60 protein-coding genes (1 of these 60 running past the window's edge) are annotated in these 55,016 nt (G+C 68.2%); 38 read left to right on the top strand and 22 right to left on the bottom strand.

All coding sequences use genetic code 11. The features are described from left to right. The 5 genes from ABZ420_RS14165 to ABZ420_RS14145 form a co-directional block, all read right to left on the bottom strand. A protein-coding gene (locus ABZ420_RS14165; RefSeq protein WP_357121772.1) for an ESX secretion-associated protein EspG crosses the window boundary here: on the bottom strand, positions 1 to 427 show its 5' portion. 314 nt of this gene lie to the left of the window's left edge; only the first 427 of its 741 coding nucleotides appear in the window; it begins with the start codon at positions 425 to 427; the stop codon falls past the left edge of the window. Then, entirely contained in the window at positions 424 to 1,620 is a 1,197-nt protein-coding gene (locus ABZ420_RS14160; protein ID WP_357121769.1) for a hypothetical protein, read from the bottom strand. Before ABZ420_RS14160 ends, ABZ420_RS14165 begins: the two co-directional genes overlap by 4 nt. 18 nt (positions 1,621 to 1,638) lie before the next feature. Continuing rightward, complete coding sequence (locus ABZ420_RS14155; protein ID WP_357121767.1) at positions 1,639 to 2,235, bottom strand: DUF3558 domain-containing protein; 597 nt, start codon at positions 2,233 to 2,235, stop codon at positions 1,639 to 1,641. Then, a complete protein-coding gene (locus tag ABZ420_RS14150; RefSeq protein ID WP_157172876.1) occupies positions 2,232 to 2,618 on the bottom strand; it encodes a hypothetical protein in 387 nt (128 codons plus the stop codon). The genes ABZ420_RS14155 and ABZ420_RS14150 overlap by 4 nt, the downstream gene beginning before the upstream one ends. A gap of 199 nt (positions 2,619 to 2,817) precedes the next feature. Then, positions 2,818 to 4,014, bottom strand: a complete 1,197-nt coding sequence (locus ABZ420_RS14145) for an FAD-dependent monooxygenase (protein WP_357121763.1) — start codon at positions 4,012 to 4,014, stop codon at positions 2,818 to 2,820. A gap of 111 nt (positions 4,015 to 4,125) precedes the next feature. Between ABZ420_RS14145 and ABZ420_RS14140 the strand changes: the two genes are divergently transcribed. Together ABZ420_RS14140 and ABZ420_RS14135 are read left to right on the top strand one after the other, a co-directional pair. Next, on the top strand, positions 4,126 to 4,842 hold the full coding sequence (locus ABZ420_RS14140; RefSeq protein WP_357121760.1) for a TetR/AcrR family transcriptional regulator: 717 nt from the start codon (positions 4,126 to 4,128) through the stop codon (positions 4,840 to 4,842). Between the two features lie 23 nt (positions 4,843 to 4,865). Continuing rightward, positions 4,866 to 5,288 carry a limonene-1,2-epoxide hydrolase family protein gene (locus ABZ420_RS14135; protein WP_357121757.1) on the top strand — a complete coding sequence of 141 codons (423 nt, stop codon included), beginning with the start codon at positions 4,866 to 4,868 and terminating at the stop codon, positions 5,286 to 5,288. Between the two features lie 7 nt (positions 5,289 to 5,295). Here the strand turns inward: ABZ420_RS14135 and ABZ420_RS14130 are convergent, their stop codons facing one another. Beyond that, positions 5,296 to 5,568 carry a hypothetical protein gene (locus ABZ420_RS14130; RefSeq protein ID WP_039800723.1) on the bottom strand — a complete coding sequence of 91 codons (273 nt, stop codon included), beginning with the start codon at positions 5,566 to 5,568 and terminating at the stop codon, positions 5,296 to 5,298. Between the two features lie 86 nt (positions 5,569 to 5,654). Here ABZ420_RS14130 and ABZ420_RS14125 point away from each other — a divergent pair, with 86 nt between their 5' ends. The 4 genes from ABZ420_RS14125 (at position 5,655) to ABZ420_RS14110 (ending at position 9,411) form a co-directional block, all read left to right on the top strand. Beyond that, a complete protein-coding gene (locus tag ABZ420_RS14125) occupies positions 5,655 to 6,023 on the top strand; it encodes a DUF488 family protein (RefSeq protein WP_357036040.1) in 369 nt (122 codons plus the stop codon). 266 nt (positions 6,024 to 6,289) lie between these two features. Further along, positions 6,290 to 7,675 carry a PhoH family protein gene (locus ABZ420_RS14120; RefSeq protein ID WP_357036043.1) on the top strand — a complete coding sequence of 462 codons (1,386 nt, stop codon included), beginning with the start codon at positions 6,290 to 6,292 and terminating at the stop codon, positions 7,673 to 7,675. Positions 7,676 to 7,864: 189 nt separating this feature from the next. Then, a complete protein-coding gene (locus ABZ420_RS14115) occupies positions 7,865 to 8,455 on the top strand; it encodes an esterase (protein ID WP_357121755.1) in 591 nt (196 codons plus the stop codon). Positions 8,456 to 8,553: 98 nt separating this feature from the next. Further along, positions 8,554 to 9,411: an acyl-ACP desaturase gene (locus ABZ420_RS14110; RefSeq protein ID WP_357121752.1), complete on the top strand. Its 858-nt coding sequence runs from the start codon at positions 8,554 to 8,556 to the stop codon at positions 9,409 to 9,411. 270 nt (positions 9,412 to 9,681) lie between these two features. On the opposite strand, the gene ABZ420_RS14105 is transcribed toward ABZ420_RS14110, so the two are convergent. Next, the gene (locus ABZ420_RS14105; protein WP_357121749.1) at positions 9,682 to 11,085 is read right to left on the bottom strand and encodes a class II fumarate hydratase; all 1,404 of its coding nucleotides are present in this window, start codon (positions 11,083 to 11,085) and stop codon (positions 9,682 to 9,684) included. A 466-nt stretch (positions 11,086 to 11,551) separates the two neighbouring features. Continuing rightward, on the bottom strand, positions 11,552 to 12,595 hold the full coding sequence (gene glpX / locus ABZ420_RS14100) for a class II fructose-bisphosphatase (RefSeq protein WP_357121746.1): 1,044 nt from the start codon (positions 12,593 to 12,595) through the stop codon (positions 11,552 to 11,554). A gap of 130 nt (positions 12,596 to 12,725) precedes the next feature. On the opposite strand from glpX, the gene ABZ420_RS14095 reads away from it, so the two are divergent. Further along, complete coding sequence (locus tag ABZ420_RS14095) at positions 12,726 to 13,292, top strand: DUF4245 domain-containing protein (RefSeq protein WP_357121743.1); 567 nt, start codon at positions 12,726 to 12,728, stop codon at positions 13,290 to 13,292. A gap of 189 nt (positions 13,293 to 13,481) precedes the next feature. Then, positions 13,482 to 13,979, top strand: a complete 498-nt coding sequence (locus ABZ420_RS14090; protein WP_357121740.1) for a GNAT family N-acetyltransferase — start codon at positions 13,482 to 13,484, stop codon at positions 13,977 to 13,979. 21 nt (positions 13,980 to 14,000) lie between these two features. Here the strand turns inward: ABZ420_RS14090 and ABZ420_RS14085 are convergent, their stop codons facing one another. The 4 genes from ABZ420_RS14085 to ABZ420_RS14070 form a co-directional block, all read right to left on the bottom strand. Next, positions 14,001 to 14,345, bottom strand: a complete 345-nt coding sequence (locus ABZ420_RS14085) for a VOC family protein (RefSeq protein WP_357121737.1) — start codon at positions 14,343 to 14,345, stop codon at positions 14,001 to 14,003. Further along, positions 14,342 to 14,548 (bottom strand): exodeoxyribonuclease VII small subunit, encoded by a 207-nt coding sequence (locus tag ABZ420_RS14080; protein WP_051175542.1) that lies wholly within the window; start codon positions 14,546 to 14,548, stop codon positions 14,342 to 14,344. Before ABZ420_RS14080 ends, ABZ420_RS14085 begins: the two co-directional genes overlap by 4 nt. A 71-nt stretch (positions 14,549 to 14,619) precedes the next feature. Next, positions 14,620 to 15,843, bottom strand: coding sequence for an exodeoxyribonuclease VII large subunit (gene xseA, locus ABZ420_RS14075; RefSeq protein WP_062972638.1), 1,224 nt, complete (start codon positions 15,841 to 15,843; stop codon positions 14,620 to 14,622). A 92-nt stretch (positions 15,844 to 15,935) separates the two neighbouring features. After that, complete coding sequence (locus tag ABZ420_RS14070) at positions 15,936 to 16,598, bottom strand: lipid droplet-associated protein (RefSeq protein ID WP_357121733.1); 663 nt, start codon at positions 16,596 to 16,598, stop codon at positions 15,936 to 15,938. 296 nt (positions 16,599 to 16,894) lie between these two features. On the opposite strand from ABZ420_RS14070, the gene ABZ420_RS14065 reads away from it, so the two are divergent. Continuing rightward, positions 16,895 to 17,905, top strand: coding sequence for a 4-hydroxy-3-methylbut-2-enyl diphosphate reductase (locus tag ABZ420_RS14065; protein WP_357121730.1), 1,011 nt, complete (start codon positions 16,895 to 16,897; stop codon positions 17,903 to 17,905). Positions 17,906 to 18,060: 155 nt separating this feature from the next. On the opposite strand, the gene ABZ420_RS14060 is transcribed toward ABZ420_RS14065, so the two are convergent. Both ABZ420_RS14060 and ABZ420_RS14055 read right to left on the bottom strand, forming a co-directional pair. Next, a complete protein-coding gene (locus ABZ420_RS14060) occupies positions 18,061 to 18,927 on the bottom strand; it encodes a DUF6542 domain-containing protein (protein ID WP_357121727.1) in 867 nt (288 codons plus the stop codon). Between the two features lie 58 nt (positions 18,928 to 18,985). Then, the gene (locus ABZ420_RS14055; protein WP_357121724.1) at positions 18,986 to 20,131 is read right to left on the bottom strand and encodes a DNA recombination protein RmuC; all 1,146 of its coding nucleotides are present in this window, start codon (positions 20,129 to 20,131) and stop codon (positions 18,986 to 18,988) included. Between the two features lie 295 nt (positions 20,132 to 20,426). On the opposite strand from ABZ420_RS14055, the gene ABZ420_RS14050 reads away from it, so the two are divergent. Next, positions 20,427 to 21,602, top strand: a complete 1,176-nt coding sequence (locus ABZ420_RS14050; RefSeq protein ID WP_357121721.1) for an exonuclease SbcCD subunit D — start codon at positions 20,427 to 20,429, stop codon at positions 21,600 to 21,602. 34 nt (positions 21,603 to 21,636) lie between these two features. After that, a complete protein-coding gene (locus ABZ420_RS14045) occupies positions 21,637 to 24,927 on the top strand; it encodes an SMC family ATPase (RefSeq protein WP_357121718.1) in 3,291 nt (1,096 codons plus the stop codon). Between the two features lie 135 nt (positions 24,928 to 25,062). On the opposite strand, the gene ABZ420_RS14040 is transcribed toward ABZ420_RS14045, so the two are convergent. From ABZ420_RS14040 to ABZ420_RS14025, 4 genes are all read right to left on the bottom strand, one after another. Next, positions 25,063 to 25,602: a methylated-DNA--[protein]-cysteine S-methyltransferase gene (locus ABZ420_RS14040; protein WP_357121715.1), complete on the bottom strand. Its 540-nt coding sequence runs from the start codon at positions 25,600 to 25,602 to the stop codon at positions 25,063 to 25,065. Then, positions 25,599 to 27,224 carry an Ada metal-binding domain-containing protein gene (locus ABZ420_RS14035; protein WP_357121712.1) on the bottom strand — a complete coding sequence of 542 codons (1,626 nt, stop codon included), beginning with the start codon at positions 27,222 to 27,224 and terminating at the stop codon, positions 25,599 to 25,601. Before ABZ420_RS14035 ends, ABZ420_RS14040 begins: the two co-directional genes overlap by 4 nt. Positions 27,225 to 27,386: 162 nt before the next feature. Then, positions 27,387 to 27,581, bottom strand: a complete 195-nt coding sequence (locus tag ABZ420_RS14030; protein WP_357122114.1) for a YbdD/YjiX family protein — start codon at positions 27,579 to 27,581, stop codon at positions 27,387 to 27,389. Positions 27,582 to 27,643: 62 nt separating this feature from the next. Next, the gene (locus ABZ420_RS14025; protein ID WP_357121709.1) at positions 27,644 to 29,902 is read right to left on the bottom strand and encodes a carbon starvation CstA family protein; all 2,259 of its coding nucleotides are present in this window, start codon (positions 29,900 to 29,902) and stop codon (positions 27,644 to 27,646) included. Positions 29,903 to 30,106: 204 nt separating this feature from the next. Here ABZ420_RS14025 and ABZ420_RS14020 point away from each other — a divergent pair, with 204 nt between their 5' ends. The 3 genes from ABZ420_RS14020 to ABZ420_RS14010 are packed head-to-tail and all read left to right on the top strand — an operon-like array spanning position 30,107 to position 33,251. Continuing rightward, complete coding sequence (locus ABZ420_RS14020; protein WP_357121706.1) at positions 30,107 to 31,420, top strand: sugar ABC transporter substrate-binding protein; 1,314 nt, start codon at positions 30,107 to 30,109, stop codon at positions 31,418 to 31,420. A 50-nt stretch (positions 31,421 to 31,470) separates the two neighbouring features. Continuing rightward, positions 31,471 to 32,346, top strand: coding sequence for a sugar ABC transporter permease (locus tag ABZ420_RS14015; protein ID WP_357121703.1), 876 nt, complete (start codon positions 31,471 to 31,473; stop codon positions 32,344 to 32,346). Positions 32,347 to 32,402: 56 nt separating this feature from the next. Beyond that, on the top strand, positions 32,403 to 33,251 hold the full coding sequence (locus ABZ420_RS14010) for a carbohydrate ABC transporter permease (protein WP_357122111.1): 849 nt from the start codon (positions 32,403 to 32,405) through the stop codon (positions 33,249 to 33,251). 91 nt (positions 33,252 to 33,342) lie between these two features. Here ABZ420_RS14010 and ABZ420_RS14005 read toward each other — a convergent pair whose 3' ends face one another. Both ABZ420_RS14005 and ABZ420_RS14000 read right to left on the bottom strand, forming a co-directional pair. Next, positions 33,343 to 33,759 carry a VOC family protein gene (locus ABZ420_RS14005; protein WP_357121700.1) on the bottom strand — a complete coding sequence of 139 codons (417 nt, stop codon included), beginning with the start codon at positions 33,757 to 33,759 and terminating at the stop codon, positions 33,343 to 33,345. A 10-nt stretch (positions 33,760 to 33,769) separates the two neighbouring features. Next, positions 33,770 to 34,606, bottom strand: a complete 837-nt coding sequence (locus ABZ420_RS14000; RefSeq protein ID WP_357121697.1) for a helix-turn-helix domain-containing protein — start codon at positions 34,604 to 34,606, stop codon at positions 33,770 to 33,772. Positions 34,607 to 34,955: 349 nt separating this feature from the next. On the opposite strand from ABZ420_RS14000, the gene ABZ420_RS13995 reads away from it, so the two are divergent. The 7 genes from ABZ420_RS13995 (at position 34,956) to ABZ420_RS13965 (ending at position 42,475) form a co-directional block, all read left to right on the top strand. After that, entirely contained in the window at positions 34,956 to 35,879 is a 924-nt protein-coding gene (locus ABZ420_RS13995) for a zinc-binding dehydrogenase (RefSeq protein ID WP_357121694.1), read from the top strand. A gap of 92 nt (positions 35,880 to 35,971) precedes the next feature. Further along, positions 35,972 to 37,066, top strand: coding sequence for a redox-regulated ATPase YchF (gene ychF, locus ABZ420_RS13990; RefSeq protein ID WP_357121691.1), 1,095 nt, complete (start codon positions 35,972 to 35,974; stop codon positions 37,064 to 37,066). Positions 37,067 to 37,229: 163 nt separating this feature from the next. Further along, on the top strand, positions 37,230 to 37,961 hold the full coding sequence (locus ABZ420_RS13985) for a hypothetical protein (RefSeq protein ID WP_357121688.1): 732 nt from the start codon (positions 37,230 to 37,232) through the stop codon (positions 37,959 to 37,961). Between the two features lie 94 nt (positions 37,962 to 38,055). Beyond that, positions 38,056 to 39,270, top strand: a complete 1,215-nt coding sequence (locus ABZ420_RS13980) for an HNH endonuclease signature motif containing protein (protein WP_357121685.1) — start codon at positions 38,056 to 38,058, stop codon at positions 39,268 to 39,270. Positions 39,271 to 39,442: 172 nt separating this feature from the next. Continuing rightward, positions 39,443 to 40,648 carry a hypothetical protein gene (locus ABZ420_RS13975; RefSeq protein ID WP_357121682.1) on the top strand — a complete coding sequence of 402 codons (1,206 nt, stop codon included), beginning with the start codon at positions 39,443 to 39,445 and terminating at the stop codon, positions 40,646 to 40,648. Positions 40,649 to 41,205: 557 nt separating this feature from the next. Continuing rightward, positions 41,206 to 41,901: a hypothetical protein gene (locus ABZ420_RS13970; RefSeq protein WP_357121679.1), complete on the top strand. Its 696-nt coding sequence runs from the start codon at positions 41,206 to 41,208 to the stop codon at positions 41,899 to 41,901. Positions 41,902 to 41,926: 25 nt separating this feature from the next. Further along, positions 41,927 to 42,475 (top strand): HD domain-containing protein, encoded by a 549-nt coding sequence (locus ABZ420_RS13965; RefSeq protein WP_357121676.1) that lies wholly within the window; start codon positions 41,927 to 41,929, stop codon positions 42,473 to 42,475. Here the strand turns inward: ABZ420_RS13965 and ABZ420_RS13960 are convergent. Both ABZ420_RS13960 and ABZ420_RS13955 read right to left on the bottom strand, forming a co-directional pair. Next, positions 42,468 to 42,938: an NUDIX domain-containing protein gene (locus ABZ420_RS13960; RefSeq protein ID WP_357121673.1), complete on the bottom strand. Its 471-nt coding sequence runs from the start codon at positions 42,936 to 42,938 to the stop codon at positions 42,468 to 42,470. The two genes, ABZ420_RS13965 and ABZ420_RS13960, sit on opposite strands and share 8 nt — an antisense overlap. Beyond that, on the bottom strand, positions 42,935 to 43,690 hold the full coding sequence (locus ABZ420_RS13955; RefSeq protein WP_357121670.1) for a helix-turn-helix transcriptional regulator: 756 nt from the start codon (positions 43,688 to 43,690) through the stop codon (positions 42,935 to 42,937). Before ABZ420_RS13955 ends, ABZ420_RS13960 begins: the two co-directional genes overlap by 4 nt. Before the next feature lie 159 nt (positions 43,691 to 43,849). Between ABZ420_RS13955 and ABZ420_RS13950 the strand changes: the two genes are divergently transcribed. Genes ABZ420_RS13950 through ABZ420_RS13870 form a run of 17 tightly spaced genes read left to right on the top strand, consistent with a single transcriptional unit; the run spans position 43,850 to position 54,720 of the window. Continuing rightward, positions 43,850 to 44,080, top strand: a complete 231-nt coding sequence (locus ABZ420_RS13950; RefSeq protein WP_063025242.1) for a helix-turn-helix domain-containing protein — start codon at positions 43,850 to 43,852, stop codon at positions 44,078 to 44,080. Next, the gene (locus ABZ420_RS13945; protein ID WP_357121666.1) at positions 44,077 to 44,238 is read left to right on the top strand and encodes a hypothetical protein; all 162 of its coding nucleotides are present in this window, start codon (positions 44,077 to 44,079) and stop codon (positions 44,236 to 44,238) included. Before ABZ420_RS13950 ends, ABZ420_RS13945 begins: the two co-directional genes overlap by 4 nt. Then, entirely contained in the window at positions 44,235 to 44,381 is a 147-nt protein-coding gene (locus tag ABZ420_RS13940; protein WP_357121663.1) for a hypothetical protein, read from the top strand. The genes ABZ420_RS13945 and ABZ420_RS13940 overlap by 4 nt, the downstream gene beginning before the upstream one ends. Beyond that, on the top strand, positions 44,378 to 44,719 hold the full coding sequence (locus ABZ420_RS13935) for a hypothetical protein (RefSeq protein WP_357121660.1): 342 nt from the start codon (positions 44,378 to 44,380) through the stop codon (positions 44,717 to 44,719). The genes ABZ420_RS13940 and ABZ420_RS13935 overlap by 4 nt, the downstream gene beginning before the upstream one ends. Then, positions 44,716 to 45,048 carry a hypothetical protein gene (locus ABZ420_RS13930; RefSeq protein WP_357121657.1) on the top strand — a complete coding sequence of 111 codons (333 nt, stop codon included), beginning with the start codon at positions 44,716 to 44,718 and terminating at the stop codon, positions 45,046 to 45,048. Before ABZ420_RS13935 ends, ABZ420_RS13930 begins: the two co-directional genes overlap by 4 nt. Continuing rightward, positions 45,045 to 45,455, top strand: a complete 411-nt coding sequence (locus ABZ420_RS13925; RefSeq protein ID WP_357121654.1) for a hypothetical protein — start codon at positions 45,045 to 45,047, stop codon at positions 45,453 to 45,455. Before ABZ420_RS13930 ends, ABZ420_RS13925 begins: the two co-directional genes overlap by 4 nt. Next, positions 45,452 to 46,513, top strand: a complete 1,062-nt coding sequence (locus ABZ420_RS13920) for a hypothetical protein (protein ID WP_357121651.1) — start codon at positions 45,452 to 45,454, stop codon at positions 46,511 to 46,513. The genes ABZ420_RS13925 and ABZ420_RS13920 overlap by 4 nt, the downstream gene beginning before the upstream one ends. Beyond that, on the top strand, positions 46,510 to 48,507 hold the full coding sequence (locus ABZ420_RS13915) for a hypothetical protein (RefSeq protein ID WP_357121648.1): 1,998 nt from the start codon (positions 46,510 to 46,512) through the stop codon (positions 48,505 to 48,507). The genes ABZ420_RS13920 and ABZ420_RS13915 overlap by 4 nt, the downstream gene beginning before the upstream one ends. A gap of 37 nt (positions 48,508 to 48,544) precedes the next feature. Continuing rightward, on the top strand, positions 48,545 to 49,162 hold the full coding sequence (locus ABZ420_RS13910; RefSeq protein ID WP_357121645.1) for a hypothetical protein: 618 nt from the start codon (positions 48,545 to 48,547) through the stop codon (positions 49,160 to 49,162). Between the two features lie 23 nt (positions 49,163 to 49,185). After that, complete coding sequence (locus ABZ420_RS13905; protein ID WP_357121642.1) at positions 49,186 to 49,551, top strand: hypothetical protein; 366 nt, start codon at positions 49,186 to 49,188, stop codon at positions 49,549 to 49,551. Between the two features lie 38 nt (positions 49,552 to 49,589). Continuing rightward, positions 49,590 to 51,386: a hypothetical protein gene (locus tag ABZ420_RS13900; RefSeq protein WP_357121638.1), complete on the top strand. Its 1,797-nt coding sequence runs from the start codon at positions 49,590 to 49,592 to the stop codon at positions 51,384 to 51,386. Between the two features lies 1 nt (position 51,387). Further along, positions 51,388 to 51,825 (top strand): hypothetical protein, encoded by a 438-nt coding sequence (locus ABZ420_RS13895; protein WP_357121635.1) that lies wholly within the window; start codon positions 51,388 to 51,390, stop codon positions 51,823 to 51,825. Continuing rightward, positions 51,809 to 52,144, top strand: coding sequence for a hypothetical protein (locus ABZ420_RS13890; RefSeq protein WP_357121632.1), 336 nt, complete (start codon positions 51,809 to 51,811; stop codon positions 52,142 to 52,144). Before ABZ420_RS13895 ends, ABZ420_RS13890 begins: the two co-directional genes overlap by 17 nt. 2 nt (positions 52,145 to 52,146) lie before the next feature. Continuing rightward, on the top strand, positions 52,147 to 53,184 hold the full coding sequence (locus ABZ420_RS13885; protein ID WP_357121629.1) for a toprim domain-containing protein: 1,038 nt from the start codon (positions 52,147 to 52,149) through the stop codon (positions 53,182 to 53,184). 28 nt (positions 53,185 to 53,212) lie between these two features. Further along, on the top strand, positions 53,213 to 53,620 hold the full coding sequence (locus tag ABZ420_RS13880) for a hypothetical protein (RefSeq protein WP_357121626.1): 408 nt from the start codon (positions 53,213 to 53,215) through the stop codon (positions 53,618 to 53,620). Between the two features lie 3 nt (positions 53,621 to 53,623). Beyond that, positions 53,624 to 54,544: a DUF2637 domain-containing protein gene (locus ABZ420_RS13875; RefSeq protein ID WP_357121623.1), complete on the top strand. Its 921-nt coding sequence runs from the start codon at positions 53,624 to 53,626 to the stop codon at positions 54,542 to 54,544. Continuing rightward, on the top strand, positions 54,541 to 54,720 hold the full coding sequence (locus tag ABZ420_RS13870) for a hypothetical protein (protein WP_357121620.1): 180 nt from the start codon (positions 54,541 to 54,543) through the stop codon (positions 54,718 to 54,720). Before ABZ420_RS13875 ends, ABZ420_RS13870 begins: the two co-directional genes overlap by 4 nt. Positions 54,721 to 55,016: the final 296 nt, after the last annotated feature.

Here is a 55,016-nt window from a genome sequence, read left to right as displayed (position 1 = left end):
TCTTCTCGCCGACCGTTCCGGCCGGGGTGTCCGGCAGCAAGCGCGCCAATTCGGTGGCGAGCTGATCGGTTCGATAGCGGCGCAACCGGACTCGGCCGCCGTCCGGGCCCGGCGTCTGCACGGCGAGCACCCCGGATCCGGTGCGTGTCCCAGCGGCGACGGCGCGCAGTTCGACGCCATCGCGGGTGTTGTCGTAACCGAACAGTTCGATGCGCCAGTCGGGACCGGCGAGCGTGGTGATCGCGCTGCGCAGGGGCAGACGCTCGTCGCGGCCCAGCTCGGCGCGAAACTGCCGTTGATACTCCCGGTACTCGTGCAGGCCGGGGAACCGGCTGGTGAATCTGAACGGGAACGGCATGCGATCCAGCCCCGTGCCGAACCAGGCCGCGGCGAACTGCTCGGCCGACAGCGACCACTGCGCCGTCATTTCTCGCCCAGCGCGGGCGGCACGGTCGGCTGCACTTCGCCGAGCAACTCCTTCGCGTGTTCCTCGGTGCGCAGGTACTTCGGCGACTTGTGCTCGTCGTCGTCCGTGCGCCTGCCGCGCAGCCCCGGTGGGACCATACCCGAGTACCCCGCGCCGCCGGGCGCTGCCGGGCGTCCCACCGTGGTGGTCTGCGGATTCGCCGCCCCGGGGGTAGTGGGTTGGGCAGGGCGAGAAGTGCCCGCCCGCGCCTCGTTGTCCGCTGTGCCGGGAGTTCCGGCCGCGCCGGGCGTGCCCGGCCGGGCCGGTGTGCCGTTCGGTCTGCCGTCGAACGCGGTGGGGACGACCGCGGCGGGTGCGCTGGTAGGTGACGTCGTCGTGGACACGAACGGCGTGCCCGAGGTTGTCGTCGTCTGTGCGCTCGTAGTGGATAACGGTGCGGTTGTCGCCGTGTTCTGGCCTTGTGCGACGGCCTGTGGCGTGGTCGTTTCCGCGGTGTCCTCCGCCGTCGGCTGCACAGGCTCGTCCGAGGTGCCTTCCTGCTCCACGTCAGCGGCCGAGGGGGTGCCTTCGGATGAAGGCTCGTCACTGGAGGAAGAGGTGTCGGTGGGGCGGTCGGCGTCCACCGGCTGTGCGCCCACGTCGGAGTTCACAGCCGTACCGGTGCCCGTCTCGATCCCGGTCGGCGTCGTGGCGGCGGGACCCACCGGTGGCGGCAGCGTGGGAATGGCCGGAGCGGTCGCCCCGTAAGGCTGGATGTACTGGGTGTTCATCTCGTCGCGGGCCTGTTCCTCACGCGAGTTGCGCTGTTCGGCATTCGCCGCGCCTGCCGAGACGTCCACCAATTCCGGCACCGACGCTTTGAATTTGGCCGCCGCGTCCGCTGCGGCCGACAGTGGCAGGCTCTGCGCGCCGAGGGCCTCGCCGAGTTCGCCCACCCGCGCCGCGTAGTCCCGCACGCCGCGCACCGCGCTGTCGGCCGCCGCGCCCTCCCAGTTCTGTTCCACCGCGTTCTTGATCGCGTTCTCGAACTGCTGCCCCGCGTTCGTGACCGCCGCCGCGATGGCCGACCACGCCGCGAACGCTCCTTCGAGCCCGGCCGGATTCATCGCGTCGGCGGCCTGCTTGATCTCCGCGTGCGAGAAACTGTGCGCGTTCTCCGGATTGGTGATCGCGCGGCCGTCGGTCTGTCTCATGATCGCTTCCCCCGGTGTTCAGCTGCCCGCGGGCAGCAGTGGTGCGATTGCTCGGGCGATATCGGTGGCGTTGTCACACGGTGACAGTTTGCGTGGATGCTTGCCGCTCGGGTCATCGACGAGGATGTACAGGGAGCCTTCGTGCATCTCGACGTTGATCGTGCAGCCGCCAGGGACATCCGGTCGAGCTTCGTACCGCAACGCATTTCGGCTTCCGACGGGAAGTCCTGCGGCCGAAGGAAACTTCTCCTTCACCTGGTCGAGCGTCCCGTTTGTTGTTTGGATCGTGAAGCTGTAGCCGGCTCGCGCCACATACCGGCAGCCTTTCCAGCTGATGCCGCCGGTGCTGTTCTGCTTCGGTGCGGGCGGCAGCGCGTCCCACTGATGCTCGGCCAAGAACTGCGGCGTCAGGGCGGTGCAGGGATCGAACGCTGTCCGCGGGGCCGCCTCGACGCTCGAGCTTGCCCCGGTGCCCGGACCATTCGCCCCCGTCGTCGATGTCGGCGGTTCCGATGACGTTGTCTCGCCGTCGCAACCGGTGAGCAGAACAGTCAGCAGGGAGGCGGCGACGAAACTCGCCCTGGGCCGACGATGTATGTATCCACGGCCGTTCATACGCGGAGTTCCCGCATCTTCGCTGCGAACTCGCTGTCGGTGCGTTGATAGGCGTCGCTGATCGCCTTGAACATGGCCCGGATTTCCTCCGCGACTGCGAGGTACTCGTTCAGAGTGTCGTAGGCGTTGTTCGGGCCGCCGAACCCTTTCTCCCGGAACAGCCGGACCAGTTCTGCCGCCGACGACAGACGCGGATTGTCCTCACCCAATCCCCACTGCGTCTGCTCGCCGAGTTCACGAGCATCCGCACGGGCGCCGGTGAGCTGGTCGATCAACTCCTGGCACGCCTGGTCGATCTCCACGAACCCTTGCGGGTCCATCCGTACCCGCAGCGCCCCGGTTTTCGCAGCTTCGATGTACCCGGGAAACGGGCTGTCCGCCATCGCCGCCCCTTCCGTCAGTGCCGTCTGACCTTATAGACGCGTCCCGCCGCACTCCGGTTCCATCGAAACACAGCCGACTTCTCGGTGCGTCCCGTCGTGCCGCTCGTCGTCGGCGGCGCGACGGTTCCGAACTGGGAGGTTGTGCCGAATCCCGATGGGCGCGGCCGATCCGATCGTTGTCAAGGCCGCTGACGAATGCTCAGCGCGCGTTCGCCGCATCGACCAGTGCGGGGTAGTCCTTCAGATCGATGTCGTTGGCGGCGTTGTCACTGTATTTCGTCATCAGCGCGAACAGCCGGGAACCGAGGAACCAGTTGCGCATGCTGATGCCGCGCGCGGTCTTGGGCGCGAGGAAACGTCCGGCGTTGCTGTTGCCCGCGATCTTCGCGTAGCGCTTCATGATCTCGTCGTAGCGGGTGAACGCCACGGTGTGATCGCCGTCGGCCGTCGCCAATTCGCCCGCGATGACGTACGCGCCGACGACGGCGAGCCCGGTGCCGAAGCCTCCGAGCGTGTTCCCGTATCCGGAGTCGCCGACCAGCGCGACACGTCCCTTGGTGTATCCGTGCGGCATACGCACCTGGCTGATCGTGTCCATGTAGAAGTCGTCGAATCCGGCCAGCTCGCTGAGCATCCGCGGTACTTCCCAGCCCACCTCGGCGTAGGTCTCCGCGAGGATGCGGCGCTGGGCCGCGCTGTCGTCCCGGCCGTAGTCGAGTTCGGGGGAGGCGAACATGTACATCTGCTGTGCCTTCGGTCCGCCGCTGATCGCGAGTCGTCCGGGAGCGTTGTGGGCGTGCGCGGTAACCCGTTCGCGTGGTCCGGTGGTCCTGCCGCTCCATGGGCTGGCGCCCGCGACGGCGTAGTGGTAACCCAGGTATTTCACGAAGTCGCGCTCGGGGCCGAACGCCAGCCTGCGGACCCGCGAGTGGATGCCGTCGGCGCCGAAGACGAGGTCGAAGGTGCGGGCGTCCGCGTGCTCGAACTCGACGTAGACGCCGTCCGCGTTCTCGGTGAGTGCGGTGATCGAATCGCCGAACAGGTATTCGCAGTGGTCGGCCGTGCGCCGGTAAAAGATCTCGGACAGGTCGCCGCGCAGGATCTCGACGTCGCCGCCGGTGAATTCGCCCGACATCAGGGCCAGCCGGGTGCCCTGCTCGTCCACGAACACGGTGTCGGTGGTGCCCGTCCTGCGTTGCTCGATGTCCTCCAGCACGCCCATCCGCTCCAGCACCGTGCGGTGGGTACGGCCCTTGAAGTCGATCGCCTGGCCCCCGGGACGCAGCGCCGGAGCGCGCTCCACCACGGTGACCGCGAACCCGTAGCGGTGCAGCCAGTAGGCCAGGGCGGGGCCGGCGACGCTGGCGCCGGAGATGAGAACGGTGGTGTTGCGCATGATGAGCTCCCGTCAGAATCTGTGTCCAATGGAAACTGTATCCGTAGGACTCGAATAAGAGTATGGTGGACACAGTTTCACGTCAAGACGTTCTCCGGAAGGATTTCGGGCATGCCGACACCGACCGCACTCGAATTGCTCTGGGGCACCGGTCAGCGCCCCAAGCGGGGCCCCAAACCAGCGCTGTCCTTGGAGCGGATCGTCGCGGAGGCCATCGAGCTGGCCGACGCCGAAGGGCTGGGGCACCTGTCCATGCAGCGGCTGGCCGAGCGGCTCGGGTTCACGAAGATGTCGCTGTACCGCTACGTGCCGGGCAAGGCCGAGCTCGTCGCGCTGATGCTGGACACGGCGCTGGGCGCGCCGCCGGAGATGAGCGCGGGCGCGGAGTCGTCGCAGGACGCTTGGCGGGATCTGCTGGCCGTGTGGTGCGAGACGATCTACGAACGCTTCCGCGATCATCCCTGGTCGCTGGAGGCGTTGGTGGGCATGCGGCCGATCGGTCCGAACGAGCTGGCCTGGATGGAAGCCGCGCTGGGCGCGCTCGCCGGGACCGGGCTCACCACCGCCGAACGTCTGGACACCATCGTTCTGCTGACCGGGCACGCCCGCAGCCTGGCGCAGCAGGTGCGGATGGCGGACGCCGAGGAGTTCGAGAAACAGATCGCGGGGCAGTTCGCCGAGATGGTGGCGGCCGCTGCCGAACGATACCCGGCCGCGGCCGCCGCGTTCGCCGAGGAAGGCGCGGTCGCGGGAGGCGCGGGTGCGCTGAGATTCGGCATCGCGCGCATTCTGGACGGACTGGCCGTGCTCATCGCGCGCCGAGGATGACCGGCGCGGCCTACGCTCGGATCATGACCGACGAACCCGACCTGAGACAGGACTCGATCACCACCGTGCGGGAGTTCTTCGCCGCGCTGGAGATGGGCGCCTCCGAGGAGGCGATCGGCCTGCTGCACCCGGACATCGTCTGGAAGAACACCTCGCTGCCCGACCTGCGCGGCATTCGCCGGGTCGGCGGCGTGCTGCGCGGCCTGAGCCGCGACTCGATCGGCTTCGGGGTGGACCTGCACCACATCGCGGCCGACGGCGACGTCGTGCTCACCGACCGCACCGATTACCTGCGCTTCGGGCCGGTGCGGGTCGGTTTCTGGGTCACCGGCACGTTCGAACTGCGCGACGGCCGAATCATCCTGTGGCACGACCACTTCAGCTGGGGGAACTTCCTGCGCGGCACCGCCACCGGCCTCTGGCGGGCCGCGCTGACCCGCGGCTGACCCGCCCTCAGGAGTGCTGGGCCAAGTAGTCCAGGTAGACCGGCCGCAACACCTCGGCGACCGCGCCGTCACCCGCGTGGACGTAGTCGTCGAGCATGGGCAGCACGTACTTGATGTCCGCCTCGCTCTCGCCGACATTGCCCGCGGCGGCTTCCGCCGCCGGGATCGACGTGAGCAACCGCCACAGGAACTTCACATCACCGCGTCGCACGGCGAGCTTCATCGCCCGGTCGTGCAGCTCCTTCGACGACAGCTTCTCCAAATCCTCGTTACCGGACATACCAGCGACTCTATCCGTCGAATCGGCCGACAGCGACGGCGTGGCGAATCCCGTAGCCGCTCGGACCGCGTGCTGCGATGACTGCTATGACCCCGCAACCGCAGCCCGGCTTCCGCGTCAAGCGCGTCTACGACAGCCCCGACCCGGACGACGGCGCCCGGGTGCTGGTCGATCGGCTCTGGCCGAGGGGTATCACCAAAGCGCAAGCGCGGGTCGATCGCTGGCCCAAGGACCTCACCCCGTCCACCGAGTTGCGGCGCTGGTTCCACGCGGACCGGGACGCGCGGGGCGCGGAATTCGCCCGCCGCTACCGTGCCGAACTCGCCGCGCCGGAAGTTCAGCAAGATTTGCGGGATTTGCGGGAGCTGGCCGCCGAAGGTCCGGTCACATTGCTCACGGCCGTACAGGATCCGGCGCACAGCCATGTTCCGGTGCTGCTGGACGTGCTGCGGTGAATAGCCGCGACGTGCTGGTTTACGACATGTTCACGGACACGCCTCCCGGTCCCCGAGCGCGGACATGGTAATCGGAGGTAGCGTCGGGTGTGCGGGCCGCGGCGGTGTGGCTCGTACGGGAGGTCCTGACCGTGACTGAGCTACTCAGTACGAGGGGGCCGGGACCCGGCCCTCGTGGCACCTGACGGCAACGTCGGGTCCATCAGGACGGACCGGTCCAGCGAGATCGTTCGTGCGACTGCCGCGCGAACACAGAGGAGCCCACCGTGACTGCTGCACGCTCCGTTTCCGCTCCCTCGGCGAACTCCAGCTCCGCGAAAGGCGGAGCCGCCGCGAAGGGGGCCCGCCCCTCGCAATCAGCCGGCACAACCTTCGTCATCGACACGTCCGTCCTGCTGTCGGATCCTTGGTCCTTCACGCGGTTCGGCGAACACGACGTGGTATTACCCCTGGTGGTCATCAGTGAACTCGAAGCCAAAAGGCACCATCACGAACTGGGCTGGTTCGCGCGAGAAGCCCTGCGCAATCTGGACGATCTGCGCCTGCAGTACGGCAGGCTCGATCAGCAGGTGCCGATCGGCACCGAGGGCGGCACGTTGCAGGTGGAACTGAACCACACCGATCCCGCGGTCCTTCCGGTCGGCTTCCGCACCGACACCAACGACTCCCGGATCCTGGCCTGTGCGCTCAACCTCGCGGCCGAGGGCCGCGAAGTGGTGTTGGTGTCCAAGGACATCCCGCTGCGGGTGAAGGCCAGTGCGGTGGGTTTGCACGCCGACGAGTACCACGCCCAGGACGTGGTGACCTCCGGCTGGTCCGGCATGGTGGAACTCGATGTAAGCACCGCGCGCATCGATCAGCTCTACGCCGAATCGGTGATCGATCTGGACGAAGCGCGAGAGCTGCCCTGCCACACCGGCGTTCGGTTGCTCGGCGTCAGCTCCAGTGCGCTGGGGCGGGTCACGCCGGACAAGCGGGTGCAGCTGGTGCGCGAACGCGAGGCGTTCGGGTTGCACGGCCGTTCCGCCGAGCAGCGCATCGCGCTCGACCTGCTGCTGGACGAGAGCGTCGGCATCGTCTCGCTGGGTGGCCGAGCGGGTACGGGCAAGTCGGCGCTGGCGTTGACCGCGGGCCTGGAGGCGGTGCTGGAACGGCGGACGCAGCGCAAGGTGGTCGTCTTCCGTCCGCTCTACGCGGTGGGCGGCCAGGAGCTGGGCTATCTGCCCGGCACCGAGAGCGAGAAGATGGGCCCCTGGGCCCAAGCGGTCTTCGACACGCTCGACGGTCTGGCCAGCCGCGAGGTGATGGAGGAGGTGCTCAGCCGCGACATGCTGGAGGTGTTGCCGCTGACCCACATTCGCGGGCGGTCGCTGCACGACTCCTTCGTGATCGTGGACGAGGCCCAGTCGCTGGAGCGGAACGTGCTGCTCACGGTGCTCAGCCGCCTGGGAACCGGCTCGCGGGTGGTGCTCACCCACGACGTGGCCCAGCGCGACAACCTGCGTGTCGGCAGGCACGACGGTGTCGCGGCGGTGGTCGAGAAGCTGAAAGGTCACCCGCTTTTCGCGCACATCACGCTGACCCGTAGCGAGCGCTCGCCGATCGCGGCGCTGGTCACCGAGATGCTGGAGGAGTACGGCCCGAACGCCTGATCCCGCACGGCCCTCTCGCGCTGTGTTTCACGGCATATCCGGTGGGTATCATCCGCCGCGATAGCTGTTCGGTATGACCCGGTGACCGTCTGTCGGTCACCGGGTCATCGCCTGACAATCGGCCGAGGCTACGCGCGGCGCCGTCACGGAGTGCGCGGTGTGCCGGTAGCCCACAGCGAGAGGATGGACATGCACCACTTCGCTCGACGAACGGCTGGATTCACCGCAGTGCTCGCCGCGGCAGGGCTGGTCTTGGCCGCCTGCGGCGATGACGACAAAGGCGACAGCGCCAAGACCGGTATGGCCAGCATGACCGGAATGGTCACCTCGGCGCTGAGTCCCGGCACCAGCGCCGGGGCCACCACAACACGCGCGGAAGGGAGCGCGACGACCACCACGGGCACGGCCGCGGCCGAGGGAACCAAGATCCCCACACCCGGCGGTGAGATCAGCGTCGACGGCGACATCTACAAGAAGTATGTGCAGCTCGGCGGCCCCACCGGCACGCTCGGCCTCCCGCTGGAAGTCGAGGAGAAGGCCCCCGAGGACGGGGAGTACCAGGATTTCGCGGGCGGCACGATCTACGAGGCCAAGGACGGCGAACCGCACATCGTCTGGGGTGAGATCCGCAAGGCGTGGGAAGACAACGGCGGCGCGCAGGGCAAGCTCGGTTACCCGGTCAGCGACGAGAAGGACATTCCCGGCGGCAAGCAGAGCGATTTCACCGGCGGCACCATCACCTGGGTGGACGGTACTATCACGGTCACGCCGAAGTCGTAACCTGGGTATTCGGCGTCCGGGACCGCGGTGCGGTCCCGGTTGCCCGCCAATCCATCCATCCGCCCCCGCCACGCGGGCCAAGCCGCTAGGTTATCTCGGTGCAAACTCTCCTGACCGATCGCGAATTGCTCGAATCGCTCGCGGTGGACGTAGAACTGCTGCTGCGTAAGCACATCGATGTCGCCGACGGGTGGCAGCCACACGACCTCGTCCCGTGGGACGACGGTCGCAACTTCGCCTTCCTCGGCGGTACCGACTGGGCGCCGGAGCAGTCCGAGCTCAGCGAAACCGCCAAGCTGGCGCTGACCGTCTCGGTGCTGATCGCCGACAACCTGCCCTCCTACCACCGGGAGATCGGCAAGTACCTGCGCACCGGCGCGTGGTGGCGCTGGGTCGGCCGCTGGACGGCCGAGGAGAACCGCCACGAGATCACCATCCGCAACTACCTCATGGTGACCAGGGCCGTCGACCCGGTCGAACTGGAGCGGTTGCGCATGGAGCACATGACCAAGGGCTTCCGCCGCCCGGCGATGCACTTGCTGGACGTGCTGGCCAACTGCGCGTTCGAGGAGGCCGCCAGCGCGGTCCGGCATCGCAACACCGCGGCTCTCGGCGAGAACCCCCTGGTCACCGCCATCGCCGAGCGCATCGCGCTGGACGACGAACTGCAATCGGTGTTCTTCGCCGACCTGGTCGCCGCCGCCCTGGATCTGGCGCCCGACCAGACCGTGCGGGCCATCGCCGACCGGGTCGCCGGTTTCGAGGTCCCCACGGTGACGCTGCCGAACGGCCGCAGCAGCGACGAGGTGCTCGCCGAGGCGGGTATCTACGACCGCGCCAAGGAGGACGAGCTGGTCTTCGCCCCGTTGCTGCGGCGGTGGAACATCTTCACCCGCACCGACCTGGGCCCGGACGGCGAGCTGGCGCGCGAGGAACTCTCGCGCCTGCGCGACTGACCCGCCGTCCTCGGGTCACGGGCGCTTCCTTCCGCGTCTCGCGGTCGGGTCGCCCGGTCGGAGTTCGAGACGTTTCCAGTCGAACGCCACCTCGGCAAACCCCCGGTTTCCGAGGTGGCGTTCGTTTCGGCGCGGCTTTCCTACGTCAGGACGCAAGCATCCTCCGCGCGTCGCGCTGCTGTTCAGGGGTGGCGAAGAGGCAGGACGTCGGTTCCTCGCCTGTGGTGCTCGACCAAGGTTCCGCCTCGTGCGGCGACGAAGCCGGTCTCGTCAGTCCTGATCTCGAACCTTCGCCATGGCCAGCACGTCGAGGCGGCGGTCGAGTTCCTCCTCGGTCAGCTTCTCGTCCAGCAAGCCGCGATCGATGACGGTCTGGCGGATGGTCTTCTTCTCCCGCAGCGCTTCCTTCGCGACCGCGGCCGCCTCCTCGTAGCCGATCGCGGAGTTCAGCGGCGTGACGATCGAGGGGGAGGACTCCGCGAGCATGCGCAGGTGCTCGACATTGGCGACCAGGCCGCGCACGCACTTGTCCGCGAACAGGCGGGAGACGTTGGCCAGCAGGCGAATCGACTCCAGCAAGTTGCGCGCCATCACCGGGATGTACACGTTCAGTTCGAACGCGCCGTTCGCGCCTGCGAAGGCGACCGCGGCGTCGTTGCCGATCACCTGCGCGCCGACCTGGGTCACCGCCTCGGGGAGCACCGGGTTGACCTTGCCGGGCATGATCGAGCTGCCCGGTTGCAGATCCGGCAGTTGGAGCTCGGCCAGTCCGGTGAGCGGACCCGAACCCATCCAGCGGATGTCGTTGGCGATCTTGGTCAGGCTCACCGCGATCGTGCGGAGCGCGCCGGATGCCTCGACCAGCCCGTCGCGCGCGGCCTGCGCCTCGAAGTGGTCCTCGGCCTCGCGCAACGCGTCGATGCCGGTGGCGCGCACGAGTTCCGCGACGACCTTCGCGCCGAAGCCCTCCGGCGCGTTCAGTCCGGTGCCGACCGCCGTACCGCCGATCGGCAACTCGCCGAGCCGCGGCAGCGTCGCCATGATTCGGTCGATGCCCGCCGCGACCTGGCGGGTGTAGCCGCCGAACTCCTGGCCGAGGGTCACCGGGACGGCGTCCATCAGGTGCGTGCGACCGGACTTCACCACGGTGCGCCACTCCGTCGACTTGTCCAGCAGCGCCAGCCGCAGATGCTCCAGCGCGGGAACCAGGTCGGTGATGACCGCTTCGGTGGCGGCGAGATGCGTTGCGGTGGGGAAGGTGTCGTTGGACGACTGGGACATGTTCACGTCGTCGTTCGGGTGGACCGTGACGCCGTTGGCCTTGGCCAGCGAGGCGATCACCTCGTTGGCGTTCATGTTCGAGCTGGTACCGGAACCGGTTTGGAAGACGTCGATCGGGAACTGGTCGTCGTGCCTGCCCTCGGCGATCTCGTTCGCCGCGGCGATGATCGCATCGGCCTTCGCGGGATCGAGCAGACCCAGGTCACGGTTCACCGTGGCACACGCGGCCTTCAGCAGGCCGAGCGCGCGAATCTGAGCCCGCTCCAAGCCACGTCCGCTGATCGGGAAGTTCTCCACGGCCCGCTGGGTCTGCGCCCGCCACAAAGCGTCCACCGGAACCCGGACCTCGCCCATGGTGTCGTGCTCGATGCGGTACTGCGTCTCCTCGCTCATGATCCCGACCCTATGCCGCGGCCGCTGCCCATGGGGCAGCCACGCCTGAGGTCATTCGCACACCTCGGCAGGCATGCGCCGGGGAATACGAGCCGTTCGCTCGGTGGGTGCCACACGACCCCCGGGTGGCGGCGGCCGAGCATGAAGTTGCATCCGCCTCGACCCGGGTCTGACACACTATCGCTGCGGAAAGCCGCACCACCCGGCCACCGGCGCCACGGCGCGCCACGGTGGAAAGCGACCGAGGCGCCATGAACGGCGCACTTCGGGGCGCGGTCCCCCCCACATTGCGGAACCACTCACCCCAGCTCCCGGTTCCGAGCGAAGCGAGACCGAGCATGTTCCGTTCGCGGCCCGGCTCGCGTTTGCGTGGCCACCGCGTCCGCGAGGAAGTCGCCGGCGGTGGTCACGCAAACGCGAGCCACAAAGGGGCCGCGAACACGCAGCGCCGCAGGCGCTGAAAAAATTACGGCAGCGGCGGGACCGCGTGTTCGTCGCCGATGAAATCGACCGAGGAGTATTCGCGCAGCTTGGTCAGGCGGTGGTAGGCGTCGATCATGCGGACCGTGCCGGACTTCGAGCGCATGACGATCGACTGGGTGGAGGCGCCGCCGCCGTAGTAGCGCACGCCGCGCAGCAGGTCACCGTCGGTGACGCCGGTGGCGCAGAAGAAGACGTTCTCGCCGGAGACGAGGTCCTCGGTGGTCAGGACCCGGTCGAGGTCGTGGCCCGCGTCGATGGCCTTCTGCCGTTCCTCGTCGTCCTTCGGCGCGAGCATGCCCTGCAATTCACCGCCCATACAGCGGATCGCGGCGGCGGCGATGATGCCCTCGGGCGTCCCGCCGATGCCGACCAGGATGTCGGTGCCGGATTCCGGGCGGGCGGCCGCGATCGCGCCGGCGACGTCGCCGTCGGAGATCAGGCGGATGCGGGCGCCCGCGTCACGCACCTGCTGGATCAGCTCGGTGTGCCGGGGGCGGTCCAGGATGCAGACGGTCAGGTCGGACTTCGAGGAGTTCTTGGCCTTGGCGACCCGGCTGATGTTCTCGCCGATCGGGGCCGAGATATCGATCACATCGGCGGCATCGGGGCCGACGGCGATCTTGTGCATGTAGAACACTGCGGACGGATCGAACATGGCGCCGCGCTCGGCCACCGCGAGCACCGAGATCGCGCCGGGCACGCCCTTGGACATCAGCGTGGTGCCGTCGATCGGATCCACCGCGAAGTCCACGTCGGGGCCGGTGCCGTCGCCGACGGCCTCGCCGTTGTACAGCATGGGCGCCTCGTCCTTCTCGCCCTCGCCGATGACGACGATGCCGCGCATGGACACCGAGCTGACCAGCTGCCGCATGGCGTCGACGGCGGCGCCGTCGCCCCCTTCCTTGTCGCCGCGTCCGACCCACCGGCCCGCGGCCATCGCCCCGGCCTCGGTCACGCGGACCAGCTCGAGTGCGAGGTTGCGGTCGGGCGCCTCGCGGCGGCTAGGTGTGGGAGAAGTTGCCGTCATTGCGGGGTGCCTCCTGTGCGTCGGTACGTACCGGTCAATTGTCTCATTCGATGTGGCACGGGCGTACACCCCTGCTCGGCGGCGTCGGGGTGCGCGGGGCGGCGTCGCCGTCCGAGTGGATACTGGGAGCGTGTCGTACCAAAAGCCACGCATCCTGAACGACTACCGGGATCTGTTCTGGTCGCTGATCCCGTTGGTGTTGATCGCGCTGGTTTTCGCGGGCCTGGCCAGCCAGTGCAGTTTCGCGGCGAACGGTCCGACGCAGGGGCAGATCCCGCACTTCGACGCGCGGGCGGCGCTCACCGCCGACGCTCGATCCCTGCCGTTCCCGATCCGCAACCCGGACCTGCCCGTGGAATGGACGCCGAATTCCGGCAGCCGCGAGTCCATCGGCGGCAATGGCGGCGGACCGGTCAGCACGGTCGGCTACATCACGCCGCAGGGCACCTACATGCGTTTCAGCCAGAGCAACGCCACCGAGGAGGCGCTGGCCCGGTTCGTGCTCGGGTCCCGATATGCCAGCGGTACCGAGCAGGTCGGCGCGCAGAAGTGGATCGTCTACGCCGAGCAGGGCTCGGAGACCGCGTGGATCACCGACCTCGGCCAGTCCCGCGTGCTGATCACCGGCGCGGGCAATCAAGCGGCGTTCACCACGCTTGCCCAGGCGATCGCCGCGGCGCAACCACTGAAGCCCTGAAACACGCTTGCCTTCCGCCGTGCGCGCCCGTTAGGTTCACCGCGGTGCGAGACACGTGCCGAACCGGATCTCGGAGGTCGATGAATATGGCTGCCCCCAGCTGTATTCCGCATGCCCTTCGCCGGTTCGCGCGCCCCTGATTCTTTCGCAGACGCGAACCGGTCTCTTCTCGATGACCAGGAGTGTCACGTGTCTGTTCTCCTTTCCTCCGATCTGCTCACCGAACGCCTGATCCTGCGGTTGTGGACCGCCGATGCGGCGGCCGCCGTGCTCGACGACCGGCGTCGGGCCGCGTGGGCGGCGGATTTCCCGGCCGAGGGTGATCGCGTCATCGCCGGCCTGCTCGCCGAGCATTCGGACTGGCTCGGATCCTTCGGGCACCGGCTGATCGTCGAACGATCGAGTGGGCTCGTCATCGGATCGATCGGGCTGTTCTGGCCGCCCGCCGCCGGTGAGCTGGAGATCGGGTACGGCATCGTCGCCTCGCGGCGCGGTCGTGGTTACGCGACCGAGGCCACCGCCGCGCTGACAGCGCACGCGTTCACCGCGCCGGGCGTCCGCGTGGTGCGCGCCGACGTGGAGCTGTCCAATCCGCCGTCGGTGCGTGTGCTGGAGAAAGCCGGGTTCGAGCAGGTGAGCAGCGCTGACGGCGTCGCGCGGTTCCGGGTAGTGGCCGCACCGCGGTAAGCGCGGTGCACGGGACCGTCGTCAGCGGTGGCTCACCACGTTGACGATGGTCCCGCTCGGGTCGCGGACGAAGAAGCGGCGCACGCCCCACGGCTCGTCGCACAGGGGGTAGACGATGTCGGCGCCCGCGGCGAGCACCTCGGCGTGTACGGCGTCGACGTCGTCGACCTCCACGCTCATGTCGGGCTGGAGTCGCTCGGCGTCGGGACCTACGAGCAGGACCTGGGCGGTCGGGTTGGACGGTGAGGCCATGGTCACGACCCAGCCCAGGTCCATCGCCTCCTGGAAGCCGAGCAGCCGGTAGAAATCACGGCTGGCGGCCAGATCGGAGGTGCGGATGTCGGGTGTGGCGCGGCGGATGGTCATTCCTGCCGCTCCAGGTCGGTACGGTGCAGCGCGTCCTCGACGCGCTTGCGCGCGCCCGCCAGGTGCTCTTCGCAGCGGGTGGCCAGCGCCTCGCCGCGTTCCCACAGGGCGAGGGATTCGTCCAGGTCGAGGCCGCCCTGTTCGAGGATCTTCACGACGTTGACGAGTTCGTCCCTGGCGCGTTCGTAACCGAAACCGGCGATCTCGGCCGCGTCGTCGGCCGGATCGGCTCCCGTCCCGTTCTTGCCCGTGGACTTGCCGGACTCGGCCAAGGTCAGTTCCTCCCTGTGTCGGTGTGCTTCGCGCCGAGCGCCTGGGCGCCGAGCGCGGCGGCCGTGACGGCCCCGTCGGCCACCCGGATGCGCAACTGGCTGCCCGCGGGCGCGTCCTCGATCGAGCGCACCACCTCCCGTTCCCGGCCGGTGACGCGCTGTACGACAGCGTAGCCACGGGCCAGCGTCGCGGCCGGGCCGACGGCGGTGAGTTTCTCGCGCAGGTGCCGGGTGGCCGTGGATTCGGTGCGGATCAGCTGTTCGGCCGAGCGGTGCGCGGCCGCGCGCAGGCGTTCGACCTCTTCCTGACGGCGATCGATCTCGCGCAGCGGGTCGGCCAGCACGGGCCGCGACCGCAGTTGGGCGAGCGCCCTGGTCTCCCGGTCCACCCAGCCGCGCAACGCGGCGGCGGTGCGTTCGCGCAGCTCACGGATGCAGGCCAGTTCGGCGGCGGCGTCGGGGACGATCCGCTTGGCGGCATCGGTCGGGGTGGCCGCGCGCAGATCGGCCACCAGGTCGCTGAGCGGGTTGTCCGGCTCGTGGCCGATCGCGCTCACGATCGGCGTGGTGGCGGCCACGATGGCGCGGCACAGCGCCTCGTCGGAGAACGGGAGCAGGTCTTCCACGCTGCCGCCGCCGCGCGCCAGCACGATCACCTCGACGGCGGGATGCCGGTCGAGTTCGGCCAGCGCCGTGAGCATCTGCGCGACCGCGGTGGGTCCTTGCACGGCTGTGTTGCGGATCTCGAAACGTACTGCGGGCCAACGGTTGCGGGCAACGCTCAGCACGTCGCGCTCCGCGGCGCTCGCGCGGCCGGTGATGAGGCCGATCGTCCCGGGCAGGAACGGTATCGGGCGCTTGAGCCGGGGATCGAACAGGCCCTCGGCGGCCAGCAGCGCCTTCAGCCGTTCGATGCGGGCCAGCAGCTCGCCGATGCCGACCGGCCGAATCTCCGCGACGCGCAACGAGATCGTGCCGCGCCCGGTGAAGAACGAGAGCTTGCCGTAGACGACCACCCGGCTGCCCTCTTGCAGGGGGATGGGGGAATTGCGGATGAGGTCCGGATCGCAGGTCACCGACAGCGACATGTCGGCGGACGGGTCCCGCAGCACCAGGAACGCGGTGCGGGTGCCCGGCCGGAGGTTCATCTGGGTGATCTGGCCCTCGACCCAGATGCTCCCGAGCCGGTCGATCCACTGGGCCACCTTCATGGAAACCGAACGCACCGGCCAGGGGTGTTCGGCGGAGTTGGCCGGTGCGGCGGGCCCGCCGGAGGTCCCCCGGCTTGCCGTCGGCGACGAAGGAGTCCGGGGTTCGGTCACTGGGCCTGCACAGTGGCGATCCGGTTCGTGAGCATGGTCACGAACGGTGCCCTGGCGCGGGTGCGCTGCTCGTACTCCAGCAGCGCGGTGAGGTCTTCGATCGTCAGCAGGCGCAGCCGGGCGCGCAGCTGGGCCAGGGTCATGTTGGCGTAGTCGTAGCGGACGGCGACCTCCGGTTCGGCGATCTCGGGCGCTTCCGCGGCAGGCTCGGGATCGGTTTCCGAGTTGCCCGGCTCCGGTTCCTCGGCCGGCTCCTCGGCGATCCTCGTCACCGAGGCGACATGGCCGTTGGTCGCTTCGGCGCGGGTGTCGTCCGCGGAGAAGGACTCGTTCGCGCGGAACGGTTCGGCATCGTCGGCGGTGAAGAGATCGAATCGACTGCCGCGATGCGCGGTGGGGCTCGGGTCGTCGGTGAGGTCCTCGTCGAAGGTGGCCCACTCCGGCTGCTCGACCGGGTGGTTGGACAGCCGGTCGAATACCGCGTCGCCCTTCAGGGCCAGGCTGGTGACGAACTGCTGGACGTGCATCGTCGTCTGCAGTACCTGACTGATGGCCGTGATCGGGAAATTCATTGCCGCCGTGGGTAGCCGGCGGGATTCCTCGAGGGCGTATACGGCGGCGCCGGCGGCGACGCGGGCCAGAAAGGGTGGTCGAAACATGGTCCTAGCCTGCCCGAAATGGTGTGCTATGCAAAGGAGGGGCGCGCCCGGTTCCGATATTCGCCGGTTACGGCGTGCGGCCGATCGGCGGGAATTGCGCGGCGCTGTGCTCATAATGCGGAGAATAAACGCAGGTCCCGGCGAAAGTGTCCGAGACATTCGCCGCGGCGGGTCGGCGACTCGGCCACGGCGGGCTCTCCGCCCCAGTTGGCGACCCGTACGCACCGGCTCCGGCGCGGATGTGACGGGCAACTCCCGGACGTGGCGTGGTCGCGGTCCGCACGTATCCTGTGGGCATGTCTTCGGCCATTCCCTTGAACGTCGGAATCGCGCGCTCGGCAGGCGTCGGAAACGCCCTTGCCGAGGGCGGAAAACGCGTGCTGCTCGCGGAACCACGCGGGTACTGCGCCGGCGTGGACCGCGCGGTCGAAACCGTGGAGAAGGCGCTGGACAAGCACGGCGCGCCGATCTACGTGCGCAAGGAGATCGTGCACAACCGCCACGTGGTGGAGACGCTGCGCGACCGCGGCGTGATCTTCGTGGACGAGACCGACCAGGTCCCCGAGGGCGCGGTCGTGGTGTTCTCCGCGCACGGCGTGTCGCCCGCGGTGCACGCTTCGGCCGCCGCGCGCAGTCTGCACACCATCGACGCCACCTGTCCGCTGGTCACCAAGGTGCACCAGGAGGCGAAGCGCTTCGCCCGCGACGACTACGACATCCTGCTGATCGGTCATGAGGGCCACGAGGAGGTCGAGGGCACCGCGGGTGAGGCGCCCGAGCACGTCCAATTGGTCGACGGGCCCGGCGCGGTGGACAACGTCAACGTGCGCGACGAGTCGAAGGTGATCTGGCTCTCGCAGACCACGTTGAGCGTGGACGAGACGATGGAGACGGTGCAGCGGCTGCGGGAGCGCTTTCCCGCGCTGCAGGACCCGCCGAGCGACGACATCTGCTACGCCACGCAGAACCGCCAGGTCGCGGTGAAGGCGATGGCGCCGGAATGCGACCTGGTGATCGTGGTCGGCTCGCGCAATTCGTCGAACTCGGTGCGCCTGGTGGAGGTGGCGCTCGGTGCGGGCGCCAAGGCCGCGTACCTGGTGGACTTCGCTCGCGAGGTCGACCCGGCTTGGCTCGACGGCGTTCGCACGATCGGCATCACCTCGGGGGCCTCGGTGCCCGAGATCCTGGTCCGCGGCGTGCTGGACATGCTGGCCGAGCACGGCTACGGCGAGGTTCAGCCGGTCACCACGGCCAACGAGACCCTCGTCTTCGCCCTTCCTCGCGAACTGCGCGACGCCCGGCGCTGACGCCGGGCCCTGCCCCACGGGGCCGGCTCCGGTCCGCGCGCCTCGGTTCTCGCGTGCTTGCGGGCTGAGCAACACCTCCGATACCGAGCCGCGTCGCGGTGAGGTCGCCACGTCCGCAGGCGCAGTAGCCGCGCCGCCGTGCCCGAGCGACCCGGCTACAGGTTCTCCGGCCTGCGCCGTTCCGGGCGGCCCGAATCACGTTCGCGATAACGCACATTGGGCTGGGGATGCGGGGGCATATCGCGGCGACGGCCCGCCCCGCGCGGTGGTTCTCCTTCGGGCCGCGGCACAGCCCCGGCCGGGCGGGTAGCGCCCCTGGCGGGCGCCCGTCCTTCCCGCGGGCGAGCGGGTGCGACGCGCGGTGGGGTATCGGCGACCTGCGCCGCTGGTCGACGGGCCGGCCGTGGGGTGGACTCGTCCGAGCCGTCCGCCTCGGGTTCGGCGGGTTCCGCCTTCGGACGGCGGGTTTTGCGGCGTGGCGAGTCTGCGAGTCCGCGGGACGGACGGCCGGGCTTGTTCTTCTTCGCAGGCGCCTTGCCCCAGCCCGTGCCGCGGCGGGTCGACGGCGGACGAGTGGACTCCTCTTCGCGGCGGTGCAGATAGATCCGCGCGCCACCGATCAGCAGGACGACCACCGTGGCGAGCATCATGGTCGGGAACCGGTTCACCAGCGGGATCGCCAGGTTCAGCAGGATGTCCTTCAGCGAGGTCGAGCCACGGCCGGTGAGCTGCTGATAGGCCAGCGGCACGGCGACGAACAGCAGCAGCGGCGGCAGCACCATCGTGCTGAACAAGCCGCGATAGCGGACGGCGGCGACCGCCGCCACACACCCGAGGATGTACAGCGCGGCGAACGTGCCGGTCAGCTCGTTATTGCCGCCGCCGGCATCGATCAGGAACCCCAGAAACGTGCAAGCAACCGCGATCAGGATCGCCGCGCCGACCGGGATCCCCGGCACCGACGGCAGGATCGAGCGTTGCGGCGCGGGCACCCGGGATCGCACACGTTCGGAAGCAGCCACGATATGCACACTAGTTGCCGCCGCTCGTGGCGGCGTGGCGGCACGGCCATACTCCTGGTTACTCGCCCGCGTCGGCGAAGCCCACCGCGCGGGGCCGGGAATCCACGCGCCCGATGGCGGGCACTTCCTGCTCGGCCATCTCCAGGTCGTGCAATTTGCGCGCGGTGACCATCACCCGCGACTCCACCGAGGCCACGGTGTAGTTGAAAGCCTCCACCGCCCTGCCGAGTTGCGTACCCAGCCGGTCCAGGTGCTTGCCCGTCATGCCCAGCCGGTGATACAGCTCACGGCCCAGCCGCTGCACGGTGGCCATGTCCCTGGACAGCGCCTCCTGCCGCCAGCCGAAGGCGATGGTGCGCAGCAACGCGATCAGGGTGGTCGGGGTAGCGAGGATCACGTCGCGACCGAACGCGTACTCCAGCAGCTCCGAGTCGGTGGTCAGGGCCGCGTCCAGGAACGGGTCGCCCGGCACGAACAAGACCACGAATTCCGGCGCGGGATCGAAAGCGGCCCAGTACGCCTTGTCCGACAGCTGATCGACATGCGCGCGCAGGTGCTTGGCGTGCCGTGTGAGCAGCTCGGCGCGCACGTCGGGGTCGTCGGTGCCGCAGGCGTCCAGGTAGGCGGCGAACGGCACCTTGGCGTCCACCACGATGTGCCTGCCGCCGGACAGGCGCACCACCAGGTCCGGTCGCACCGTGCGGTCGCCCTCGTCGCGACCGGTGCGGGTCACCTGGGTGCCGAAGTCGCAGTGCCTGGTCATCCCGGCCAGCTCTACCACCCGCTCCAGCTGGATCTCGCCCCATCGGCCCCGGACCTGGGGCGCGCGCAGCGCCGCGACCAGCTGCCCCGTCTGCCCGCTGAGCCGGTGCGAGGTCCGCTGCATGTTCGCGACCTGTTCGCGCAGGCCGGAATACGCGGCGAGCCGCTGCCGCTCCACCTGCTGGATGTGCTCGTTCAACGCCCCCACCGCCGCGCGCAGCGGTTCCACCATCGCGCCGACGGCGTGCGAATGCCTCCGCGCGGCATCCTCGTTGGCCGCGGTGAGCGACTGCCGTAGCAGCCGTTCGTTGTCGGCGGCGACCGCGAGCCGCGCTTCCGCCGCCGTGGCGCGCTGCCCGGCCCGTGCGGCGTGGCCCAGCCAGCCCAGGCCGAAACCGGCGGCGAACACCAGCGTCAGTGCGACGAGCATCGGTGCGGTCATAGCGCAGATAGTGCCGTAGGTCACCGACAAGATCGAGCACCCGGCAACTGTTCGGCATCGGGTCGGCACCCGGTTCTGCCAGCGTGTTCCGCGCCGTCCGCGAACCATCCCGATTCCGGCATCCGGAGTCGGGGTTCGGGAGGCCATGCGGTATGTGATGATTCGGCTCGGCGGGCCGACCGGTTCGAACACGTCCGTCCCCTCCGCTGGACACGCCGGACCCTCGCTGGGCAAACCCGGCGCGGCGGGCGGTGCGATTGAAGTCTGTCGGTGGGTTGCCCTACGGTTTCGCGGCATGCGGATGCTGCACACCTCGGACTGGCACATCGGGCGCACGTTCCATGGGGTCGATCTGCTTGCCGATCAGGCGCGTTCACTGGCCGCCATCGCGGAGCTGGTGGCCGAGGAGTCGGTCGACGTGGTGGTGCTACCGGGTGACGTGTACGACCGGTCGATTCCGAGCGCCGACGCGATCGCGGTGTGCAACCGCGGATTCGAGGCGATCCGGGCGGCGGGCGCCCAGATCGTCGCCACCTCGGGGAATCACGATTCGCCCGCCCGGCTGGGCGCCGGCGCGAGTTTCGCCGCGGCGGGCGGGCTGCATCTGCGTACCACCGTGGCCGACGCCGATCACCCCGTTCTGCTCGAGGACGCACACGGACCGGTGGCGTTCTACGGCATCCCGTACCTGGAGCCGGAGATCACCCGCGCCGAACTCGAAGTGCCGCAAGCGCGTTCGCATGCCGAGATCCTCGACGCGGCCATGGCCCTGGTGCGAGCCGACATCGCGCGACGGCCGGGGGTGCGGACGGTCGTGCTGGCGCACGCCTTCGTGGTCGGCGGGGAATCCACCGGGTCGGAGCGCTCGATTTCGGTCGGCGGGGTGGAGACGGTCCCGCTGGCCGCCTTCGACGGCATCGACTACGTGGCGCTCGGCCACCTGCATTCGCCGCAGACGCTCGCCGAGCAGGTCCGCTACTCCGGCTCGCCGCTGCCGTATTCGTTCGGCGAGAACGCGCATCGCAAAGCCGTCTGGATCATCGACCTGGACGCGTCCGGTCTGCACGCGGTGCGCCGCCGGGACCTGCCGACGGTACGGGGGCTGAGCAAACTGACCGGCACCCTGGACGAGCTGCTGAGCGGCGCGCAGCACAGCGTGGCCGAACAGCACTACGTATCCGCCGTGCTCACCGACGTCGCCCGCCCGGTCGACGCCATGCGCAAACTGCGCGAACGGTTCCCCTACGCCGTCCACGTCGAATGGGCGCGGCCCGAGGGGAACCGCGAGCTGCGCTACCGTGAGCGGGTGCACGGCCGCCGCGACATCGAAGTAGCCCGCAGCTTCCTCACCGACGTCCGCGGCGTACCCAGCTCGAGCGAGATGAGCTGGCTGGAGCGGGCGCTGTCCGCCGCCGTCGCGGAGCCGGAGCAGGTGGCCGCGGTGGCCGCCGCCGAGGAACTGACCGCATGAGCGTCCTGCCGGAGCCGGGCGTAGGCGCGGCGGGATGAGGCTGCACAAGCTCGAGATGACCGCCTTCGGCCCGTTCGCAGGCACCACGGTCGTCGACTTCGACGCGCTCGGCGCCGACGGGTTGTTCCTGCTGCACGGTCAGACCGGCGCGGGTAAGACCACGGTGCTGGACGCCATCGCGTTCGCGCTCTACGGCAGGGTCCCCGGCGCGCGCGGGGAGAGCAAGCGACTGCACTCCGATCACGCCCCGGAGCAGACACCACCGCAAGTGGTCTTGGAGGCGACCTTGGGTGGGCGCCGAGTTCGCCTGACCCGCAGCCCCGAGTTCCAGCGTGCGAAGCGCGACGGTACCGGCACCCGCACCATCAACCCGAAGGCGACGCTGACCTGGCTGGACGGCCGCGGGGAGAACCTGTCCCGGATACCGGATATCGGCGAGGAGGTGCTGCGCCTGCTCGGCATGAGCGCCGACCAGTTCTTCCAGGTGGTGCTGTTGCCGCAGGGCGATTTCGCGCGCTTCCTGCGCGCGGACAACGAAGATCGCGAGAAACTGCTCGAAAAGCTCTTCGACACCAAACGTTTCGGCGCCGCGGAGCAGTGGCTCGCCGACAAGCGTCGCGCCGCCGAAGCGGACCTGGACGCTCGCGCGGACGGCGTCAAGCGGCTGATCACACAAGTGGGTATGGCGGCCGGAGTAGCGGATTCGGTCGGTACGGCCGAGTGCGTCGGATGGTCGCAGGACCTGCTGGCCACGGCACGCGCCGATCTCGCCGCCGCCGTCGCGGAGGTACAACGCTGCCAGCAAGATTCGGCGCGCGTCCGGGAGCAGGCCGAACAGGCGCGTCGGCTGCGCGAGCTGCGTCGCCGCCTGAGCGTGGCGCGCGCCCAGCTGGACGACTATGCCGCGGGCACCGGCCGGCGGGCCGAGCTGCAAGCCGAACTCGACCTCGCTCGCCGGGCCGAGCCGGTCGCGGCCGCTATCGACGAAGCGCGTTCGGCGGTGCAAACCCAGCGCAGGCTCGACGGCGAAAAGCAGGCCGCGGCGCAGCGACTCGCGGCCAGGCTGCGGGAACCGGAGAGCGTCGAACTCGGTGGCGCCGAACTAGTCGATCCCGACGGCGAGCAGGTCCGCGACGATGCCGACATCGACGCGGCGATCCAGCGCTGGAGCGCGCAGATCGGCGCGCTGGACGAGGTGCGGACCGATGCCGCCACCGCAACCAGGCTCGATGGTGAACTCGCCACGCTGCGCACCGAGGACACGACGCTGGCCCGGCGCGTCACCGAACTCGCCACGCGACGTGACGAACTACCCGCCGCGCTCACCGCGGCCGAGGCTCGGCTGCGTGAGGCCACCGAAGCGGCCGCGGCCCTGCCTGGCATCACCGCGGAGACCGAGCGGCTACAGACCGCCGCCACGGCCGCGGTCGAGCTGGCGGCCCGCCGTACCGCGCTCGATCACGCCCGGATCGAGTTCGACGCCGCCCGCACCGCGCATCTCGACGCCAAGGAACGCGTACTGGATCTGCGCGAGCGCAGGCTCAGCGGGATGGCCGCCGAACTGGCGGGCGAATTGGTGGACGGGAGTCCGTGCGCGGTCTGCGGTTCGGCGGAGCATCCCGCACCCGCGCGGCCCACCGACGCCGCGGTGTCCAAGGACGAGGAGGAAGCCGCCGTGGCGGCCGAGCGCGCCGCGGAGGGCACCCGCGACCGCGCGCTGGCCCGCATCACCGGGCTCGAGCGAGAGATCGAAGCGCTCATCGCTCGCGGCGGCAATACCGACCGCGTCGAACTCGCCGCCGCCCTGCGCGCCGCGACCGACCGCTACGAGGACACCGCGGAACTGGCCGCGAACGCCGATGGCCTGGAAGCCGAACTCACCCGTTTGCGCGACGGCGAGGCCCGCCTGCACGAGGAATTGCGCGCATCCGAGGCTCGGCGCAGCGCGGTCGCCGCCACCATCGTCTCCGCCGAGGAGCGCTTGGCCGAACTCACCGAACGGCTGCGTACCGCGGCGGGCGCCGACCAGACCATCGACCGCCGTCGTGCGCGGCTCGCCGCCCTCGTCAGCGAGGCCACCGCCCTGCGCGACGCGCGCGCCGAAGCTGCGGCGGCGCGAGAGCAAGTGTCGATCATCGCCGACCGGGTCCACAACCTCGCGCGCGTCGCGGGTCTCGTGCCGGAGGGCGAGTTCGGTGGTCCGCTGCCCGTTCCTGGCGCATCGGCCGTCACCGCTGAGGCGGGTTCGTCCGGCGCTGGTTCGGCTCTGTCGCTGGACTTCGGCGGTGCGGTCGTTTCTGGCTCCGCTGGTTCGGCCGCGATCGACGAGGCGGGTTCGCTCGGCGCAAATTCGGCTCATCGCATCGGATCCGGTGCTGCGGCCACTCCCGGATCCGCTGGCCCGGATGACCCGGTGCGCCTCGCCGCCCCCGTCACCGCTCGCGACGATGTCGCGCTCTTGAGCGCCTACGCGAAGGTCGTGGCCGCCGCGTCCCGCAGCTCGCGGCAGCAGGCCGAGATCGACGCGGAACTCGTGGCCGCCGACCGTGCCCGTGCCGCGGCGGAAGCGGTGCTGGCGGAACCGGAGATCCGGGCGGCAGAGGAGCAGGAGCCCGGCGATCCGGCCGAGCTGGACGCGCTCGTGGCGGACGCGCAGAACGCGCTCAACGCGGCGGTGGCCACCCATGCCGAGGCGAGCAGGCGGGCCGGCCAGCTCGAAGACCTCGGCGGCCAGCTCTGGGCCGCCGTGGACCGGATCGCCCCGGCCCAGCGCGCGTTCGATGAACTGGACGGTCTCGCCGACGTGGTCGCCGGGCGCGGGGCGAACAACCGCCGCATGTCCCTGCACTCCTACGTCCTCGCCGCCCGTCTGGAAGAAGTCGCCCAAGCGGGATCGCTGCGGTTACGCAGGATGTCCGGCGGCCGCTACGAATTCGTCCACTCGGACAAGGCCGGTCCGCGTGGTCGCCGCGGCGGCCTCGGGCTCGACATCCGTGACGATTACACCGGCGCCATCCGCCCGGCCAAGACGCTCTCCGGCGGCGAAACCTTCATGGCCTCGCTGTCGCTGGCGCTCGGCCTGGCCGACACCGTCGCCGCCGAATCCGGTGGCCTCGTGCTGGACACCCTGTTCATCGACGAGGGTTTCGGCGGCCTGGACGCCGACACCCTGGACGCCGTGATGGGGGTGCTGGACGAGCTGCGCGCGGGTGGCCGCGTGGTCGGCGTGGTGAGCCACGTGGACGAGATGCGTCAACGCATCCCGAGCCGCCTGCACGTCCTGCGCGGCCGAGCGGGCTCCCACCTGCAAGCGACCATCGCCTGAGCGTGGGCCTCCGCTCCGGGAGGGACGAATGATCGCCTACAGCCGGTTTCCGGCCCCGAAAATGTGCCACTGGGTTCACGCGGCCAACGGGCGATCCATGGGTCTGCTCGCGCGAGTGCTGCGGGCGATGGACGCTCACCCCTCGTGGTCGAGCAGCCACCGTTTCACCGGTAATCCCCAGCGGAAGCCGCCGAGTGCGCCGCCGATGCGCAGGATGCGGTGGCAGGGCACGAAGAGGGCCGCGGCGTTGCGGGCGCACGCGTTGGCCGCGGCGCGCGTGGCGTCGGGACGGCCGGCGCGGGCGGCGAATTCGGTGTAGGTCAGTGGGCTGCCCGCCGGGACGGCGCGGAGTATCTCCCAAGCGTGAACGAGGAACTCCCCGGACTGCTGACGCACCGGAATCCGATCGATCGCGGTGACATCACCCTCGTGGTAGGCGGTGACGGCTCCGGTCACCTCGCCCAGCGAATCCCGCTGCCGTAACGAGCCGGGACGCAGGATGGGGTGGATCAGGCCGCGCAGGTTTTCCGCGTCGGATGTCCAGCCGGAGGCCAGGACCGCGCCGTCGGAGTCGACGAGCGTGGTGAACGCGCCGAGCGGGGTCTGCGTGACGGCGAAATCCGCTGTCGCGGTGGTGCCGCCGGCCTCGGCGCGGACGGTGATGCTGGTGGTCATGATTCGACACTGCCTTTCGTGGTGGCGAGCGCGGGGACATCGGATGGTGTGGCGCGGCTGGTCAGTGCCGCTTTCCACAGGTGCATGGACAAATACGACCGCCACGGAGCCCAGCGGGCGGTGTCCGTCAGATCGACGCCGAGCAGGGTCGCGCCGCGGCGGACGACCAGGTCGGTCCCGAGCAGGACGTCCGGATCGGCGAGCAAGCGCATGATCACGTAGTCGGCCGTCCACGGTCCGACGCCGTCCAGCGCGAGCAGGTCGCGGCGCAGGTCGGCCGCGGTGCGTCCCTGGTGCAGGGGCAGCTCGCCGGAAGCGAGTGCCTCGGCGGCCGCGATGATGGAACGGATGCGCCGCGCCGGCCCGGTCAAGACCTCGGCGCCACGCTCGGCGATGACTTCGGGTGCCGGGAACAGCAGCGGAATCGGCCCGTCCACCCGCTCACCGAGCGCTTCGACCAGCCGCGCGGTGTGCGTGGCGGCGGCCGACACCGAGATCTGCTGCCCGATCATGGTGCGCAGCAAGAGTTCGGCTCCGTCCACGCACCCGGGCACTCGAATACCCGGCGTGAATGACGGGCGCACCGCGTCGAGCGGCTCCGCCTCGGTCAGCGCCTCGGTCTCCGGCGGCGACCCCGCGTCCGGCAGGTACTCGGCGGCCTGCTCGGGCAGTTGTCCCGAGGAGGGCATGCGCGCCGCGGGACCGACACCGAGCGCGTCATCGATCCCGATCGGGTCGGCGTCCAGATCCAGCAGGTGCCGGAGCCTGGCCACCGTCGGCGCGAGATCGCGCATGTCGTGCAGGGACAATTCCGCTCGCACATGGTCGCGCTGGAAGCTCAGCCGCGCGGTGGCGTGCCCGTGTGGCGTGCGCAGGTTCCTGGTGTAGGCGCGGTTCTCCCACAATTCCATGCCCGGTACGACATGGGCGGACAGGAACCATTCCAGCCAGGCCCGGTCGAGCGGTTCCCGGTAGGGCAGCCGCAGGGTGAGCGATCCGCTGCCGGCCTGTGCCGGGCGCGCGGGGGCGCTGTTCTTCGCGCGCTGCGCTTCGAGCCGCATGGTGGTGGGGCTCACCGCGAACACCTCGCGCACCGTGTCGTTGAACTGGCGGATGGAGGCGAAGCCCGCCGCGAACGCGATGTCGGACATGGGCATGGCGGTGGTCTGGATCAGCAGCCGCGCGGTGTGTGCCCGGTGCGCGCGTGCCAGTGCCAGCGGCCCCGCGCCCAGTTCCGTGGTCAGCACCCGGGTGAGCTGCCGCTGGGAGTAGCCGAGGGTGGCGGCCAGCCCGGGCACTCCGGCGCGCTCGACCACGCCGTCACCGATCAGCCGCATCGCCCGGGCGGCCAGATCCGCCCGCGTGTTCCACAGCGGCGATCCGGGCGCCGCGTCCGGCAGGCAGCGGCGGCAGGCGCGGTAGCCCGCCTGCTGCGCCGCTGCGGCGGTCGGCAGGAACGACACGTTGGCCCGCTTCGGCGTGATCGCCGGACACGAAGGGCGGCAGTAGATTCCGGTGGTGCGTACCGCGGTGAAGAATTGCCCGTCGAATCGAGAGTCCCGGGTCGACACCGCCCGGTAGCAACGTTCGAAATCCAATGCCGTGATCGTCACGCCCACCACAATGGCAGCTGCGGCGGACCCGTGCTAGCGGGAATCGGCCACCACCGCCGGTGGTCGTCCCCACCTCGCACTACGGTCATGACATCGCACAGCCGTCGCCTGGTTCGCGGTTGTGGTGGCTACCAAACGGGGGTGTGGCGGCGCGTGCCGAAATTCTGCCGGTCAGCAGCAGCGATTGGCCGGATTGCGATCCGCCTCGGCATGCCGCTGCCGCCAGTACTCCCGCTCGGTCGGAATGGCGCATCCCGGGTGCCTGCGCCGCAGGTGCTCGACGTAGCGCTGGTAATCCTGCCCGCCCAGGATCGAGTCGAACCACCAAATGGCCGCCCGAACGCCGTCGCGGCAGGCGAGGGCCACCGCGCGCAACCGGGTGCCGACCGGTCGCCCGGACCGGTCGGCACCCTGGATGGCCGAGTCGCTCATTGCGCGTGGACGTGTGCCGCGCCGGGAGCGCGCACCTTTCCGGTCGCGATCAACTCGTCCCACTGCTTCTGCACTTCCTTCTCCGCCGCGGTGGCGACGAAACCGCTGGGCGCGAAGATCTTCGACGGTTCCTCCGGCGTCTCGGTGGTCTTCGTCTCGCCGGAGCGCCAGGCGCGGTAGGCGACCAACCCGCCGACCACCGCGACGATCAGCACCAGCACCGCGAACACGATCGACAACGTGCCCTGGATGAAGGTGTTGCGCACGATCGCGGTCATATCGTCCTGCGTCTTCGCCGTCAGGCACAACTTCCCGGCGTCCTGGGCGGCCTGGCAGATGCTGTGCTGCTTCCAGTAGCCGAGCTTCGGGTCGGCGGAGAAGATCTTCTGCCACGATGCCGTCATGGTCACCAGCAGGTCCCAGACCAGCGGAATAGCGGGCACCCATGCCCATTTCGCGAGGCCCTTCTTCACCACGATCACCAGTACCACGGTCAACGCGATGGCCGCGAGCAACTGGTTGGCGATGCCGAACAGCGGAAACAGCGTGTTGATGCCGCCCAACGGGTCGGTGACACCCATCAGCAGGATCGAACCCCATGCCGCGACCACGAGGGCGGAGCACAGCCACGCGCCCACCCGCCAGGACGGATCACGGAACTTCTTCGCCGCCCCGCCGAAGTTGCCCAGCGCGTCCGAGAGCATGAACCGCGCCACCCGGGTGCCCGCGTCGATCGTGGTGAGGATGAACAGCGCCTCGAACATGATCGCGAAGTGGTACCAGAACGACTTCATGCTCGCGCCGCCGAGGAACTGGTGGAACACCTCCGAGATGCCGACCGCCAGCGTCGGCGCGCCGCCCGTGCGCGAGATGATCGACGATTCGCCGACGTCGCTCGCCGCCTGGCTCAGTTCCGCCGGAGTGACCGCGGGACCGCTGAGCCCGAGGCTGTTGGTGTAGGCCGCGGCCTTCTCCGCGGTGCCGCCGGTGAGGCCGAGCGGCGCGTTCATCGCGAAGTACAGATGCTGGTCGATGATCGAGGCGGTGATGATGGCCATGACCGCGACGAACGACTCCATCAGCATGCCGCCGTAGCCGATCATCCGGGCGTGTGATTCCTTCTCCAGCAGCTTCGGCGTGGTGCCGGAGGAGACCAGCGCGTGGAACCCGCTCAGCGCGCCGCAGGCGATGGTGATGAACAGGAACGGGAACAGCGAGCCCGCGAAGGCAGGCCCGGTGCCGGTGGAGGCGAACGACGAGACCGCGGGCGCGTGCAGCACCGGCAGCGTGACGAGAATGCCCACCGCGAGCAGCCCGATGGTGCCGACCTTCATGAACGTCGACAGGTAGTCGCGCGGCGCGAGCAGCAGCCACACCGGAAGCACCGAGGCGACGAAGCCGTAGGCGATCAGCAGCCACGAGATGGTCACCGGCGAGAGCGTGAACCAGTCCGCGCCCCAGTCGGTTTCCGACACCCAGCCGCCGCTCACGATGGCCAGCAGCAGCAGCGCGAATCCGATCACGGAGACCTCGCCGACCTTGCCCGGCCGCAGGAACCGCAGGTACACGCCCATGAACAGCGCGATCGGAATGGTCATGCCGATCGAGAAGACGCCCCACGGGCTGTGCGCGAGCGCGTTGACGACCACCAGAGCGAGCACCGCCAGCAGGATCATCATGATCACCAGCACGCCGACGATGGCCGACCAGCCGCCGATCACCCCCAGCTCGTCCCTGGCCATCTGCCCGAGGCTGCGCCCGCGCCGCTTCATCGAGACCCACAGCACCAGGTAGTCCTGCACAGCGCCGGCCAGTACCACGCCGACCACGATCCAGATGGTCCCCGGCAGGTAGCCCATCTGCGCGGCCAGCACCGGCCCGACCAGCGGACCCGCGCCCGCGATGGCGGCGAAATGGTGCCCGTAGAGCACCCGCCGGTCCATCGGCATGTAGTCCTTGCCGTTCTCCAGGATCTCGGCGGGCGTGGCCAGGTCGTCACGCGGTTCGACGATCTTGCGTTCGATGAACCTGGCGTAGAACCGATACGCGATGATGTAGGTGGACACCGCCGCGATCACGATCCACACCGCGTTCACCGATTCGCCCCGCGAGATGGCGAGCACCGCCCAAGCTATGGCGCCGAGTACGGCGATCCCGGCGAAGATCAATTTCTTGGCGGGAGTGATCGGGGACTTGTCGACCACGCCGACAGGCGGCAGATCGGGATCGGTCCGCAGATATTCGATTGTCGCCATCGGCCCTACTCTCCTGTAAAACGCGCAGGATCTTGCTGAAACACGTGACAACGTATCCGATCGATGATCGCCGTCGTGCCGATTCCGGACGCCGGGCGGGCACCGTGAAATATTGTTCATGTGTCGGCCGTCACCAGGTGATTGCCGCACGTATGCTGCCATGCGGTTCGAGAAGCTCCACATCCGCCCTGGAGGAGGGCTGTGTTGCGTGCGAATCCCGTCGCCCGGGTCCGTCGCCGGACGCTGCTCGGGTCGGCGCTGGCCGCGCCGCTGCTGGCAGGCGGCGGCTGCGGTTCCGATGACGACGCGCTGACCTTCTTCTTCCAGGCCAGGCCGGAAGAGGCGCGGGTGCGGCTGAAGATCATCGACGAGTTCCGGAAATCGCACCCCGGCATCCGGATTCGCACCATCGTGTCGGGGCCGGATCCGTTGCAGCAGATGCTCACCTACTGCGCGGGCGGTAAGTGCCCGGACGTGCTGATGGCGTGGGAGCTGCTCTATTCCGGGCTGGCCGAGCGCGGCGTCCTGCTGGATCTGAACACGCTGCTGGATCGCGACCCCCGCTACGCAGCCCAGCTGAAAGCCGACAGCTACCCGGCGCTGTATGACACCTTCGCTTACGCGGGCGGGCAGTACGCCCTGCCCGAACAGTGGTCCGGCGTATTCCTGTACTACAACCGAACCCTGTTCGAGGAGGCCGGGATCACCCCGCCCGCACGCTGGCGGGACGCCTGGACGTTCGACGAGTTCCTGGCCGCAGCCACGGCGTTGACCAGGCGCGACTCGTCCGGACGGGCCCGGTGGGGTTTCGCCGACGCCTGGGTGCCGTACTTCTCGGCGGCCTGCTTCGGCATGAACAACGGCGCCGAATGGTTCTCGCCCTCGGTCGACCCGACCAGGACCAACCTCGGCGATCCGCGCTTCGCCGAAGGCTTCCAGTTCTACGCCGATCTCGCCGTACGCCACCGCGTGGCGCCGAAAGCCGCCGACACGCTCTCCGTTTCGGCGCCCGACCTGTTCCGGCGGGGCCGGGCGGCGATGGCACTGGGCGGGCACTGGCTGTACTCCGAATTCGCCGGGCACGACGATCTCGCGATCGACGTCACGGTGCTGCCGGTCGGCCCGCACGGCGGTCCCGGTGCCATCACCGACGTCGGCAGTACCGGCCTGGCCATCGCCGCGGACAGTCCGCGCGTCGAACAGGCTTGGGAGTTTGTGAAGTTCGCGACCGGGCCGGTGGGGCAGGCGATCATCGCCGCGTCCGGGCTGTTCGTTCCGGTGCTGAAATCGGCCATGAGTTCACCGGGTTTCGCCGCCGCGCACCGCGAGATCGGCAATCTCGAGGTGTTCACCGACGGCCCGGCCAGCTCCCGTCCGCTGCCGGTGACGCCCGCGTGGGGCAAGGTGTCCGCCCTGCTCGAACGCGGCTCCAACCGGGTGCTGCGCGGCGCCGCCACCGCCGCGTCCTTGGACGGGCGTTTCGCCGCCGACGTCGACGCGCTGCTGGAAACGCCGTGACCGGCGCGCGAAGGTCGCAAACATCGGGCAAAAGGGGTGTGGCCTCCCGGTTGGCGCGGCGTCGAGAACGGGCCGGGTGGGCATTCGTCGCGCCCAACGTGGCGGCCGTCGCGATTTTCTTGTTGTTCCCGTTGGGATTCTCGCTCTATCTGAGTTTTCATTCGTGGGACTTGTTCAGCCCCATGCGTTTTGTCGGTGTGGACAACTACCGGCGGCTGTTCGGTTCCGACCCGTTGTTTCTCATCGCATTGCGCAACACGGCGGTTTTCACCGTATCGACCTTGGTGCCGACGGTGGGCATCGGACTGGTCGTCGCCGCCGCACTGAATCGAAAGCTGGCCGGTATCGGCCTGTTTCGCACCATCGCGTTCCTGCCGTTGGTCGCCTCGGCGGTCGCCATGGCCGTGGTGTGGCGGTTCCTGTTCACCGACGACGGGCTGCTGAATCTGGCGCTGGGCGGGCTCGGCATCGGCGCGGTGCCGTGGCTGACCGACCCCGACTGGGCGCTGGTCTCGCTCAGCATCGTCACCGTGTGGAAGAGCGTGCCGTTCGCGACGGTCATCCTGCTCGCCGCCATGCAGGGCGTGCCGGAGACGCTCTACGAGGCCGCGAAGATCGACGGAGCCGGTGCGCTGCGGCGGTTCTTCGCGATCACGCTGCCGCTGATCCGAGGGCCGTTGTCGTTCGTCTTCATCATCACGATCATCAATTCGGTGCAGGCATTCGACCAGGCCTACGCGCTGACCGGTGGGAACGGGGGACCGGAGACGGGTACATACCTGTTGGGGATCATGCTGTTCCAGCACGCGTTCGGCTTCTACGAGGTCGGTTACGCCTCCGCGCTCGCCTGGGTGATCTTCGCGATGCTGTTCATGCTGACCCTGGTGCAGCTGCGGCTGGCCCGGCGTTCGGAGGTGGAACAGTGAACACCTACGAGGTGGTGCGGCGCGCGCTGCCGGTCCGGCGCGACCGCGCGAGCGTCGTGTTCGGCCGGGTCGACCGGGCGATCGTGCGGCGGCTGCTGCGCGGGACCGCGATATACGCGGTGCTGGTGGGTATCGCGTGGTGCGCGCTGCTGCCGATCCTGTGGGCGGTGTCGGGCTCGCTGAAGCGGGACGGTGAGATCGCCGACGCGGCCTTCCTTCCGCAGCGGCCGCAGTGGTCGAACTACGGAAAGGTCTTCGAACTGCTGCCGATGGGGCGGATGCTGCTCAACACCACGGTCTACGCGCTGTGTGTCACGGCGGGGCAGGTCTTCTTCTGCTCGCTGGCCGGTTACGCGTTCGCGCGCCTCCGTTTTCGCGGGCGGGACATGCTGTTCCTCGCCTACCTCGCGACGCTGATGGTGCCGCTGACCGTGACGGTGATCCCGCAGTTCCTGCTGATGCGGGCGTTCGGCTGGGTGGACACCCCGTGGGCGATGATCGTTCCCGGCCTGTTCGGCAGTGCGTTCGGCACCTATCTGATGCGGCAATTCTTCCGAACGCTGCCCGACGAACTGGAGGAGGCCGCCATCCTCGACGGCTGCAACACCTGGCAGGTCTACTGGCGGGTCCTGCTGCCGCACACCCGTCCGGCCCTGATGGTGCTCGCCGTGCTCACCTGGATCACCGTGTGGAACGACTTCCTCTGGCCGCTGGTCATGATCCAGCGCGAGGACGTCGCCACCGCGACACTGGGCCTGGTCCGGCTGCAAGGCCAGTACCACACCCAGTGGCCGATACTCATGGCCGCCGCGATCGTCATCCTGGTTCCGCTGCTGGTGATCTACGCGATCGCCCAGCGCGCGTTCATCCGCGGCATCGCGATGTCGGGGCTCGGCGGGCGTTGAGCAGGACCTCACCCGCCGACGGCGGAGCTGCCGCGGGGCCTCGGCAAGGCCCCGCGGTCAGGTAGCGGACGGGCGTCGTGGGCCGCGCCGATCAAGCGCCCCAATAGGTGCCGAAGCTCCACAGGTTGCCCTCCGGGTCGCGGACCGTGAAGCCGCGCGAGCCGTAGTCCTCGTCGCGCAGGTCACGGACCACTTCGGCGCCCGTGGCGGTCGCGCGGGCGAACAAGGCGTCGGGCTCCTCGCAGACCAGATAGACAGAGTCGGTGCCGGTCGGGCGGGTGCCGAACGGGCTGTCGTCCTTGCCGGCCGAGCCGAACATGATGCCGCCGCCCAGCGGCCAGCGCAGTTCCGCGTGCTCCACGATCGACGGGTCGTCCTCGCGGGTGTAGAGCGCGGCTTCCCGGAAGCCGAACGCCTCGACGAGGAAGGTGGCCATGGCGCGGGCATCGCGGAAGGTCAGCGCGGGCCAGACGGCGGTGCGGGTTCTGGTTTCTGTCGGATTCGTCATGGCTTTATCGTCATCCGGCGGACTCGTCGGCGGCTTGGACGGATGGAACCTCCTCGGCGAGCCAGACGGTCGGGCTCGTCCCGGCGAGGTCGGCGAAGTCGCGGTCCAGATGGGCCTGGTCGTAATAACCGCACGCGGCGGCCACCTGGGCGATGGTGATGTAGGACGGCGTCTGCGCGAGCATGCGGCGGGCTCGTTCGAAACGCGTGATCCGGGCCGCGAGCTTCGGGCTCAGACCGAACTCGCGATTGAACCGTCGCGTCAGATGCTGCCTGCTCCATCCGATCTCCTCGGCCAGCGGGCCGACCGCGATCGCGCCGCCGGAACCGACCACGGCGCGCCAGGCCCAGGTGAGTTCCGGACGCACCGCGCGGTCGGGATCGGCGAGCGCGCAGAGCACCCGATCGCAGACGGCGAAACGTTCCGGCCAGCTCGGCGCGGATTGCAACCGTTCCCACAGCTCCAGGCCGACAGGACCCACGACGTCGGACAATTCGACCGACGTGTCCCACAGCGCGGCCGCGGGCATGCCGAACAAGGTGCGGCAACCGAGTGGCGTGAGCGCCACGGCCACGCCCTCCTGGTGACCGTCGTGCGCGATGAGCGCCGTGCTCGCCTGTAGGCCGCTCAACACGCACCGGTAGTTCCGCGGAGACTGCCGCGGATCGGTCTGCTCGACGACGTCGATCGTCGGGCCGATCCCGACGATGAAAGTCATGTGCCGCGAAGGCAACCCACGATGGGTCGCCGCCGCGAACCCGGACATGCGATACCCGATATACCGGTCGATGAACGCGGCGAGCACGGGCGCCGGACGCGCCGTCACCACCTCCGTGGTCGGCTCCATACGGGACACGCTACGCCCGGGGACCGACATGCGGCCCGCTCGGTTTGCGACGTTGACGTGCGCGCGGATCGCCGTTTCGGCGGTGGCCGTGTCGAGCAGGCAGGTGGCCGAGTCGTCGCGGTGAGCTGTGGCACGCGGACGATCGCAGCGCGGGATGGTCGGCAGCGACTACGGACCACTGGCGCCGCCGTGACCGGGTGTCCTGCTGCCAGTGCTCGGTCCCTCGTACCGGGCAGCTCTCCATTGGTTCCGGGCGCTGGTGAGATGTACCACTACAGCGTGTAGTGGACTGTGATCACCCGTCGCGATCCGGCTACCGTTGCGCCTTCTAACGATTTCTGGAGGTGCGATGCGGCGGGTGCAGTACGAGCGCAGCGGTGGTCCCGAGGTGCTCGAGCTCGTCTCGGCCGAAGTGCCGACGCCCGGACCAGGGGAACTGCTGGTCCGTGTCGAGGCGGTCGGGGTGACCCTGCCGGTGGTGCGAAAGGTCCGTGAGCAGCGCGAACCTATCGCGTTGGGCGGTGAGGTCGCGGGCGAGGTGGTCGCGGTCGGCGAGGGCGTCGAGCGGTACGCGCCCGGCTACCGCGTGACCGGCCTGGTGTTCGGGCACGGTTACGCGGACTACGCGGTGCTGTCGGCGGCCATGGCGTCGCCGATTCCCGACGGAGCGTCGGCGGTGGACGCGGTCGCGCTGGTGCGCAGCGGCTTGGTGGCGCTCGGTGCGCTCCATGCCGCGTCTGCGCAGGAAGGCGAGTCCGCGTTGATCACCGCCGCCGCGAGCGGCGTCGGCCATCTCGCCGTCCAGCTCGCACGGGTGCGGGGCGCGGCGCGGGTGGTAGGCGCGGTATCGGATCTCGCGAAGGCCGATTTCGTCCAGAAGCTCGGAGCCGACGAAGTGGTCGAGTACGGCCGAGATACCTGGGGACCTCCCGCCGACTACGTGCTCGACGCGGTCGGCGGCGACCTCCTGACGCCCGCGCTCGCGGCCCTGGCCCCCGGCGGCCGCCTGGTCGCCTACAGCTCCGGCGGCGGCGCCATCCAGGCATACGACCTGCTCGTCGGCGCGAAATCCGTCATCGGCTTCCAAATGGCCCGCATCGCGCAGAAACAGCCCGACCTGTACGAGCACTGGCGCCAAGAGCTGTGGCAGTACTTCGCCTCCGGCCAGTTACGCCCCGCCGTGCACGCCGAATTCCCTCTCGAGGAAGCGTCCGCCGCCCACGCCGCCGTCGAGCATCGCGCCAACCTCGGCAAAGTGGTCCTCATCCCCTGACGCGGCTCCGCGAGCGGCACATGGCTGCGGCAAAGGTCGAGAAGACCTCGCCGCCATGTGCCGCTCGTGGGGGAGGGTAGACTCTGCTCCTCGTGAGTCTCACCCTCGGAATTGTCGGCCTGCCGAACGTCGGGAAATCGACGCTGTTCAACGCGTTGACCAAGAACGACGTGCTCGCCGCGAACTACCCTTTCGCGACGATCGAGCCGAACGTCGGCGTGGTCCCGCTGCCCGATCCGAGGCTGAACAAGCTGGCGGAGATCTTCTCGTCCGAGCGGATCGTGCCCGCCACCGTGTCGTTCGTCGACATCGCCGGCATCGTGAAGGGCGCCTCGGAGGGCGCGGGCCTGGGCAACAAGTTCCTCGCCAACATTCGCGAGGCCGACGCCATCTGCCAGGTGGTGCGGGTGTTCGCCGACGACGACGTGGTGCACGTCGACGGCCGCGTCGACCCGAGCGCCGACATCGAGGTGATCGAGACCGAGCTCATCCTCGCCGACCTGCAGACCCTGGAGAAGGCGGTCGTGCGGTTGGAGAAGGAAGCCAAGGTCAAGAAGGACCGCAAGCCGGTCGCCGATGCCGCCAAGGCCGCGCAGGAGATCCTCGACAACGGCACCACCCTGTTCGCCGCAGCGGACAAGGTGGACACCGAACTGCTGAAAGAACTCTCGCTGCTCACCACCAAGCCCTTCCTCTACGTCTTCAACGCCGACGAGTCGGTGCTCACCGACGAGGCGAAGGTAGCCGAGCTGAAAGCCTCTGTCGCCCCGGCCGACGCGGTCTTCCTCGATGCCAAGGTCGAAGCCGAACTGCTGGAACTCGACGAGGAATCCGCCCTCGAACTCCTCGAATCCATCGGTCAGACCGAACCCGGCCTGCACGCCCTGGCCCGCGCCGGCTTCCACACCCTCGGCCTCCAGACCTACCTGACCGCGGGCCCGAAAGAAGCCCGCGCCTGGACCATCCACCAAGGCGACACCGCCCCCAAGGCCGCGGGCGTCATCCACACCGACTTCGAACGCGGCTTCATCAAAGCAGAGGTCGTCGCCTACAACGACCTGGTCGAAGCGGGTTCCATGGCCGCAGCCAAAGCCGCGGGCAAGGTGCGCATGGAAGGCAAGGACTACGTCATGGCGGACGGCGACGTGGTCGAGTTCCGTAGCGGATTAGCGTCTGGGAAGAAGTAGGGCTGCGCACCTATCGCTGCTGGTAAATACTCTGCTGAGCCCCCACCCGGTGTCCGGATATGGGCTCAGTCGTTTCTCTGGCACTGCACGCCGCGACACCAACCTCATATGACGGCACCCCTAGTCCGATGACACGGGTGCTGGTCGGCTGGATAATCCGTGTATGGGGTCGGATCTCATCGGCGTGGCTGTGGCGGCTGTCGGGGTGGTTGGCACGTTCGGCGCGGCGGTGGCTGCGCAGTGGGCGGCATTGAGGGGCAAGCGTCTTGACGCGGAGATACACCGAGGGCAGCAGGCCGAACAGCGTGCCGAGTCGACGCGGCAACAGGAGCAAGACCGGAAGCAGTCAGTGTATTCAGAGTTCAACTCTGCGGCCAGGAACTATCGAATGCAGCTGCACCACTGGGTGATGGAGCTAGAGCGGGGCGGATCGGTGGATGCCGAGAAGCTGGAGAGCGAACGCGCGCGCTACCGTCAGGTGTATGCGCAAGCGCAAATGATCGTGCCCGACCGAGTCCTGGTTGTCACATCCGAAGTAGACCTGTGCCTGGGGAATACGTACCGCGCTGTGCATCACATGGTCGACCGTGCTGACTCGGATGCTCTGGGACGGTTGCACCGATGGCTGGACGGCCCTCTGTCGGATGCAGTCTGGTTACTTCGTCAGGTACTTCGCGAAGATCTGGGTGTCGCGGACTCGGCGACGGATCTTGATGCGAGGGTGTCAGCGATGTCTTTGGCGAGGGTGGAGCAGTTCGATGCTAGAGCGGGTGCGTTGAACTGTAACCTCAGGGGCGATATTGGTGCGCAGCAAGACCGCGGAACTGTAGATAGCGAGGTGCCGACCGCCAGGCTGGTCCGGTCATCGGCTTCCGAACGCGGAAGTGTCGCGTAGCGGGTAGCGTCTCAAACCACCCGTACACCTCTGCGACTCGCGTCGGTGGTGAAACCCGTCGGCAGTTGTCCGTGGGGTCGCCTATCGTGTCGACGTGGCGCTCAAAGACCTGACCAGGGATGCGGTCATCGCGGCGATCAACGAGTTCGACAGTGTAGGGCGGGAGCAGTTCCTCGCCAAGTACGGATTCGCCGAGTCCAGGCGGTTATTTGTCCAGTACGAGGGCAAGTCCTATGATTCCAAAGCTCTCGCTGGTGCCGCGCACGCGTTTCTGAGCGGGCAGTCATCTTTGAAGGCCTCGGAGTTCTCCGGTGGCTGGCGCCATGCTGCTGGGGTCTTGCAGCATTTGGGATTCGACGTCGTGGACCGTGTTCCCGCGTTGACGGTTCACGACCTGGTTCGCGCGATCGACAGACTTCGTCCGGCGACGGTGGCGAGCGGTCCGATGCTCAAACAGGCGGTGGTGCTGCTGTGGGCGATCGGTCTAGCAAGGCGGGGAGCGGATCGTGTGTTGACGTGGGAGCGCACACACGCGGAACTCACGCCATTGTTGACCGCACACCACAGATCCGGTGAGCGCCCTGAGGGACGACCGGACTACCCGGTTGCCGCGCTGTATCGTGCTGGATTGTGGACACTCGATACCTCGACTTCCGTTCCTGCCGCCCACGGTGATGCGCGGTTGCGCCGGTGGTTTGACGAGCACCAGCCCGAGGGAGGTCTTCCCGAGCCGGTCTACGAGCTGCTTCGCTCGTCTGGTGTGGCTCGGGTGCAGGTTGTCAGCGCGATCGTCGACAAATTCTTCGGCGACTTCGACTACGCCGCGGTGACGAAGGCGGTGGGTCTTGAGGGGGACTCGGTTGTCGACGACGATCTCATGCTGCCTGATGAAGACGCCGGCATCGATGATCCCAAGCGCGACTACCAAGACTTGATCGCAGTGGTCACGAATCGTGAGCCGAGCACCCGGGGTAAGCGACGTCCAGTAGTCGGCAATGATCCGATTCGGCTGGCCGCAGCTCGGCGCGCTGTCCTCCTCCGCAGCGAAGGGTTTTGCGAGAATCCTGCATGCGGCAAGCCGGCACCGGATTATACCGAGCGGGGCCACCCGGTCCTGGAGGTCGATCACGTCTCCGACATTGCTACAGGCGGCCGGGATCACCCGGTGCAGATGGTTGCGCTGTGCCCGGACTGCCATGCGGTGAAGACCCGAGGGCGGTCGCGCCACCAACTCCGGGAGCGACTGCTCGTCGCCGCGAGAGAACGACATGAGGCCTGGGCCGGAACCGCGGCCTTGAACGGAGGTTAGGTTGTTCGGTGTCGGAATACGCCGGTGTCACGTATCTGGGCAACCGATCCATCCACGCAGGTGAGGCTGGCGCGGTGAGGTTGCCCCTAATCCCAGCGGGTCGAGTTCCTTTTTTAAACAACGTCAGGCGGCAAGGCCGCTGCCAACAAATAGCAGGTGGAGGGTCTCAGCGTTGAGTGACGACGGCAGTGTCCAGGAGCGTCAGCCTCGTGGATTCTTCGAGATAACCCCGGATCTTGAGGGAACCCGCTTCAGGGCGAACGACCTCGAAGGTGCCCGGGGTCTATATCGAGACCTCTTCCGGAAACTCGAAATCGAAGACTGGCCAGCCAATCCGGTTGGACCCCTCCGAGTCTGGTGGACCCAGGAAGGGACGCAGACAGCTTGCTACCTCATCTACATCGCAAGGATCATTTACCACCTTGCCCGCAACGTAACTAGTCGGTCCGAGCCGATCTTCTACGAAAAGGCGAAAAGGCTGTTCACTGAGATGACTGCCAGCGTCTACATGGAGAACTTGGCCGAACTGGAAGTAGCCTTCATTCTTTCGCATGCCATGAGCCCCCTGTCTTACGAGCCTATGGTCCCCGTCGAGCAAATCGGCTCCCCCAGTCAGCCGAAGTCGCCGGATTTTGGAATCCGACTACCAAGCGGTGATATCGCGATTGAGGTCACAGTGTGGCACTGGCAATCGCTGAGGGATTGGGATGCGGCCCAAGAACAAATTTCGGTCAGGCTGGGGGCTCGCCTTCGGCGTGCAGGGCTTGGGCGTCAGGTCAGACTTGGCTTACCGCTTCATGTGCAAGGTGTGGACATCGAGGCGATTGCGAGCTCCGGTGTAGTCGACACGATGAGGGCTTCCGCCGGGGAAACAACGGTCAAACTGTCTGGCGGCGATGCAACTCTGGAGTGGGCCGAGTTCCCTGTCTTCGCGTCTTTTGCGGAGCTGGCGGGCAGTTCACAAATGGCCGAGGGCTTCGGCATAGGTGCGATTGGGAGCGTCGAGAAGCCCTTCGGGTTCTCGGTTCATCCGTTGTTCGATGAGCGCGCGTTCGATGAAGCCGCGACTTCCTTGAGAAAGGCTTTGGACCGGAAGCGTCGCCAGACCGTTGACGGTCTGCCGAACATCATCGCTCTAGGGCTGGGGCACCACAGACTCGACTGGGACTGGGTATTGCCAATGTTCGCGGAACGAATCTGGCCGAATCCCAAGTACAGATGGATTACGGCGCTCGCCGCCTTCACGCCGGAGCAGGCCTGGGATCAGGCAACGGGCACAGCCTTGATAAAATTCGATTGGAACCCGAACGCGGCAATTCCGGCCCCCCAGCCGCTCCGCGACGTAGCAGAAAGGGGAGCCACATTCCACCTTCCGTAAGCTGCTGATCGGGTGGAGCTCCGCAGCGGATTAGCGTCCGGGGACAAGGAGTAGTCCGCCGCTCGGCGTGACGGGCATCGATCCAAATTCTGTCGTCCGTCAGCTGTAGCTTGAGTGCTGTCGAGATTGACCTAGGGGTGAGCGCGAATCTTGGGTGATCGAGTTATATGGGAGTTCGTAGTTCCTGGAACGCCCATATCTCTCAACTCGAAAAGTAAAGCCAAGTCTAGATGGACCGATTCCGTTCGTTCTTGCGGGAGCGACGGTTTGCCCAAGTCGATGTTCCCTTACATCGGTGCCGTATCAGTTACAGTGATATTTTTCCATATAGCGGAAACTCTGGATATGGACAATATGCTGAAGCCGGTTCTTGATGGTCTATATCCAGAAATAATTTACGACGACGGGCTTGTGCAAGAAGTCATCGGAAGCCGCCGGAATATATCGCGGGATATCGCGTTTAGGAACCCGCCAACCTGTGTAATACCATCGTTGGCCGTCGGAGACCCCTTCGTGTACGTAGCGATCGCGGCAGCCATGGATCAGGAGGAGTTGCCATGGATGTAGAGGCGAGGACTCAATCTGCTGTGGAAGAACGCGTCAGGGATTTGCCTGGTGAGTGGACAGTACTGATGAACCCGGACCAGTCCCGCGTCCCTGAGCCTTTGCGTCCCACCAGGCTAGACGCTATTGCAGTCAGCGCTGAGGGGCGAGGAGTCGTATTCGAGGTCGTTGTTGCGGCGAAAGCGGGGATTTCTTCGCGTCGCATGGCGGAGATAGATAGGCTGAGAAGTGCGGTGGGATCAATTCCGGGATGGGAATTCGATTTGATTGTGCTCCGTCCCGAAAGAGGGGCTCCAGCCGACGAACAGTTCATGCGAGACGCTCTTGAATCAGCGCATGAAATAGCTGAGAGAGCGCCAGTTGCCGCATACCTTTCGGCGTATTCTGTGCTTGAATGGAAGTTGTCTGTGTGGGTTAGGCGACTGAAATTGAATTACGCCCCAAATGTGCAGCATCTAGTTTCTGAGTTAATTACTACAGGGCATCTTGACGATGACATTTACCCGGCTGTCAGGCGTTTTCAGCAGTTGCGAAATGCCCTGGCTCATGGCATGAGGGTAGATCCACCCTTCGGCACGAATGAAGTTCATAGTCTATTTCGGTTCATAGACCAACTGGATGATCGTGTGGTTCAAGACCGTGAGGAAGTTCCGGGTGACGACGCGAATTCCGGCTCTGTGACCTCATGAGTGGCGCTAAGCGTGGGATGGGAGCATGGCACGCATGGAAAAGGGCGAATGGGCCGAACGATTGGCTCGTAAGCATCTGGCACACATGCCGCGTCGGCTCGCGCACGTAGCGGCGGTGGCTCGGCAGGCGGCTCGAGCGGCGGCAGTCACAGACGACCCGGAACTACTGGTAGTAGCTGCATGGCTGCATGACATCGGTTACGCGCCGGACATTGCGCAAATCGGTTTCCATCCCATCGATGGTGCCGTTTTCCTGCACAACCGGGGTGCGAGCGACCGACTGTGCGGCCTGGTCGCGAACCACTCATGTGCATGCGTCGAGGCTCGGCGTCGCGGGCTGACGATCGAGTGGCCGGACGAAGACTCCGCACTTCGCGACGCGCTGTGGTGGGCGGACATGACCACCACCCCAACCGGTGAAGTCACTGAAATTCGCGAGCGCATCGCTGAGGTCCAGGAGCGATACGGCGTGGAGCATATTGTCGCCCAGTCCGTCCTCGAGGCTGCGCCTCAACTGATCGCAGCGGCAGGCCGGACCGAGCGTCGAATTGGGATGCGCCCGCCGGTCAGGTGAAATAGGGTGTCGACGGATCCTCTAGGCCCTTGCGGATTCGGAGGCGGATGGACGGATGGATGTCACGCTCGGGCAGTTCGTCTGGTGCAACCCACAGGACTTCCGACGATTCCGTGCTCTGCCTCGGAGTGCCGCCGATCGGCTTGGCGTGGAAGCAAATTGAGAATTCCTGGCGGACCTCGCCATCGTCGTAGGCGATGATGTGGTCGGGGTCTGAGAAAACGCCGATTAGCTCCGTCACCCTGACGTCTATACCGGTTTCCTCCTGTACTTCCCGCACGACTGCTTGTGTCACTGTTTCGCCTGCCTCGAGGCCGCCCCCGGGGATCGAATACTTGCCGTTGTCGGTGCGACGAATGAGCAGTATCCGGCCTTCCTCGTCCTGGACGAGCGCGCTGACCGCCACTTTGATGCTGTTCGCGGGCGGCGCGGTCGGATCATGGAAGTAGTCGGTCCGGCTCATGCATGACTCCCAAAGTTGGCTTCATAACTCTCGGTCCAGACCTGTTCAAAACTGGTTGTGTACGTCTCGAAAAGGTCGGCAGCTGGCAGCAGCTTTAGGTGCATTGCCGGAGCGTACGCGCCCGGCTGCCCGTACACGTGCATGTTTACGATCATCTCGTCGTCGAACCGGAAAATCGAGTTATAGAGCGTGGTCCGGTGGTAGCGGATTTCGACACCGTCGATCTCCGACAGCGGTTCGATGAGGGCCAAGGCGTTGCGGATTCTCGCTGGCACGGTTCCGGCGGCCAGCCGTTCTTCGGCACTTCGCTTGGTCGCTTCGTCCTCGTTGGGATCGCCGAACAGCATGCGCACTTTCAGGCCCTCGCGGGTCTTCTGCCTGATCGTCCTTGCGAAGGATGGTTCTTCCGCGAGGAACAGGCCCGCCAGAACGAGCACGTCGACTCGTTCTGTCGCTTGTGTGAGTAGGCGTGTCCACACGTCGAGGGGGATCGAGTTCCTGTGCGGATACACCTGGATCAGCTCTGACTGCGCCATCTCGATCCGGCGCTCCGCGGGCAGCGCGTCCGGCCAGAGGTAGTTCTCCGTTTCGCGCACCATCGACGCGACCTTATGGCGGTGGCGGGGATAGGGTGTGCGGCCCTTCGTAATCCATCGTTCGACAGTCTTCTCGTCGACGCCGGTCGCTTCCGCGACATCGGCGAAATCCAAGCCATTGCGTAGCAGTGCTTCTCGGAGCCTGTCGTTCGGCATCGCAACCCCCTTGGGACGAATAGGGACGTCTTTACTGTACAGGAGACGTTCTCTCGACGTCCACCCCTGGGGTCGCCAGCTACTGATTACGTCTGTCGATTTCCCGAAAAGTGAGGAATTGCAACGCATTTCCCTTACTTCTCGAAGGAGTGATCGACCGTGTCGCACAAGACGTTCGGTGATGTCAGCGGGTCCGACGCCCGCCGACTGATCAGCCTCAAGACAGCGGCCAACTTGGTCGACGTCGACGCGAAGACGATCCGCAATTGGATCGCCGCAGGACACCTCCGTGGCTTCCGGATCAACGGCCACTTGCTGCGGGTCAACCACGCCGAGCTGCTGGCGCTGGTTCAGCCGGTGCTCGCGCCCGTACCGGAGGACGTGGCATGAGCGCCGCGAAGAAGGCTGCGGACCAGCAGCTGAACGAGGCCGAGCGCCTGGCGGAGTACGTCGCCGAGATTGTCGCCACGGCGCCGCCTATCTCGTCCGATGCACGTACGCGTCTGGCAGCCGTCTTGGGCGGCAGCGCCGATCGGAGGGCGGCGTGATGCGCTCCTTCGGCTTGGCCCTCGCCGCGGTGGCGGTGGGCTACACGGTGCTGACGGCGCCGGGGGTTGTGGGCTTCGTCCTGATGGTGTCCGGCGCGATTTGGTTCTGGCAGGCGCGGCGCCGCTGGGGGGTGCGGCGATGAGCACTCAGTGGAGGTCGGACCCGCCTGTTCAGGGGTACACGGTCACTCATTTCGACCGCCGTGGCGGACACAACCCGTTGCATTCGATGGCCGGTCCGGAGTTCACCGGCACGAGCGCGGTGTTCGCCCCGTTGGGGGTGTTGCCGCCGCTGGTGCAGGTGGCCGCGCTGGGTGTATTGCTGCTCGTCGGGATGGGCGGGTGCACTGCGGCGTGGATCGATCATCAGGACTACGTGCCGTCGCCGAACATCTGCCGCCCGCTCGACGCGGGGGTTCCGCCGGAACCGGCGGGGTCGTGTGTGCCGCGTTCGCAGCTGCGCGAGGAGGTGGCGCAGTGAGCGCGCCGGACCGTCGCCGCGTGCGTGCCGAGTTGGAGGCGGAGAAAGCCCGGTTGGACCTGGTTCATGACGTGCTGACCGACATGGTGTTCACCGCTGCCGACGTGTCGGAGGCGAAGGGTTACCGCGACAACGACTTCGAGATGTCGAGGACGCAGCACGTCGGTGAGCATCAGGCGCAGGTTCACGCCGAGCGAACTGCGGTGTGGGACCGGTTGCTCGACTACCGCCACGATCCGGCGTTGGCGGCGAAGATCCGCGCTCAGGTCGCAGCCGATCGGGACCGTGCGCGGCGGGAGCGTTCCCGCGGGATCGAGCGGTCGCGATGAGCAGGTTTCACGATCCGGATGGCAAGCGGTTCGGTGTCCCGACGTGGCCGTGGGGTTTGGCGCCGCAGCATCTGCGGACCCGTCGCCAGCTCGCCCGCGAGGGCAAGAGCCCTGGCGGTGAGTACGAGGCGCAGGTGCTGCGTGCTCGGGGTGGGTCGCGCGGGCCGCTGAAGGCGCACCTGTACGACGCGGAATCAGCGGCGCCGAAACGAATTTCGAGCGAGGCGCAGCTGGAGGCATTGCAGCTGGCGCGGTGGACGCGATCGGCGATGGCCGCGGAGCGGCGAGGGGTGGATGCGACGGAGATGCGCGAGTTCATCGCGCAGGCCCGCGCCGATATCGCTGAGCGCCGCCACGCGGTCGGTCACAGCCGCAGCTCGCGGCAGGGAAGGGAGCGAACCCAATGAACCACAAGAGGAAGGGCGGTGACCGTTACACCGCGTTGGAGCGTCGCCACCGTGCCCAGATCGTAGGCGGGCTGCGTGATCAGGGCTTGTCCTACCGGCAGATCGGCGAGCAGTTGGGTATTTCGCTGGCTCAGGTCGAGTCGTGCCTGGGTGAGGCTACGCGGCTGCGTGAGCAGGGGCTGACGAAGCAGGAGGTCGCCGAGGAGATCGGCATCCCGTACGGGTCGTTGGGCCGGGTGCTGGCTGTGCGGGCCAGTAAGGGCCTGTCGGCGCAGCAAGACGCGGCGCTGGCCGCGCTGGTGGACATGCACGGGATGCAGGTCGATGTGTTGGCCGAGTTCATGAGCTTCAGCAGTCTCAGCAGCGCCTACGACCTCGCCGACGCCCTGCTGAAGCGGCGGATGGTGCATCCGCTGCTGTCGGTGCAGCGCGGTCGGGCGTGGGTCTACCCGAGGCGTGAGGTGGCCGAGCGGTATCTGGGGTGGCGGCCCAAGGACTGGAAGCCGCCGCTGATGTACGCCAACCACTACCGCGCCGTCGCTCAGGCGCGGGTGATGCTGGTCGGTTCCGACCCGCAGTTGTGGGTGTCGGAGCGTGTGCTGCGCCGCCGCGCCGAAGTCGCTGCGGCTGAGTCGAAGTCCGGGCACGTGGTGTTCAGCGATAGCCGGACCCCTCGGAAGGGACGCCCGCACGTGCATGACGGGCGGTTCCTGGGCGAGGTCGGCGGTCAGCACGGCTGGTGGGCGCTGGAGATCGAGCTGAGCGCCAAGGACCGCGTCCACATGGACACCGCGCTTGCGGGCGCGATCCGCGCCGCACGCGACAGCGAGGACGAGGCCGTGATGGGCCTGCTCTACCTGTGCCGTTCCCAGCGCGTCATGAACACCGTCAATGCCGCCTACCAGCGGCTTCCTCGCGAACTCGCCGCGGTCGAGTTGCTGTTCGCGATCGGCGACTTCGACGAGGAGTGGAGCCAGTTCCTCAACCGCCGAAACCAGGGCCGCGCCGCCCGCAAGACCCGGCGCCCGAACCTTCTTCTCACTCAGGAAGCGTCATGAGCAACTGCCAGTGGATCATCACCCCGCAGGACTGCCACCCCCACGGCAGCGCACAAGTCCCCACGACCGGACAGCCGGACGCGCCCCCGGCGGAGCCGGGCGACGGTAGCGGCCCGCTGGTGCCGCAGGCGCCGCCGATCCGCCATGTCGAAGGCTGGGATCTGCCGAGGCTGGACTTGTCTGCGGTCGGTGACGCGGCTTCGACAGCGACGGTGTGCGGTGTCGTGATCGTGGCGATGCTGGTCATGATCGTGGCCGTTGCGGCGCGGTGGCCGTTGGCGCCGCACCGGTTGCGCAACTTCGCGATCGGGTCGCTGCTGCTGCCCGCGGCATCGGCGATGGCCGGCGGATCGTGGATCACGCCCGCCTCCCTGTTGTGGTCGGGTGCGGCGCGGGTCGCCGAGGGCGACCTGGGTGGGCTGCGCACGATGGTCGTGCTCGGTGCCCCGGTGGCCGCGCTGGCGGCGACGTACTGGTGGGCGTCGTTCGTGCACAAGACCAACACGGTCGGGTTGAAGAACCTGGGCCGGACCGAGCGGGTGCAGGCGGCGCTGGCCGCACGGCAGTTCGCCGGGGCCGCTCGGGCGGCGCGGTCGGTCGGTGCCCCGTTCACCACAACGGACGGGATCGTGCTGGGTCCGCTGGCGGACCGGCGTTCGGCGAACCCTCTCGGTTTGTGGTCGGAGCTGACCGCGCGCCATCAGGCGTGGATGGTGGTGCCGCACAAGGAAGCTCGTCGCCAGATGGCGGCGTTCGGCACAACCGGTTCGGGCAAGACGGAGCTGATCAAGCGGTACGCGGTCGGGATGCTCGAATACGAGTGGAACGCCTGGCAGCGGTGGAAGGACGTGCCGGGGATGCGGGGCAAGCACCCGCGCCCGCTGCTGGTGGTCGTGTCCTGCAAGGGCGGCAACGACGACAAAGTGTTGGGCCACCTGTTGCGCGAGATCGCCCAGCGCCGCGGTATCGCCGCCGACCGCATCGCCGAAGTTCCCCACGGCGCCCGCCTGAACGTGTGGGCGATGCGTGCCCGCGACCAGCGCGCCGTGCTCGGCGACATGCTCAACGCCGGACAGGCGTCGACGTCGGAAGGCCAGCACTTCGACGAGCTGCGCCGCCGCATCGTCTCGCTTGTCGTGGACGCCCCGGCCGGGCCGCCTCGGTCGAGCCGGGAGTTTCTGGAGCGGCTGAATCCGGAGACTTTGCTGGATCTGTGGGGCAACGCTCCGGACGTGAAGCGGATGGTCGAAGCCCTCCAGTCGGAGAAGGTCGACCAGCTCGCCGACATGCTGATCAAGGCATCCAATCTGTTCGACAGCCTCCAGGGTGAGGACGGGCGGATGGTGTTCGACGGCGGTGTGGACCTTGATGACCTCGACGTGCTGTATGTGACCGTGCCCGGCTTGGACAAGGACGCCGCCCGCGCCCAGGTCGCCGCCATCTTGCGGATGCTGATGCAGCGTGCGGCCCGCACCGCCAAGGACCAGCGTCGCAGCGTCACCTTGATCATCGACGAGCTGAGCGCGCTCACCACCGGCCAGGGCTCGATCGGGTTGGAAGAGGTGTGCGAGCGGGGCCGCTCGCAGGGCGTGAGCGTGCTGTTTGCCGCCCAGAGTCCCGAGGGTGTCGCCGGGGATCAGTGGGCGCTGGACCGGATCTTGAAGTCCTGTGCGGGTGGGGTGCTGCTGGGCTACGTCGAGAACGCCGGAGAGCTGTGCAAGCACTTCGGGTCGGTGCGGCACATGCTGCCGTCGCGGCACCTGATCAAGGGCCAGCGCACCGGCGACGAAGGGCAGGTGTCGGTCGGTGAGAAGTGGCTGGTCGACCCCGACCGCGTCCGCCAGTTCGACACCGGCCAGTTCGTCTACGCCAAGGCCGGACGCGCCCAGTTCGGGCACGTCGTGCCCGTCGACCCCGCCACCGTGCGCCCCCTGCCCGGCACCACCAGCGCCGATCCCGAGGCCGAGCCCGTCACCGCCGACGCGACCGCCTGACCCTCCCATCTGCCGAAACCCATTGAAAGGCAACCCCATGCGCATCATCCGACCCCACGACGACAACGACGACAACGAGGGCCAGCGGAGGCCCGACCCCGCTACGACACCGACCGATCCCGCGATCGCGGGCGAGCTGTTTGCCGACGAAGTAGAGGACTGGCTGGCCGGTATCGCCGACCTCGACACCGCCCCGACCCCGACACCTGCACAACGATCCGCCGCGGACGCCGGACCGGTGCGCCGGGCCGCGCTGAGCGTCGTGCCCGACCTCGACGACGCACCCAACAACCAGGCCGCGGCCGTGGTGGCGCCGGTCCCGGCGCGGTCACGGGCGCAGACTGCGCGGCGCACCGCGGCAGCTTCCGCTGTTGTGGTCGGTGCAGCCGTGACCGCCGGATGGGGTGAGGGGCCGCTGGTGGTCGGTCCGCTGGCCGTCTACGGCGGTGCGTGGGTGGCCTACCTGTGGTGGAACGCCGCCCACCGCCCGCCTCTGCCGCAGGCCATCGGCACCGTCACCGCCGGTATCAGCCACGCCGTCGCCGCTGTCGCGACCGCCATCGTCGGGCTGCTGCGCGCTCTGGTCGAGCGCATCGACCGCGCCCGCACCCAGCACGAGAACAACCGCACCACCACGACCACTCCCGCTCAGTAACCAACCACAAGGAAGGAAAACCGTTGAGCACCAACCCACTCCCCGAAGACCCGATTCGCACCGCGCCGGTCGATCTGTACGAGCGCCTGCACAACGTCGATGACCGGCTGTTCCAGCTGCGCCGCGAGATCAGCGAGATCCGGCGCGAGTACGCCGCTCTGCGCCGCCACCCCGACGCGTTGGCGGTCGACAACCTCGGCGACCCGCTCGACCCCGTCGAAGCCACCTTCCGTGCGGAAACCGCGCTGGCGATGGCGGACGAGAAGTTGGACGCCGCCGACATCTGGCTGTCTCGCGCCCGCGGCCGGTACGCGACCCGTCTCAAGCTCACCGACGCCGCCGCCGACGAACTCGACCGCCGACGCAACAGCGTCGAGCGGACCCGATGAACACCGAAATCAACTACCACCGAGAGGAATTCACTGTAATGACCGACCGTAGCCCTGAGGACGAGATGATCGCCGAAGCTCGCAAGTTCGCGCGATCGCTGCCGGAGCTGACCCGCCTGCACGCCCAAGCCCGCAACTTCCTGGAGCGCCGCAAGATCCGCAAGGAGATCAGCCGCACGCTGCGTGAGCAGCGCCGCGAGGCCGAGGTGATGCGCAATCATCAGCTGACCTGGACCGGCCAGGCTATCGACCGCTACCGCGTCCACGTCGAAACGGTCGCTGAGCGCGCGAACGACCCGCGCGTGGACCATGACCGGCGCGCCCGCGATGCTCACGCCCTGGCCGAGCACCGCAACCGCCTGGCCCGCGGCTTCATCGGCAACGAGCACCTGACCCGCACCGAGCAGGGCATAGCCCTCGACGGATTGGACTCGGCGACGATTTTCCCGCATTTCAAGGTCGGCAATCTCTTCGCCAAAGCGCATAAGGTCCGCGGCATCGACGCACTGCGCTACCGCGCCCACGTCGCTCGGGAGACGGTCAATGCCCGCCAGCGCGCCGGGGTGGAGCGTGAGCAGGGCTGGCAGCAAAGCCTGGACGCCGCGCGCCGCGCCAACGCCGAGGAGGCGCTGCTGGCGCGTATCGACGCCGCACAGGCCCACCGCCACCGCTACACCGCGGGAATGACGTGGACCGACCCGGACGGCGGGAAGCTCACCGAATCCCGCTCGTTCGCCACCGAGCACACCGCCACCAGCTGGTTGCAGCGCAATATCAGCGGCACGTCGTGGGCGGACGGCACCACCCTGGAGGTCGAGACCCGCGACACCCTCAACGCCGCGAAGCAATACGCCGACTACGGGCGCCCCGAGACCGTCGCCGGGCAGCTCGCCGACCGCGAGTCGGTGTTGCGGGAGCGGACGTTGTCCGGGCAGGTTCACCGCGAGCAGGCCGAGCAGGTCGAGCGGGCCCCGCGGCAGCGTGGGAACACTGACCGTGAACGCCCGCCCGAAACCGCCGGTGTTGACCGGTTGGCGCAGGTGGAGCGCCAGTTGAACGACATGGCCGCCGACCGGGACCGGCTGGAAAACCGGGTCGGGTTGCTGCAACGCGGCCTGGATTCGGTCACGGCCGACCGCGACGAGATCCGCCGCAAACTCGACTCCGCCGAGGGGCACATCGAGGCGTTGAAGAACCGCAACCTGCGCCTGTCCGCGGAGATCGGTGAATTGCGGGACCGGCCGGGTGTCGAGCAGTTGACCGCCGAGCGCGACCAGCTGCGTGGCGAACGCGACGAGGCGGTGGCGAAGCTCGCCGAGCGCACCCCGACCCATGAGCGGTTCGGCAGCCCGGAACGCCGAGCCGAGCAGGCTCGCCAGGCCGCGCGGTCCGAGCGGACCCCGGCCGACCAGCGGCTGGGCAGCCCCGGACCACAGGCGGGACGGGATCGGTTCGGCGGTGGCCTGTCTCAGGAGATCGCCGACGCCACTGCGGTTTTCGAGGCCGGGCGCAAAGCCTCTGAGCGGGGCCTGGTCGAGCATGTGCTGGATCATGCGCGCGAGGCTGCCCGCGCTCATCAGGAGCGCTACGGCAACCGCCAGCACGGCAACGGCAACGGCGCAGAGCAGGAGCAACCGAACCCGACCCTGGATGAGCTTCGCAACTCGGTACAGCCGGGCAACGACACCGGCGAGCACGGGCCGGTAGGCAAGCGCGCCAGCTACCTGCGCGACCTCACCGGAACCGGCCGCGAGCAGGCTGGTCCGGACACCCAGTCCTGGCCACGGCCGGAGCGGAACGGCAACGGCCGCAACGGTATCGAGAGGAGCCGTTGACATGCAGCGCGAGCACGAGGAAGCAATGCGCGTCGAGTTCACCCGCTACACCCAGCTGGGTGAGGACATGTACCGGCCGGACGCCACCGACGCCGACCGCGACCGGATCACCGCCCAGCTCTGCGAGACCGATCAGCGGTGGAGCGAAGGGCCGCACGCCGAGCACTGGAGCTACCTGACCGACGCCTACGAGGACTGGCGGCAGGCACCCGACACCATGTTCCGGTTCCTCGACAACATCGACCACAACGGAGGCGAAGGAGTCACCGACCTCCAGCACCGCAGTCTGCGCCAGGCCGGGCAACTGGCCGGTCGAGATAGCGAGAAAGTCCGCGACGCCGCCCGCCGCTACATCGACCGCGCCACATCCGGGCAATCCACACCCCTTTCGGGCGGCCGTCAGATCGAGCGGGGCGGTGAGCATGCACATCGAGCATGAAGAGGCGATGCGCGAAGCGTTCGCCGAGGTCGACCGGCTGTCGCGGCTGCGGGACCGGCCGGGCGCCAGCGAGGCGGAGATCCACAGCCTCTACGCCCAGCAAGAAACCATCGACCACGGTTGGCGCAACGGGCCGCATCCGGGGGAGTGGAAGTACCTCAAGGACGTCCACGACTTGTGGTCGCGCTCGCCCAACTCAGTACGGCGGATGCTGGCCTTGCCGGGCGCCGAATCGTTGGACGGGGTGCAGCGGCGCAGCATCGAGCAGGCCCGCATCCTCACCGCCGCCGAGCGGCCCGAGATCGAGCGGGGGCGGTGACGATGACCGAACCGACACCGCAGCCGGGCCGTTCCTACGAGGTCGTCACCGCGGCGTTGATTCGCCGGGTGGGTCCGGCCAAGTGGCCGCGGGAGCCGCAGCAGTGGAAGAACTACCTGTGCCCGGTGCACGAGGGCGACGGCCACCACCACAATCCCAGCCTGGGTGTGCGGTACGACCCCCAGCAGGGCAAAACGATGGTGCGCTGCTGGGCCCGCTGCGACGACCAGGACGTACTCGACCGGATCGGGTTGCGGGTGCGTGACCTGTGGGATCGGCTGCCGGAGCGCACGGACCGGCAGGGTTCTGCTCGTCGGCCCTACGCGGTCGGCGGGCGGTCCGCTCGCCCGGTGAGCGTCGCGTCCCCGGTCGAGAAAGCCATTCTGGCGGCTCGGTTCCCGCTGCCCGCCAAGCGGGATCTGGGTGCCCAGATCGGGGAGCCCGAGGCGGTGGACACCTACGTCTACCGGTGGCCGGGCGGCCGCGTCGAGGGCGCGGTGGTGCGGCTGCACACCCCGCACGAGCACGGGCACGCCAAGAGCTTCTACCAACGGCGATGGACCGGAACCGAGTGGGTGAACACCGGTTTCGCTCCGCTGCCGTGGCAGCTCGCCGACGTGCGCGAAGCGCTCGACACCGGGCGCGAGTTGTACGTGTGCGAGGGCGAGAAGGACGTGCAACGAGCCCGCCAGGCGGGGCAGCTGGCGACGTGTAACGCGATGGGTGCGGGGAAGTGGACCGACGACCACGCGCGTTGGCTGCGTGGCGCTGGCCGGGTGATCGTGGTCGCCGACCGTGACCGGCCCGGCTACCGCCACGCCGCCCAGGTCGCGGAATCCCTCGCCGACCGCGTCGGCGAAGTCCGGGTGTTGCAGGCCCGCGACGGCAAGGACCTCTGCGACCACCTCGACGCCGGACACGACCTCGACGAACTGGAACCGGTCGCCTACCTCGACCGGCCCCGATCCCCGCGCAGCATCCACGACCTGCACCCCACACCGACCAGCCGCGACCGGGCCGACCGGACCCGCGCCCGCTGAACACCACAACAGGAAGGCCCCATCCATCATGAGCACCAACACCTTCGGACAGCGTTTCCGCCGTGCCGCACGCCCCGCATCGGCGTTCGCCAAGACCAGCAAGCCCGGAACCACCGTCTACGGCCGCATCATTGCAGCCGTCGAGGAACCCAAGCTGAAGTTCGGCGGCGCGCCCGGCGAGGTCGAACTCGACGAGGACGGCCAGCCGGTCATGCAGACCGTCGTCACCCTCGACACCGGCGCCGGACCGCGCAACCTGTACGTGTCCTGGCGCATGGAACAGGCCATCGGGCTGGCGCTGGAGAACGCCGGCAGTGAGGACTTCGAGATCGGTGCGACCCTGTCGGTCACCTACACCGGACCCGACCCGGAGTACTCGCGGGCGCGGCTGTTCACCGCCGTCTACACCCCGGCCGCGGCGAGCAAGGGTGCGTGAGCCGTGACCGGACTCAGCTCCGGTGCGGACGTGGTGCGCAGCAGCGATCCTGCTGCGCACCGCAGCGCACCAGACGATGCACAGGCCGGTGCGCGGACCCGCGAGCAGGTGTCGGCGATCCGGTTCTTCTGGGGTGAATTGCTGTTGGTCGCGGCGATGTCGATCGCGGGCAACCTCGTGCACGCGTGGATGAACGCACCGGACGGCAAGCAGCCGGTCGCGGCGTTCGTCGCCAGTTTCCCTCCGATCGCGTTGCTGGCAGCAACCCACGGCGTCGGGCTGCTCGTGCGCGCCCAGAACAAGGCACGCCTGGCGTACTGGGCTGTTGTCGCACTTACCGCCGCTATCGCGGTCGGCGCGTTCCGGCTGTCGTTCGACGCCCTGCGGGAGCTGTCGATTCAGGTCGGGATGAGCGAACACCTGGCATGGCTGTTCCCGCTCATCATCGACGGCGCCATCGGACAGGCCACCGTCGCCCTGCTGGTACTCGCACGCACCGACCGCACCAGCACCGAACCGGCGGTGCGCACCGAGCCGGAACCAGTGCACCGGCCCGAGCCGGTACGCACCGTGTCGGTGCGCGAGGTCCACACCGAGACCCGGTCGACCTCGACCGAACTCACCGCGCAACAGGCGTCCCCGGAGCTGCGCACCGCCGAACAAACCGCGATCGAAGCCCCCGCGCACCATGCACCGGCGTCCGGTGCGGAGGTCGACCGGTGGGCGCGGGTCGCCGAGTTGCTGTGCAGCGCTGACCCGTCCGGTCGGCGTGACCCGGAGAAGGTGACCGAGATCCTGCGCCTGCGTCACGAACAGAACTGGTCGCACGCGCGCATCGCCGAACACGTCAGCCTCAGCTCGTCCTCGGTGACCCGCACCCTCACCGCGGCCCAGGAACACATCCAGGAAGGAGCCCACCAGTGACCAGCGTGGTCAACGTCCGACTGTCCGGCGATGCCGACGCCGTCGCCGCTGTGACCGCGATGCTCACCGCCGCCGGATTCGACATCCGGCTCGGCGAACGTACCTATCTCCGAGGCGGGTTCGGCGTCCGCGCCGACGGCGAAATCGCCGCCCGCATCCGCAACGGCGGCCCGTAGCCAGCCGAAGAAGCAGCACCGACAAGCGCACACGAGTAGGCCCCACTGGCGATCTTGGATGTCAGCGGGGCCTACTCGTATGTCCCAACGTCCGGAATCCGATCCGGACCTGATCCGGACCTGATCCGATTTTGATACGACTCCGAATCCGATCAAAATCGGATCAGTGGACTCGGAAAACATGCGCTGAGCTGGGGGTGTTTGGCGCCGTCTCCCTCCCCCACCCGGGCGACACTCTCTATGGCTTCGCTGGTCATATCTTCGACTTGGGCGGCCCGTACTCCACCTCCGCGGAT

Source organism: Nocardia sp. NPDC005745 (assembly GCF_040630775.1).
In the GTDB taxonomy this organism is placed as follows: Bacteria; Actinomycetota; Actinomycetes; order Mycobacteriales; family Mycobacteriaceae; genus Nocardia.
Note: the sequence above shows the minus strand (reverse complement) of the source record. Positions and strands in the feature narration are given on the sequence as shown.

What these genes read in the sequence shown, in the direction of transcription:
- ABZ420_RS14065 (WP_357121730.1), top strand. Translation starts at nt 16,895, where the DNA reads ATGTCTTCGGCCATTCCCTTGAACGTCGGAATCGCGCGCTCGGCAGGC.
- ABZ420_RS14105 (WP_357121749.1), bottom strand. Translation starts at nt 11,085, where the DNA reads ATGAGCGAGGAGACGCAGTACCGCATCGAGCACGACACCATGGGCGAG.
- ABZ420_RS13955 (WP_357121670.1), bottom strand. Translation starts at nt 43,690, where the DNA reads ATGCCGAACGACAGGCTCCGAGAAGCACTGCTACGCAATGGCTTGGAT.
- ABZ420_RS13945 (WP_357121666.1), top strand. Translation starts at nt 44,077, where the DNA reads ATGAGCGCCGCGAAGAAGGCTGCGGACCAGCAGCTGAACGAGGCCGAG.
- ABZ420_RS13995 (WP_357121694.1), top strand. Translation starts at nt 34,956, where the DNA reads ATGCGGCGGGTGCAGTACGAGCGCAGCGGTGGTCCCGAGGTGCTCGAG.
- ABZ420_RS13890 (WP_357121632.1), top strand. Translation starts at nt 51,809, where the DNA reads ATGCACATCGAGCATGAAGAGGCGATGCGCGAAGCGTTCGCCGAGGTC.
- ABZ420_RS14160 (WP_357121769.1), bottom strand. Translation starts at nt 1,620, where the DNA reads ATGAGACAGACCGACGGCCGCGCGATCACCAATCCGGAGAACGCGCAC.
- ABZ420_RS14055 (WP_357121724.1), bottom strand. Translation starts at nt 20,131, where the DNA reads ATGACCGCACCGATGCTCGTCGCACTGACGCTGGTGTTCGCCGCCGGT.
- ABZ420_RS14140 (WP_357121760.1), top strand. Translation starts at nt 4,126, where the DNA reads ATGCCGACACCGACCGCACTCGAATTGCTCTGGGGCACCGGTCAGCGC.
- ABZ420_RS14045 (WP_357121718.1), top strand. Translation starts at nt 21,637, where the DNA reads ATGAGGCTGCACAAGCTCGAGATGACCGCCTTCGGCCCGTTCGCAGGC.
- ABZ420_RS13915 (WP_357121648.1), top strand. Translation starts at nt 46,510, where the DNA reads ATGAGCAACTGCCAGTGGATCATCACCCCGCAGGACTGCCACCCCCAC.
- ABZ420_RS13985 (WP_357121688.1), top strand. Translation starts at nt 37,230, where the DNA reads ATGGGGTCGGATCTCATCGGCGTGGCTGTGGCGGCTGTCGGGGTGGTT.
- ABZ420_RS13960 (WP_357121673.1), bottom strand. Translation starts at nt 42,938, where the DNA reads ATGAGCCGGACCGACTACTTCCATGATCCGACCGCGCCGCCCGCGAAC.
- ABZ420_RS14025 (WP_357121709.1), bottom strand. Translation starts at nt 29,902, where the DNA reads ATGGCGACAATCGAATATCTGCGGACCGATCCCGATCTGCCGCCTGTC.
- ABZ420_RS13885 (WP_357121629.1), top strand. Translation starts at nt 52,147, where the DNA reads ATGACCGAACCGACACCGCAGCCGGGCCGTTCCTACGAGGTCGTCACC.
- ABZ420_RS13970 (WP_357121679.1), top strand. Translation starts at nt 41,206, where the DNA reads ATGGATGTAGAGGCGAGGACTCAATCTGCTGTGGAAGAACGCGTCAGG.
- ABZ420_RS14135 (WP_357121757.1), top strand. Translation starts at nt 4,866, where the DNA reads ATGACCGACGAACCCGACCTGAGACAGGACTCGATCACCACCGTGCGG.
- ABZ420_RS13900 (WP_357121638.1), top strand. Translation starts at nt 49,590, where the DNA reads ATGACCGACCGTAGCCCTGAGGACGAGATGATCGCCGAAGCTCGCAAG.
- ABZ420_RS14145 (WP_357121763.1), bottom strand. Translation starts at nt 4,014, where the DNA reads ATGCGCAACACCACCGTTCTCATCTCCGGCGCCAGCGTCGCCGGCCCC.
- ABZ420_RS13925 (WP_357121654.1), top strand. Translation starts at nt 45,045, where the DNA reads ATGAGCAGGTTTCACGATCCGGATGGCAAGCGGTTCGGTGTCCCGACG.
- ABZ420_RS14000 (WP_357121697.1), bottom strand. Translation starts at nt 34,606, where the DNA reads ATGGAGCCGACCACGGAGGTGGTGACGGCGCGTCCGGCGCCCGTGCTC.
- ABZ420_RS13935 (WP_357121660.1), top strand. Translation starts at nt 44,378, where the DNA reads ATGAGCACTCAGTGGAGGTCGGACCCGCCTGTTCAGGGGTACACGGTC.
- ABZ420_RS13880 (WP_357121626.1), top strand. Translation starts at nt 53,213, where the DNA reads ATGAGCACCAACACCTTCGGACAGCGTTTCCGCCGTGCCGCACGCCCC.
- ABZ420_RS14150 (WP_157172876.1), bottom strand. Translation starts at nt 2,618, where the DNA reads ATGGCGGACAGCCCGTTTCCCGGGTACATCGAAGCTGCGAAAACCGGG.
- ABZ420_RS14040 (WP_357121715.1), bottom strand. Translation starts at nt 25,602, where the DNA reads ATGACCACCAGCATCACCGTCCGCGCCGAGGCCGGCGGCACCACCGCG.
- ABZ420_RS13910 (WP_357121645.1), top strand. Translation starts at nt 48,545, where the DNA reads ATGCGCATCATCCGACCCCACGACGACAACGACGACAACGAGGGCCAG.
- ABZ420_RS14125 (WP_357036040.1), top strand. Translation starts at nt 5,655, where the DNA reads ATGACCCCGCAACCGCAGCCCGGCTTCCGCGTCAAGCGCGTCTACGAC.
- ABZ420_RS13895 (WP_357121635.1), top strand. Translation starts at nt 51,388, where the DNA reads ATGCAGCGCGAGCACGAGGAAGCAATGCGCGTCGAGTTCACCCGCTAC.
- ABZ420_RS14115 (WP_357121755.1), top strand. Translation starts at nt 7,865, where the DNA reads ATGCACCACTTCGCTCGACGAACGGCTGGATTCACCGCAGTGCTCGCC.
- ABZ420_RS14130 (WP_039800723.1), bottom strand. Translation starts at nt 5,568, where the DNA reads ATGTCCGGTAACGAGGATTTGGAGAAGCTGTCGTCGAAGGAGCTGCAC.
- ABZ420_RS13965 (WP_357121676.1), top strand. Translation starts at nt 41,927, where the DNA reads ATGGCACGCATGGAAAAGGGCGAATGGGCCGAACGATTGGCTCGTAAG.
- ABZ420_RS14050 (WP_357121721.1), top strand. Translation starts at nt 20,427, where the DNA reads ATGCGGATGCTGCACACCTCGGACTGGCACATCGGGCGCACGTTCCAT.
- ABZ420_RS14070 (WP_357121733.1), bottom strand. Translation starts at nt 16,598, where the DNA reads ATGTTTCGACCACCCTTTCTGGCCCGCGTCGCCGCCGGCGCCGCCGTA.
- ABZ420_RS14155 (WP_357121767.1), bottom strand. Translation starts at nt 2,235, where the DNA reads ATGAACGGCCGTGGATACATACATCGTCGGCCCAGGGCGAGTTTCGTC.
- ABZ420_RS14085 (WP_357121737.1), bottom strand. Translation starts at nt 14,345, where the DNA reads ATGACCATCCGCCGCGCCACACCCGACATCCGCACCTCCGATCTGGCC.
- glpX (WP_357121746.1), bottom strand. Translation starts at nt 12,595, where the DNA reads ATGACGGCAACTTCTCCCACACCTAGCCGCCGCGAGGCGCCCGACCGC.
- ABZ420_RS13920 (WP_357121651.1), top strand. Translation starts at nt 45,452, where the DNA reads ATGAACCACAAGAGGAAGGGCGGTGACCGTTACACCGCGTTGGAGCGT.
- ABZ420_RS14005 (WP_357121700.1), bottom strand. Translation starts at nt 33,759, where the DNA reads ATGACGAATCCGACAGAAACCAGAACCCGCACCGCCGTCTGGCCCGCG.